Below are 56,203 nucleotides of genomic sequence, written 5' to 3'. Positions count from 1 at the left end.
GCACCAGAGGACATGTCCTCGATGCTCTCGTCATGGCAACGGAGCAGACCGTTGAGCAGCTCAATCAATGGCACCAACGCATGCACCTCTCCTCTCTGGTGCTTGGCAACGGAACATTCAGCAGCGGCTTGGATCAACAGCTGCAGCATCTGGCCCCCATCGTGCGGGTGAATGAGGCCGGTACAACCCTCAGAGCAAGGGATCGGTACTGGCAGATCTGGCCAGCTCGAGGATGGAGGCGATTGCTGCCGCATGGCCTGCGTCTTCCACCATGCGAACTGGATGCCATTGCAGCCCTTGTTCTCCTGGAGGATCACCTTGGCCAGCAGCTCGAGTGGCCAAGGCCACCATCAAGAGGGCCTGGCTTCAGAAACGTGACCGAACGGTGAAGGTGTAATCACCTCCTGCTTCAAGGTGGTAGTCAGCCTTCACCAAAAAGCGCAGCAACGCGTCCTGAATCAAGGCCCTTCCAAGCGAGGGTTCAACCGTCAGTTCTCCACGATCGAAAGACCAGCAGAACTGCCAGGAGAATCCTCCGGCACTCACCTCTCCCTCCAGGCACTTCTCCTGAAAGCTCTGACGCAGAACTCTCAGATGAGCATTCGTCACAGGAAGTGGCGTCATCCCTGCTCCTCCGTTGCGAGCTGCAAGCCATTGAGATGATTGCCAGCGCGATCGAGCCCCTGCTTCTGAATCAAGACGAGACCACGCAAGACCTCTTCAAGCACCTCGTCAAGCAGGGTCTGTTCCGCCTGATGAAAGCTGCCAAGAACGTGAGATACGGTGCGGGCCCGCCGCTCCTCCGCCGAGCGACCGGGAGCTCCGATACCGATCCGAAGGCGAGCAAAATCCTGAGTGCCGAGATGCTGAATCGTGCTTTTCAAACCGTTGTGGCCTCCAGCACTGCCCTTGGCACGCAGGCGCAATCGTCCCAGAGGTAGATCCATGTCATCCACGAGGACAAGCACCTGATCGACAGAGAGATCAAACCAATCGAGAGCTGCACGAATCGATCGTCCGCTCTCATTCATGTAGGTCTGAGGCATGAGTAGCCGCAGTCGGTTACTGCCTAACCCCACCTCCGCCAACTCCCCCTGGAGCTTGGTCATGGTGCGGAAGCGTACGTTCTCGCGCTGAGCCCAGGTCTCCAGAGCCATGAAACCAACGTTGTGCCGCGTGCTGGCATAACGCTTCCCCGGATTTCCGAGCCCCACAACTAAGCGGAGATCACCGCTTTGCATCACCCCTCTGACGACGGTGGCAAGGGGGACTGAACCACATCAGCGCCGTCCTCACTGGACTGGGACTGAGACAATCCGGTTTCGCCAGACGACTCTGAAGCATCCGAGGCTGTGACCTCAGGCTCAGCCATGGCTTTGTTGATCTCGCGTTCAAATTCCTTGGACGCTGACTGGAATCCCTTGAGCGTTTTACCAAGGGTGCGACCCAGCTCGGGAAGGCGTTTTGGCCCAAACACAAGCAGGGCCACAGCACCAATCACGGCCATCTCAGGAAGGCCGACCCCGAAAACGTTCATGAATCAGCTTCAGCCGAGGCCGTTCCAGTTGACGTTGATGCCCTCAAGAATCAGGGACTTGTTGTACAGCTGCAAGATCACGAGCAGGAAGACAAGGAAAAGGGACATAAAAATGCCCATCACCGGTGTCGTTCCCCAGCCCGGCACCACCTTGCCGTACTCGGAATTCAGGGGACGGAGGAGATCTCCCAGACGAGTGCGTTGAGCCATGGCAGCGCTTGGGTCTCGGGTGAGGTTAAGTCTCGGTACTGTAAAGGTCATGGCCCTGATTCAGGCCGAACCTGTCGAGAGATGTGATGGAAACCTCTTCACCAGCCCTATCCGTTGCCATTGGCGTACTGGCTGTATTGCTCGGCCTGACCGGGTTCGGGGTTTACACCGCCTTCGGACCACCGTCCAAAAAACTGGACGATCCCTTTGATGATCACGAAGACTGATTCACCGGCTCAACGGTCTCGCCGGCAGGCGAAAGCTCCAGTTCCACCAGTTCGCCTGGCCTGAGAGTGACCGAGGCAGCCGGCTCCTCGTGCCGTCGCATCACAGTCCAGCCTTGCGGGCACCAGGTTTGGCGTCGAGCGCCAGGGTTGTGCACTCTGATCGTCAATCTGGAAGGGTCGCCCTCCGCTCGATCGAGTGGAGTCAAGACGGCCACAGGCACCAGCCCGACGGGGAGCGACGGCAACAAGACAGTCGGATCGGCCAATGATGAGGGCCGACACCAGCCCGGTTCGCGAAAAGCGATCGCCGCCTGAGGGATGCCATCCCTGCACCAGCCTGCAGGCGTTGGCATCAGTGCCACGCGCTGGCGATGCCAGCCACGGTCCGCACCAGGGTCAGGCCAGGTCGAACCTCGAAGCAGTGAGACACCCAAACGCCCCGGCTCGGCATCCACCCCCTGAGGGCCATCGAGGAGCAGCGCCAAGCCACCTCCTGGGGCCCCAGCCTCACTTGCACACCATGAAATCACTGGCACTTCCCATCGCACCCGCTCTCGAGGTGTGCAAGGCCTGGCTGGGCGTTCGATCACTCCGCCACTGGTGTCCGCCGCCCAGCGCACAGCCGACTGCGCCAAGGGGATCTCCAGCCTGAGCAACTCATGGGTCTGCTTCCAGTTCACGCTGCAGGTGAGCTCCAGCCAGGGGCTGTCCGCCCTGAGCTGACAATCAAGCCGAATCCGACTGTGACCGGCACGAGCACGCACGAGCACCCGTGCCACCAGGGGGCCCGCCTCAACCAGCTGAAACGAGGCCGATTCCCACTCCACAGGCAACGGATGATCGCGGTAATCGGCTGCAAGATCCCAGGCATCCCAGAACTCGCCCTGATCTCGAAAACGTCGCAACGCGATTGGCCCCAGCAACTGCGGCACGCCGGCACCATCCCAAAGCTGATGCACTCCTTGCCCACCGAGTTCCGCAGACAAGCGGCCGTTGGTCAGCCGAAAGCCTCCGGTCGAGATGGATTCGACCTGCACAGCTCCCCGCACAACCCCCTGAGGGGCATCGCCTTTGAATCGACATTCCAATGGCAACGCCGCCACTCCCTGGAGCACCGGCAGCTGCACCCATGTACCGCCAGACACCGCAGGCTGAATGGGCAATGGCCGCCCCATGGCAGCCCATCCTGCTTGCGGCAACCGCAGCACCGGAGACCACCGTGCCAAGGGCTGAAGGCCCACCCATGCCCAGCCCTTGCCATCCACGCCACCATCCCCCAGAAGCTGGGCGAGATGTTGATCACGCTGTGCTGAAGCCTGGCGGCGATCCTGGCGCCACAGCGATTCGGCCTGGTCGAACACCTCCGGGATGGAGGTTCCAGGAAGGATGTCATGGAACTGCTGGAACAGCAGCGTGCGCCAATCAGCCGAGGCAGCTGGTCGAGCCGCACTGCGGCGACGAAGCAGCGCCGCCGTCAGATCCACCTCCCGCAGCAGACGCTCCAAGCTTCGGTTGTGGCGTTTCTGATCCGGTCGACTGGTGGAACATCCCCGATGAAGATCGAGATAGAGCTCATCGCGCCAAACCGGCAAAGTCGCCGCCATCGGCTCCAGCTCCGCCAAAAAGGCGCGAACCGTGGAGGCAGACCGATGCGTCACCTGGGGGTGGCCATCCCATAGCTCCATCTGCTCGAGCATTTCCACAGTGGGGCCGCCGCCGTGATCACCCACGCCTGGTGTCCAAAGCGCATGATTCAGCCCTGTGGCAGCGCCAAAGGCTCGATGTTCAGCCTGGATCGCAGCCGGATCGGCGTCAGTGCCGATCGGCGGCAGCATCAAGGCGAGTAGCTCAGCGCCACCGCGGCTACGCCAACGGAACAGACGATGGGGGAAGGGCTCACTGGCATTCCAGGCGAGCTTATGGGTGCAGAACCAGCGCACTCCCTCCGCCACGGCCACCGCCGGCACACCCGCTGCGAAGCCAAAGCTGTCGGGTAACCACGCCAGTTGATGCCGCCATTCAGGGAAGGCCCGACGGCTGTATCCCTGTCCGAGACAGAACTGTTGCCACAGAGATGCCGTGCTGACAAGCACGCAATCAGTCTCCACCCATGGGCCGTTGATGGGTTCCCAACGCCCAGCAATACTGGCCGCACGAATCCGTGCCCACAACGCCGGCCGAAAGCGCTCCATCCATTGATAGAGAGCGGGTGTGGAATGGGCAAAGCGCAATTCCGGGAAGCGCTCCATCAAATCAAGCGCCGAACGGAAGGTCCGTTCCGCCGCTTGCCAGGTATCCGCGACTGGCCAAAGCCAGGCCAGGTCAAGGTGTGCATGGCCAATCCAATGCAGCACTCCAGCAGGGGCAGGAGTCTTGAGAAGCACAGCCGCAACGGCCTCAGACGCCTGGGAGGACAGAGGATCCAACTCCAACAATGCCTCAGGCAAGTCCGCAAGGGACGGGAGCGCCAAATCCAGCGCTTCGGGCAGAAGCAGCTGCGCTGCGTCATGAGCAGGCCGCAGCGGTTCACGCACCACCTGACTGGTGATCAGCGCGCCGTCGTCATGACAGGGACTGCGCAATTCCAGCAGGATCTCAAGCGGCGTCCCCTGACGCCAGGACGAGGGGAGCGGCCAGCGGCAGCGCGTATCAAACAGGTCTCCCTCGTGCACCAGCACCCCATCCACCCAAAGGCGCACCTGATCAGCCCACCAACTGAGCACCAAACGTTCGCGGCACTGCTCACCAGTGCGCCAGGCCTGCGGACAGATCAATTGAAGCGTGAGCCGACGCCAGAGGCCTCCCCTAGGCCAGATCAACAAACCACGTTTAACCCAGTCAGGGCGGTGCATTTGACCCCACGGGTCATCAAGGGCAGGCCCCCGGCCTGGATCCTCCATTCGACGCCACTGCGGCAGCAGATCCAGACGCGAGCGACTGCGAAACGTTTCAATCCACTCCGATCGCCGGGCCTGGAGACGGTTCTGCATCGTGTCTAGCAAACATTGCCCCATAAGATGATGACGCTGTCCCAGACGCCGGTCGGTCTCCATGCTTGCCCTCAAGATTTCCGTGTACTCGGTCGTCTTCTTCTTCCTTGGGATCTTCGTGTTCGGCTTCTTGGCTAGCGATCCCAGCCGCACACCTAGCCGCAAGGATCTCGAAGACTGACTCTGGCTGATCTGATCCAGGCTGTCGGTCACGCGCAGCACTGGTCAGCACCAGAGCATTCCAGCGATCTCACCATGGCAAGATCAGCGGCCTCAGGAGAGATCGCTTGCCAGGTCGATTCGCCCAGCCCCAACGCCATCAACTGATTGCGATCGGGTCACTTGGGCTGTCTGCGGCTCTGGCACTCACGAGCGGCGAGAAGGCTCTGGCCCAAAGCGAAGACATTCGTAGGCCATCAACCACTGGCCAGGTCAGTCAGTCAGCAGCGTCGCAGACGCCGCCCCTTGAGATTCAGCTCAGAGCAGATCAGCAGCGGTTCGACGGCGAACGTGACCTGTTTGTGGCCGAGGGCAACGTCACTGCCCAAATCAATGGTGGACTGCTTCAGGCTGACAGAATTGAATTCGATTCAAATTTCAGTACCTTCGCGGCACAAGGCCGTGTGCGCTACCGCAGGGGTGCTCAATATTTCCAGGCCAGCACGCTTCGCTTCAGCCTGATTCAGAACGAAGGCATCCTTAAGGACGTCTATGGCGTTCTCGATCTCGACAGCGCCGCAATCGACCTCAATCCCACGAGCCCATCGGCACAAGGTGCTGCCGTTCGTTCCATCCGACCACTGCCAGTGTTGGAGAGCTCGGGGCTGGGATTTCCAACAGCGTTGCAGATCGAGCTGTCCGGCAGGACCGCTGAACGGATCAGCCCGCAAGGGGATACTGGTGAGTTCTGGACGCAGGAGCTTCCTGGCTCTGGGGACTGGGTCGTTCCAGGGCCGGTGCATGCCGAATCTGCCACCCATCTGGGCATGGCCTGTCCACCTGTTCTCCCCCCGATTCCTCAATGGCATCCCCATCCCTGGGCTGCCACCGCCTGGGGTGGCCAAAGCATCGACTCCAACTTTGGCGACACCTTTCTGTTCAATGGACGCATGCGTCCGGAATATCTGCTCGGTGTAACCCTGCAGAAACGAATCTGGAAAGCGGGCCCCCTAGCGATCGAACTCGAGGGCAATCTCTTCGGCCATCAGGCCTATCAACAGCCAGGCGGTGAATTTAATCAAGCTGTTCCCTATGCGGACACACCAGGGCAACAGTTCGGTGAAGGCATTCTCGGCATTGGGGCCAGACTTTGGCTCCAGCCTTGGCTGAGCTTCGGAGTGGTGGAAGGCGTCAGTTACTTCACAGCAGCCAGTAACTATGAACGCACCTACCGCGAAAACTACGCGCAGCTGCTCAACTATCTCGGCTTTGAGCTCGAGGCCGCAGTCTCGAAACAGCTCTCACTGGTAGGACGCATTCACCACAGATCAGGCGCCTTCGGCACCTACAGCGGTGTGCGAGAAGGCAGCAATGCCTACCTCATCGGTGCGCGTTACCGCTGGGGGCGAGATCGCGCTGCTGCAGCACAAAGCGAGGTGCCACCACCACTGGGTTGTCCAGACCCAGACCGCGCAAACCGCAGGCCCTCTCAAACCCTCAACCAGGAGCTCGAGGCCATCACACTGGATGGTGCGGGTACGCGGGTCACTGCAGGACACTCCTCTACCCAGCCGGAGCCCATCGCACAGACCCGATACTCCAGCCTCTCGCCATCGGAGCAAGAAGCGCTTCGTGCCAGCGCCATTGCCGCAATTGACCAACGGATCAGCAGCATCCAGATCCAACAATCCCTCACGATTGAACGGCGTCTCGGTGTCCCCGGCGGAGGCCAGAGGAAGCAGGAGACCCGCGAGCAAACCATCGAGGAAGAAAACGATTACGGCGGCATGAAACCCACCCAACTGAAACAGCTCGGACGCACGCAGCTGGTGACAGGTGAAATCAGTCGCTGGCGGATCCAGGCCAGCAAGATCCGCCTCACACCAGAAGGCTGGACCGCTGACCGCATGGGCTTCACCAACGATCCCTTCACCCCTGCTCAGACCCGCATTGACGCCGAAGATGTGGTCGCCAGACAGGAGCCCAACGGCGACATCCTGATCAAGGCGCGCCGGAACAGGCTGATCGTGGAAGAGCGGCTACCCATCAGCGTCAGCCGCACCCAACGCATCCAGAAGCAAGAAGAAGTGGATAACCGCTGGGTGGTCGGGATTGACAACGATGACCGCGATGGCTTCTTCATCGGCCGCAACCTCAAGCCGATCAAACTCAGCAATGACTACCAATTGGATCTGCAACCGCAGCTTCTGGTGCAGCGGGCAATCGATGGTCAGACCGACAGTTACGTGGCTCCTGGCAGTGCAGTCGACAGCGGCAAAGTGGAGCAAGCGATCACGGCAGGCGATGCCTTTGGCCTTGAAGCCGAGCTCTCGGGTCAGCTGTGGGGATGGCAAACATCCTTGAACGCCGACATCAGCAGCTTGAATCCCTCCAACTTCGCGAATGCAAGCCGCTACTGGGGAGAACTGAAAAACCGCTTCAACCTGCCTGTCGTTGGCAACTTCAAGACACGCATGTTTGGCGCTTACCGCTACCGCACATGGAATGGATCCCTTGGCCAAACCGACGTGTATTCAGCCTTTGGCGGATTCGCTGAACAGAAAGGGGACTGGAACTGGGGCCAACTCACCAACACGTTCCTCTGGCGCATGGGCGTCGGCAACTATCAGGCGGAAACGTTTGAGAGCGAAAACCTTGCGGATCTGTGGCGCGCCAATATCTATGCCTCCCTCAACAGCAGCTATCCACTCTGGCGAGGTCAACCTGCAGCGCTCACACCTGAAGCGGCCTATCGCTATTCGCCAGTCGCCATCGTCCCTGGCCTCACGCTCAACAGCAATGTCAACACCCTGCTAGCGGCGTACGGCAACGGCACGCAACAGAACACCCTCTCGCTGAGTGGTGGCCCCACCCTGACCCTGGGGACCTTCAGCAAACCATTCCTGGATTACACCCAGGTGTCGGTGATCGGTGGCGGCACCCTCAAAGAGGGATCCAGTCCGTTTGATTTCGATCAGGCGGTCGACCTCGGCACGATTGGCATGGGTGTCACCCAGCAACTGGCCGGTCCCTTGATCATCAACGCCGGCCTGGCCCTAAACGTCAACCCGAATTCGGCGTACTACGGCAACGTGATCAACTCCAACCTTGAGCTGCGATGGCAGCGGCGTTCCTACGACTTCGGTTTCTACTACAACCCTTATGAAGGGATCGGCGGCTTCCGATTCCGCCTCCATGACTTCAACTTCACCGGAACCGGGGTGCCCTTTGTTCCCTACACACCGACGAACCTGAACAACCCCGACAAGGGCCTGTTCTGATCAAGGCTCCATTCTCAGCCGCTCAATCAGGTCCACCGCCATAAATCAAGTGGCTACCGGTGAGGTCCGAGCCGGCGTACTGCATGCCATCGGTTTTCACTCCAGGGGCATAGGCATTGATCACCACCGCCTCCCGCAGATCAGCGCGACGCAGATCCGCTCCAGTGAGTTCAGCATTGCTGAGAACGGCCCTTTGCAGATTGGCACCATCCAAACGAGCCCCACTGAGGTCCGCTCCCTCCAGATTTGCACCTTCAAGGCGGGCACCACGCAGATCAGCATCACGAAGATCCACTCCAATCAAATGGGCACCGCCCAAATCCACCCCTCGCAGATCACACCCACGACAGTCACCTGTGGACTGAAGACGCACCACCGGATCGACCTGGATCGGAATCGGCTCCGCCGCCCGCAACTGGACAATCGTGCCAAGACTCAAAGCGAGCAACCCAGTCAGGGGATAACAGGTGGGGAACAGCGGAAAGCCCATCAGCCGGATGCCTCTTCTTCATTCATAGACACTGAGGCAAGTGTCCGCAGCCCAGGTGACTTAAAAGCCGTTCAGATACGGGAGCGCAGCCATGGTCTGCTTCAGCTCAGCATCGCGGGCCACCAACTGAGAGGTGGCATCCCAGCGACCGCTCAGCAACATCTCGAGCGCTCCAGACTCAAAGCCAACAGCCCACTCTCCAGCCGCTTCACTGCGGCACCGACAGGTCTGCAGATCCAGGCTCCAAGATGCCATGGCATCTGCGGAAACTGCTGCCTGCAGCTGCTTGATCTGATCAGAGCTCGCCGTAGCGCAAGGAATGCCAAGAGCCAAGCAGTTCCCGTGGAAGATCTCGGCAAAGCTCACACCCACGAGCGCACGAATACCCCAGCGCATCAAGGCTTGAGGAGCATGCTCCCGGCTCGAACCACAACCGAAATTTCCATTGACCACAAGGATCGATGCTCCGACATGAGCTGCCTGATCAAAGGGATGGTCCCCAGCAAGCTCCTGACGATCATCAGCGAAGGCCTGGGAGCCAAGGGCATCAAAACTGACGCATTTGAGGAAACGGGCCGGAATGATCCGATCGGTATCGATGTCATCGCCACGCAGGGCAAAGGCCCGTCCATTGACGCTGGTGATCGTTCCCTGGGGGAAAGGGCCGGACTGGGTCATGGCTGACGTGGAAGAACAAAGAAGAAACGAACAACAGAAACGCAGCGCGGATGCATTCAGCCGTCGGCAGGAGCAAGGTTGCGCACATCGGTGACCGCACCATGGATGGCTGCTGCCGCAACCATGGCCGGGCTCATCAGCAGGGTGCGGCCAGTGGCTGATCCTTGTCGGCCTTTGAAGTTGCGGTTACTGGAACTGGCACTGATCTGACGACCTTCCAGCCGATCGGGATTCATGGCCAGGCACATCGAACATCCCGGCTCCCGCCAATCAAATCCGGCGGCGCGAAACACCTGATCAAGCCCCTCAGCTTCCGCCGCACGGGCCACCTGTTCCGAACCCGGCACCACAAAGGCCTTGATGCCATCTGCGACTTGGCGACCACGAGCTACATCGGCAGCTGCCTGGAGATCGCTTAAGCGGCCATTGGTGCAACTGCCAATAAAACAGACATCCACGGGGACTCCAGCGATCGCAGAACCCGGGGCCAGATCCATATAGCGGTAGGCCTCCTCGGCAATCGGCCGATCGGCTGGATCCATTTGCTCGGTGGTGGGCACCGTCTCATCCACACCGATTCCCTGGCCTGGCGTGATACCCCAGGTCACGATCGGAGCGATCGCTGCGGCATCAAACCGCACCTCATCATCAAAGCGGGCATCAGCATCGGAAGCCAAAGAGCGCCACCACTGAACCGCCCGATCCCAAGCTTCACCCTCAGGTGCCTCCGGCCGACCAGCGAGGTAGTCGAAGGTGACTTGATCAGGGTTGACGTACCCGCATCGAGCGCCACCCTCGATGGCCATATTGCAGAGGGTCATGCGCTCTTCCATCGACAGAGCCTCGATCGCAGGCCCGGCGAACTCATACGCATGGCCCACCCCAGCCTTGACGCCGAGAGTGCGAATCACGTGCAAGATCAGATCCTTGGCAAACACCCCAGGGCTGAGCCTGTTGTCGAACCAAAGACGGCGCACCTTCAGCTTGTTCATCGCCAAGCTCTGGCTGGCCAACACATCACGGACCTGACTGGTGCCAATCCCGAAAGCGATGGCACCGAAGGCGCCATGGGTGGATGTATGTGAGTCACCGCAGGCGACCGTCATCCCAGGCTGGGTGAGGCCCAGTTCCGGGGCGATCACATGCACAATCCCTTGGCGGCCGCTACCAAGCCCATACAGGGTGATGCCATGGCGAGCGCAGTTGCGCTCCAGGGTGCTGAGCATCTCTTCCGCCAGGGAATCGGCGAACGGCCTTGCCTGACTCGTCGTGGGCACAATGTGATCCACCGTGGCCACGGTGCGCTCCGGACAACGCACGGGAAGGCCCTTGTCGTCCAGAGCCGCAAACGCCTGGGGGCTGGTGACCTCATGGATTAGGTGCAATCCGATCAGCAGCTGGGTGGGCCCACCGGGGAGATCCGCAACGCTGTGCAGATCCCAGACCTTGTCGTAAAGCGTGCCGCTGCTCATTCCGGCCAAGTGATCAGCCGCTCACCCTAAGCCGCAGCCTCAGCCTGATGGAGAGTGCATGAAGAGACGCAGCCGCAGACGATCAAGCGCTTCGCCAACACTGAGACGACGAACCCAGTCGCGACCTCGCGTCTCTCCAAAACGGCAAGCACTGCTGATACAGCCGTCCGGACCAGCCACTGCAATATGAACCAACCCCACAGGCTTGTCATCGCTGCCCCCACCAGGGCCAGCAATCCCAGTAATTCCTAGGCCCCAATCAGCCCCTGTACAGCGGCGTACTCCTTCAGCCATCGCCGCTGCCACAGGGTCACTGACGGCGCCATGGCAATTCAACAGCTCTGCTGGAACGCGCAACAGCGACTGCTTAACCGCATTGGCATAGGCGATGACCCCCCCAAGCACAACCTCGGAAGAGCCCGGGACTGCTGTCAGTGCAGCCCCCAGACCGCCTCCGCTGCAGGACTCCGCCACCGCAACGGTCTGTCCTCGCTGGCGCAGCAATTGGAGGACCACTGACGCAAGGCTGTCAGCATCAGCCCCAAAACAGTGATCACCGGTGCGCCGACGTAGCTCCACCTCCAACGGCTCTAGAAGCCTGCGTCCTGCTTCAGGGTTGTCTGCGCAGGCAGTGAGTCTCAGCATCACCTCCCCACCACCGGCATAGGGCGCAACGGTGGGATTGGTGCCTGCGAGCAAATCATCGATCTGTTCAGCCAGGCTGGATTCACCAATCCCCCAGAAATGCAGAAGGCGACTGGTGAAGACCCCCTGAGTCAGTCCAGCCTGCTGCAACCAGGGAACTGCGGTGGCAGTCCACATGGCCCGCATTTCACTCGGCACCCCAGGAAACGTGAGCAGGGTGAAATGCTCCTGAGGTGACCAGATCATCCCTGGTGCAGTGCCAGTGGGGTTGGGCAACACCGTGGCACCCCTTGGGAGCAGAGCCTGACGGCGAGTACTGAGGGACGGTTCACGACCACGACTGCGAGCCTTGGCAGTGATGTCAGCCCACACCTCCGGACGCTCCTCGAGCGGCACCTCAAACGCGGAGGCAATCGCCTCGGTGGTGAGATCGTCGGGTGTCGGTCCCAGACCACCGGTGGTAATGAGCACCCTGGAGCGCGTTGCCGCTTCGCGCACGAAGGCAATCACCCTGTCGCGGTTATCCCCCAGCACGGACTGGCGATAGTGCGGAAGACCAAGACCAGCGAGCTGCTCGCCAAGCCAACGGGCATTGCCATTGAGAATGTTCCCCAACAGCAACTCAGTGCCAACGCAGAGCAACTCGACACCTTGACCCGTTGCGGCATCAGCCGCACCCTCAGCCATGCTTGTGATGACAGGCTGCGAGGTTCTTGTCTGCATGGGCTCTTCGGCGTGCAGCCTTCCGAGCCGTTTCTTCCATCTGACGACGACGCATCACCACGACGGTGGCCACCAAAATCGCCGTCGCTAAAGCCAACCAGAGAAAGCGGAGTTCAACGTTGGCCACCACCATTGCAAGAGCAGCCAACCATTGCGTGAAGACGTAGATGAGCAAAACCGTGCGTCGATGACTGAACCCCGCACGTAACAAGCGGTGATGCAGGTGGCGCCGATCGGGATAAAAGGGGGAATGGCCATCACTCAGCCGCCCCATGATCACGGCAGACATATCCGCAAGGGGCAGAGACAGGATCAGCAATGGCAGCAAAAGACTGACGGTAGTGAGGCCTTTGGCTGGGCCAACGATGCTGACGGCAGCCAGCGTGAAGCCAAGGAAATAGGAGCCACCATCGCCCATAAAGATGCGGGCGGGATTGAAGTTGTGGCGCAAGAAACCGAAACAGCATCCCGCCAGGGCCGCCGCCAGCAAGCCAGCTGCCGCCTGGTTAAGCGAGAAACTCACCGAAAGCAGACCAACCGCTGCAATACCGGCCACTCCGGCAGCAAGGCCGTCAAGGCCATCCAGCCAGTTGATTGCATTGGTAATACCCACCAGCCAGATCACTGTTGCAGCGAGGCTGAAGAGTTCGGGCAAAACGATGACCGAGGCAGACCCACTCAGCCAGGGGAGGTCAATCGCACCGATGCGCACCCCCTGGGACCACACCACCATGGCCACGGTGATCTGGCCTGCGAGGCGCGGCCAGGGGGAAAGAGCGAACAAATCATCGGCCAGTCCGATGAAGAAAAAGCAGAGAGATCCAGCCAGCGTCGTCCAGATCAATTGGTCACGATCGGGGGCTAGCAGGCCAAAACCGCCAATCCCCCAGATGACGGCCAACGCAGCGCAGAAGCCCAAGACCATGCCCACACCACCCAGGCGCACCATCGGGGAGGAGTGCTGTTTACGCGGATCGGGTTGATCAATCAGCCCCAGTTGCAGACCAAGTCGTCGCACCAATGGAACGACCAACGTCGTGATCCCTGCCGCGATCATCAGCGTGATCACGGCCATGGCGAGAGGGCTGCTCGCGAGGATCACAGAAGACTCCGGAGGCGGATCACCCAGATCGGATGAGATGGTTCCAATCTAGGCAAGCCAACCACATCGTTCCAGCCACCGCTAGGACAGTCAGGCAAGCGCCGGCACAGGCGAAGGATTGAGATACAGCGGGAAGCGCCGGCACAGGTCGAGGACCCTCACACGGCAACGACTTTGCACAGCATCGTCTTCGGGGTTGAGCAGCCGGTCTGCAATCACATCAGCCACCTCAGCGAAGGCGTCAGCATCAAATCCGCGGGTGGTGAGGGCTGCGGTTCCGAGCCGCAGACCACTGGTGACGAAGGGCGACTCAGGATCAAACGGCACGGTGTTCTTGTTGGCGGTGATATTCACATCACTCACCAGCAGATCGGCCACCTTGCCCGTCATACCGATGCTGCGCAGATCAAGCAGCACAAGATGGTTATCGGTGCCATCGCTGACCACATCGATGCCACGAGCCTGAATGCGCTCAGCGAGAGCCTGGGCATTCGCCACGACCTGAAGGCTGTAGGCCTTGAAGTCAGCCTGTAAGGCCTCGCCAAAGGCCACAGCCTTGGCCGCGATTACGTGCTCAAGCGGACCACCCTGGGTGCCAGGGAAGACGGCCTTGTCGAAACGCTTGGCGAAGTCGGCATCGCGACAGAGGATCAAGCCACCGCGAGGCCCCCGCAAGGTTTTGTGGGTGGTCGTTGTCACCACATCACAGTGAGGCAAAGGACTGGGGTGCACTCCTGCCGCCACGAGCCCCGCGATGTGGGCCATATCAGCCAGCAAGAAGGCACCCACTTCATCGGCGATGGCTCGGAAGGCAGGGAAATCGATCGTGCGTGGGTAAGCGGAATAGCCGCAAACGATCAGCTTCGGTTTGTGCTCAAGCGCAAGTTGCCGAACCCGCTCCATGTCCAGGCGCTGGGTTGCTTGATCAACTCCGTACTGCACCACGTTGAACCACTTACCGCTCACGTTCACGGGCGATCCGTGGGTGAGGTGCCCGCCATGGCTGAGGTCCATACCCATGATCGTGTCGCCAGGCTTCAGAAGCGCCAGAAAGACGGCGAAGTTGGCCTGGGCACCGCTGTGAGGCTGAACGTTGGCCCAGGCGGCACCAAAGAGCTGCTTGGCCCGCTCGATCGCCAGCTCCTCGATGGCATCCACGTGCTCACAGCCGCCGTAGTAACGCTTGTGGGGAAGGCCTTCGGCATATTTGTTGGTGAGAACCGAGCCCTGGGCCTGCATCACGGCACGAGAGGCAAAGTTCTCGGAAGCGATCAGCTCCAGGTGCGTTTCCTGACGGTTCTGCTCCTGATCAATCAGGGCAGCGATCGCGGGATCGGCATCCACCAGAGCGGCATTGATCGGAGCGGAAGCGCTGTCTGACATCGGAGGAGGCCTGCTGTTGATGAATCGTAGGAAATGACTTCCAACGAATTGATTGCAAAAAAAAACTGCCCTTGCGGACAGCTTTCAAGCGCGCCTGGAGAGATTCGAACTCCCGACCCTCTGATCCGTAGTCAGATGCTCTAATCCGCTGAGCTACAAGCGCTTGAGTCCGACTATCTGAGCTCATCGAGGCACCCGACGTCAACCATGCCTGCGGCCCTGTCGCATCAGCGGAGCTCCCAGGCGCTCGAAGCGAGCGCCACAATCAATGCAGTGCACAGGCGCTGCTCCATGCCCATCCGCTGGTACGGCCCGGCCAATCCGGAGGATCCGATCTACCGGCACTTCAGCCGGATTGTGAATCTCACCCTGCACGCAGGTGTGTTTGCCGCCATCAACAGCGGGCTCTGGTTCGTGCAGGGCATGCGTCACCCTTGGGAGCATCTTGCTTGGGTCACAGACATCTGGTTCACGCTGTTAGTGGTGCAATTAATCACCGTGATTGCCCAACGACCCGGCCGCACAGAACCAGTGGCCACCACCCCTACGCATCCCCCACAACGCGATCAGCCATGAGCCTCGATGCTGCTGCCCTACGCGATCTGACCACCGCGCTCAGCGATCGTCTTTACCTGCAAGTCGCCGGATGGCATCTCTATCTCGGCGATGCGGGCCTAGCGGAGGCTCTAGCGATCGAATGCAGCGCCCGACTGGATCAAGGTGCAGGGATTGCTGCCCGCCAAGCGCTCGAAGCCCTACAGGTTCCGATGGGTGGCGGCAGCACCAAACTTCCGCTGGCGCGTCTGATTCCTGCTGTACAGCTTCATGATCTCGAGGAGATCCTGGAGGAGCACTGCCGATAAGGTTGCTGCCAACCCGGACGTTCCCGTGCTGATCATCGAGGTCACTAATGCCCGCGAGGTGATGCGTCAACGCATCGGCAAGCTCGGAGAGCGCCTGATCGGGAAAGTTGTTGATTCCGAAGCTCAGGTTGAGAAAGCATTGATTCAGGAGCTCGAAAACGCTTTCAAGGAATTCGGGATTGAGGCCCGCATCTTGTCCGTGCAGGGGCCTCAAGTCGTGGGTCGCCAGCAACTTGAGCTGCCCATCCAAGTGCGGGAAGACCGCAACGTCATTCTCAGCGACGACTAAATCGGCGCGTGACGGTGCTTGTGATTTGGGCCACTTCCGGCACATCAAAGGCACGACCCAGAGCAAAGAAGACCAGACAACTCGCCGCCGTCGACAAGCCCACCTGGCACAGACGCCCCACCAAATCGTAGGGCCAGGCAATCAGAGCACTCAGTGCCCATGCTGCTGCACCTGAAAGCCCAGCAGACACCAACAGGGACAGCCCATCCATGGCCCAGTCCCGCAGGGGCAAAACCTGAAGTCGCGACTGCAACGCCAACAGCAGTGCGATGCAGGTGATCAGATTGATCGCCACCGTTGCAAGCACCAGACCCGGAGCACCGAGATTGAACGGAAGCTGAGGGCCCCAAGGCGTCGGGCCACCCACGAGAACCCAGTCGAACAGAACATTCATGCCGATCCCCGCCATGGAGAGACGGAAAGGTGTGGTGCCATCGCCCAAGGCGTAAAAAACACGCACGAGCACATCGCGGCCGAGATAGGCCGGCATGCCGACGCCATACGCCATCAGCAGTCCGGTGACCAACTGCACAGCCTGGGCATCGAAAGCACCACGTTCGTAAACCAGCGCCACGATTGGCCCACCGAGAGCCACAAACAGCGCGCCCAGAGGAAGCATGCTGGCCGTCGAAAGCATCAGTCCCTGACGGATGCGTGCCACCAGAGCGGGGCGATCCTCTGCGGCCGTCAACCTGGCAAAGGTGGGTAGGAGCGGCACCAGCAGAGCATTGGAGATCAAACCCAATGGGGTCTGCACCAGCAGATTGGCGTAGCCCAGACCAGCCGCCGCACCGAGAATTCCAGAGGCGAAGAACAGATCAGTGAACACATTGATCTGCAACATGCCCGAGGAGAGGGTGGCAGGGCCCATCACCTGCCAGACCTCACGCACCCCGGGATGGCGCCAGTCCCAGACGAAATGGAGCCGAGCCAACCCATGCTTCATCAACGCCGGGAGCTGGAGTAACCACTGGGAAAAGGCACCAACCAGGGTGGCGAGGGCCAACACCACTCCCCCCCGGATCGCGAACTCGGGCAATGCAATCAAGTCACCGAGCTGCCACCAGAGCAAACCAACGCCGAGAATCAAGGCCAGGCTTGACATCAATGGCGAAATCGCCGGGATCCAGAACTCATCAGCAGCATTGAGGGATCCAAAGCCGAGGCCGATCAAACCGGCCAGCAGAGCCATCGGTGCCATCACTTGCAGCTGAAGGACGGCGTTGTGGTGCAGCTCTGGAGGCAGACCCGGCCCCACCAGGGTGATCAGCGGGTCGGCCGCAAGCACCAGTGCGAGGGTCACCACCAGCAACACAGCACTCACCATCGAGTTGAGCGTGGCGAGAATATGGGCACCCTCCTGCCGAGGGCGACGACTCAGAACGCTCACCATCGCACTGTGAAAGGGCCCATTGATGCCGCCGAGCAGGATGAGCAGAAATCCCGGCAGCACGTAGGCGTAGTTGTAGGCGTCATAGGCAGCCCCAACGCCGAAAGCAGCAGCAATCACCAGTTGTCGGGCGAGGCCACCCACCTTGCTGAGCAAGGTGCCGTAGGTCACCACCAGAGCGATGCGCTTGAGGGATCTCGCCATGGAGGGACCGCAGGCAGTGAAGAGTCGGGCGGCATTCTCGGCCGCCTGGGGCTGAGCGGCACAGGCCAGGGGCCACCATGGCCACCATCCCCGGACTCTTCAGCTCACACCCATGGCGGATTTACCCCTCCTTCAGTTCGAGGCCTTACACGAAGGGGTACTGCTCAAGCGCTACAAACGCTTCCTGGCGGATGTTCGCCTGGATGACGGCACAGAGGTCACAGCCCATTGCGCCAACACCGGACCCATGACTGGCGTGCTCCTGCCAGGCCAAAGGGTGCGACTGCGCCATGCCCCATCCCCAACCCGAAAACTGGCCTGGACCTGGGAGCAAGCAGAAGTGCCTGGAGCGGACGGGAAAGAGTGCTGGGTTGGCATCAATACCGCACTCCCTAATCGACTAATCCGCGCCGCGATCGAAGCCGGCTGCCTCGATGCGCAGCTTGGCGAGATCGGCTCCATCCGCGCGGAAGTGCCCTATGGCAAGAACAAGAAGAGCCGCATCGACCTACTGCTCCAGCCGGCGGAACAGGCCGTTGATCAACGCCCGATTTACTTGGAGGTGAAAAACACCACCTGGTGCGAAGGTTCCCTGGCCCTCTTCCCGGACACCATCACCGAACGGGGGCAGAAGCATCTGCAAGAGCTCATCGACGTACTGCCCAGCGCACGGGCTGTTCTGGTGCCCTGTTTAAGCAGGCCGGATCTGACCTGCTTTGCTCCAGGCGATCGCGCAGATCCACGGTACGGCGAACTCTTTCGTGAGGCCCTTGATGCCGGCGTCGAGGTGCTGCCCTGCTGCTTCCGTTTTGAACGCGATCAGGTGAGCTGGCTGGGCTTAAGACCCGTGAAACGGCAGCAACCCAGCTAGAACAAGGGCTGTAGCGAATGTAACAATATGCACCTTTTGCAAATTCGGTAGCCAAAGACACTTGAAAAAAGTTCGCTAACGAGCATTTTTGATTTAGCGGTGGACCAAAACCACCGGCTTTGCAGCCCTGCTTTTCATTTATGACAACTGCTCTGCAGCCGCCATCGAGGCGGAGCAAGACGCGTCTCCAGGAGGCCAGCCTCCTGGATGGCCCCATGCTCCTCCTCCGCAGCATCCGCGGCTTTAGCTCCGATCGCTCCCGCCTCTGGCTGGCAACCGTTCCCCTAGCCCTACTAGGGCTAGGCATTTTCAATCTTTCCGTCCGAGCCGAAAGCGTCGGCCTCAGTGACCTCACAGGTGCACAAGCAGCGAAGTTCCTCGCTGACAACCTGTGGCTGCTGATCGCAGCAGTGCTTGTGATCTTCATGAATGCCGGCTTCGCCATGGTCGAAGCCGGCATGTGCCGTCAGAAAAACGCCGTCAACATTCTTGCGAAAAATCTGTTTGTTTTCGCACTGGCCGTCACCGCTTATTGGGTTGTCGGTTATTCCCTGATGTATGGAGATTCCATCGTTAGCGGCTGGCTTTCCTTCAAAGGATTCTTCTTCGACTGGAGTGCAGCTGATGCCTTGGCATGTGCCGCAAACCCTGATCCAGCAAAGGATTGTGTGCAGTTGGTGCCATCCATCGACTTCCTCTTCCAGGCTGCTTTTGCTGGTACTGCCGCAACGATTGTTTCCGGACTCGTGGCTGAACGCGTCAAGTTCGGTGAATTCGTGGTCTTCGCAATTGTGCTGACGGGTGTGATCTACCCCATCTCTGGCTCCTGGGAATGGAACAGTGGTTGGCTGAACGAAATTGGGGCCAGGGATGCTGATGGAGCCGTGATTCGACCCTTCATCGATTTTGCAGGCTCTTCAATCGTTCACTCAGTTGGGGCCTGGGCAGGGCTGGTTGGAGCCATGCTCCTCGGCCCTCGCATTGGCAAATTTGTTAGTGGCCGTCCCCAGGCCATCCCAGGCCACAACATGGCCATTGCCACTCTTGGAGCTCTGATCCTTTGGATCGGCTGGTATGGATTCAATCCAGGCTCCCAACTCGGCATGGATGAATGGGTGCCCTATGTGGCAGTCACCACCACCCTCGCGGCGGCAGGCGGTGCCATAGGCGCCACGCTTGTCTCCACACTCACGTCGGGTAAGCCAGACCTGACGATGATCATCAACGGCATCTTGGCTGGTCTCGTCAGCATCACCGCAGGTTGCGCCAACCTCACCTGGGTTGGCTCCTGGCTTGCCGGTTTAATCGGAGGCATCATTGTTGTTTTCGCAGTCGCCGCACTCGATTCCGCCGGAATCGATGACCCGGTCGGAGCCTTCTCCGTACACGGTGTCTGTGGTGTTTGGGGAACTCTCGTCATTGGTCTCTGGGGCTACGACATCCAGGAGAGTGGCGATGCGCTCGGACTGTTCAACGGCGGAGGCATCGACCAGCTTGGAATCCAAGCCCTTGGCGCTGGTGCCTACGCACTTTGGGCCCTAGTGACCTGCTGGATCGCCTGGTCAGTGATCGGTGCCCTATTCGGTGGCATCCGCGTTACTGAAGCCGAAGAAACCGAAGGCCTTGACATCGGTGAGCACGGCATGGAGGCCTATCCAGACTTCGCCACCACCAACAACTAGACAGCCACTCTTGGCTGAATCCAACAAACCAGGTCCGGCCATCAGGTCGGACTTTTTTATTGGGCAGTGATGGCCAAACCATCCGCAACAACGCCCCCTGTCACGTCAGACAGCCGGAGCTGCCCATAGAGTCATGCCACTGCTTTGCCGGATATGGATACCCACGCCTTCAAGCGTTCTCTGCACCATTCCGACCGCTACAACCGCCGAGGCTTCGGACGCGCCGACGAGGTCGCCGGCAGCCTGGAGCAGGCTTATCAGAGCAGCCTGATCGGCTCCATCCGTGATAACGACTATCGCCTCAGCCATGGACGCCTGAAGGTTCGTCTAGCAGAAGCCTTCGGCTTCTGCTGGGGCGTGGAACGGGCCGTGGCGATGGCCTACGAGACCCGCAAGCACTATCCCCATGAGCGGATCTGGATCACGAACGAGATCATTCACAACCCATCTGTGAACGACCACCTCCGTGAGATGAACGTGGAGTTCATCGCAGTCGACCAAGGCGTAAAGGACTTCTCCGGTGTCGACTGCGGCGATGTGGTGATCCTTCCCGCTTTCGGGGCAACGGTGCAGGAGATGCAACTGCTCAACGAGCGAGGGTGCCACATCGTTGACACCACTTGCCCCTGGGTCTCGAAGGTGTGGAACACGGTGGAGAAGCACAAGAAGCACACCTGCACCTCGATCATTCACGGCAAGGTGAAGCATGAGGAAACCCTTGCCACCAGCTCCTTTGCCGGCACCTATCTAGTCGTGCTCGACCTCAAGGAAGCGCAGATGGTGGCCGACTACATCCTTGGCAACGGCGACCGGGAGGCCTTCATGGCCAAATTCGCCAACGCCTGTTCCCAGGGATTCGATCCCGATCGCGACCTTGAACGACTGGGCGTGGCGAACCAGACAACAATGCTCAAAAGTGAAACTGAGGAAATCGGGCGCTTGTTCGAACGCACGATGCTGCGCAAATACGGCCCCGCCGACCTCAACGATCACTTCCTGGCCTTCAACACCATCTGCGATGCCACCCAGGAACGCCAGGACGCCATGTTCTCGCTGGTGGATGAACCCCTCGACCTGATGGTGGTGATTGGTGGTTACAACTCCTCCAACACCACTCACCTCCAGGAGATTGCCATCAGCCGCGGCATCCGCTCCTTCCATATCGACACCCCGGAACGGATCGGAGCCGACAACAGCATCGAGCACAAGCCCCTGGACGAGGAAGAAGAGCTCAGAAGGGAAGACAACTTCCTTCCTTCCGGCCCTGTGACCGTCGGCATTACCTCTGGCGCCTCCACACCTGATCGCGTTGTGGAACACGTGATTCAGCGACTGATCGCGCTGAGCGAAATCTGACCCTGGGCACCTTTACATTGGTTGACATGCGGGGACCCTCCCCGGAAAGGGACCGCGATTCGTGCTGCTCTTGACGAGACATCCAGCTGACAGCCTGCGCCATAGCAAGGACCCACAGGTCCGCTGCTACAGCAGTCATTTCTCCGATCAGATGGAGATGCGCGCCCCTATGGCCCAGGTCAGTTCGTACCTGGATCGTCATGAGGGCTGGTTCAGGCGTTGTGCCAAGCCGATGGAGGTCGAGGTGCTTGATCCACAGGCCTACGCCCTACGGCTCGGCCGCTTCGGCAATTTTGGCTTCGAAGTGGAGCCGACCATCGGCCTTCGACTTCTTCCCCAGCAACAGGGAACCTATGCCATCGCCACGGTGCCTGTTCCCGGCAGCGGCGATGGCCTCAATGCCCTCTACGACGTTGACTTTCAGGCCTCATTGCGACTTGAAGACACCGCCATCAGCAAGGCGGAACAGCCTGCGGCAGCTTCAGAGGTCTCGACGAATGTGAGCTGGGATCTTGATCTTTCTGTCTGGATCAAGCTCCCCAAAGTGATCACATTGCTTCCAGACGGTCTGGTGCAATCGAGCGGTGATCATCTTCTACGCCAGATCGTGCGCCAGATCTCCCGACGGCTGACTTGGAAAGTGCAGGAGGACTTCCACGCCACCCATCATCTGGTCTGTCCACCACGAAAAAGGGCGGCGTTTTAAACGCCGCCCAAAGTTGCCAAGGCCCTCTGCCAAGGTCAGCTGTTCGTCCAGATCTTGTTCACGATTTGCAGCCCACTCACGACCTGCCAGAGGAAGAGCGTGAGCATGCCCATATTGAGACCAACATGAACCTTGCGGGCAATCACATTGCCACGTTGCATCAGGGGTGACAGTGAGGCAGCTCCAGCAATCATTCCCGTCATCGCCAGGCCCACCAAGAGATGAGGGCCAACAAACAGTTTGCCGTTATTGAGGTAGGTGACGGCCATGCCTCCAAGGCTGCCAAACACCATCAACGCCAGCAGCATGCTGCCCCAGAAATAGTGACGCTGGGCAAACTTGCCGGGCAGCAGAGCCTTTCGCTGCTCAGCAGTACCAGTGCGTACCTTCTTAGTCTTGATGCCAAGAAACATGGCATAGCCACCCATGGCAAGAAGCAGCCCCATCAGAAGTGGATGGACGAAGTTGAGGCTGAAAGGAAGAGTGGCCAGCATCGAGAGAAGCAGTTGCGTGGAAGGAATTTAGAACTGCACCCAACCCGTCGCTGACCAACACGGTCCAGCTGAAACCTGATTCAGTGAAGAAAATGCCGCCGACCGGTGAGCATCATCGCCAGCCCCAGTTCATCGCAAGCCTTAATCGAGTCGGCATCGCGCATGCTGCCGCCGGGATGAATCACCGCGGAGATGCCATGGCTGGCAGCGAGACGCACGGTGTCATCAAACGGGAAGAACCCGTCGCTGGCGAGCACCGCATTGTTGGCTTGCTCCCCTGCAGCCTCAAGTGCCAACCGGGCTGAACCAACCCGATTCATCTGGCCGGCACCGACACCAAGGCTTTGACCCCCACGCGCCACCACAATTGCGTTTGAACGCACATGACGGACCAGCTGCCAGGCGAATTGAAGGTCTGCTTTTTCCTGCTCTGTGGGCTGGCGCTGAGTCGGCACCGTCCAAGTGGCGGGATCAATCGGCTGATCGTCGAGATCCTGGACAAGCACGCCACCCAGGATGCTGCGCAGGTGATCATGACCAGCCGCATCAATCGCGGCGGACGACAGCTCCAGCAGGCGCAAATTGGCCTTGGCGGACAGCACCTCGCGAGCCTCCGCAGTGAAGCCTGGGGCCACGACACACTCCAAGAAGAGACTGGTGAGCTCACGAGCCGCCTCCGCATCCACCTCCCCATTGATGGCAACAATGCCACCGAAAGCACTGACCCTGTCTGCATCGAGGGCGCGTTTGAGGGCATGAGCGACCCCATCGCCCACGGCAACACCGCAGGGATTGGTGTGCTTCACCACAACCGCTGCTGGCTGCTGGGCAGGATGACGACCATCGACACCAAAGCCGAATTCGCGCACTGTCGCCAGTGATGCCTCAAGGTCGAGCAGGTTATTCGTGCTCAGCTCCTTGCCCTGCAATTGGAGCGCACCACCCCAACCCTGGTTGGGCTGGCTGTACCAACGAGCCTTCTGATGGGGATTTTCGCCATAACGCAACGTCTGGCGCAGAGGCACGGCATCAAGCCAGGGAGCTGACTCAACATCCATCTGTCCAGCCATCCAGACACTGATCGCCGTGTCGTAAGCAGCAGTGTGCTGGAAAGCTTCGAGCGCCAACTGTCGGCGCATTGGAGCGGGCACACCTCCTCCTGAGTTCTGAAGAGCGTCCAGCACACGCTCGTACTGATCAGGGCTGGTCAGCACTGCCACATCGGCATGGTTCTTGGCCGCAGCCCGCACCATGGTCGGTCCGCCGATGTCGATGTTCTCGATCGCCTGATCCCAGGTCACATCCGGGCGGGCAACCGTCTCCCTGAAGGGATAGAGGTTGACCACCACCAAATCGATCAGAGGGATCTGTTGCTGCTCAAGATCCTGACGATGGGCGGCATCATCGCGCTTGGCAAGGATGCCGCCATGCACACGCGGATGCAGGGTTTTGACTCGTCCGCCAAGGATTTCAGGCGCACTGGTGTAGTCCGCCACCTTGGTCACAGGCAACCCCGCGTCCTGAAGCACCTTTGCAGTGCCACCGCTGGAGAGCAGCTGAAAGCCATGCTGATGGTGCAACGCCTCAGCCAAAGGAACCAGGCCGGTTTTGTCAGAGACGCTCAGCAGGGCGAACGGAGCCATGGAATCGGGGCAAAATCAGGCCTGAGCCAACCTACGCAGCAACGCTCCAGCTCCCCTCATGCCCTTGGCCACCACCACCGCGCTCCGGCAGCAGCCGAGAGCTGACGCACAAGCCCGACTGGTGCTGCTCCACGGCTGGGGCGCAGATGCCGATGACCTACTGATCCTTGGGGAAGCCCTGGTGCGGCAGACGAGAACAGCTCTTGATGTGGTGGCCCTGCCCGCACCTGAGCTCCATCCCCAGGGCATGGGTCGTCAGTGGTATGGCCTTTTCCCTGCAGAATGGGAGGCTGTGCCCGCAGCACAGGAGCACCTCAAGGCCAGACTGCTCGAGCTGGCCAACGATGGCCTACCCCTTCAAGCAACAGTGGTGCTTGGGTTTTCCCAGGGAGCCGCCATGGCCCTAGCCACCGGCACCACTCTCCCCTTAGCCGGATTAATTGCTTGCAGCGGCTATCCCCATCCCAACTGGAACCCGCCAATCCAGCGTCCACCTGTGCTGCTCATTCACGGCCTTCAAGACGAGGTGGTACCTGCCTCAGCGGTTGATGAGCTCTCAAGACGCCTGGCCAAGAGCCAAGCTGAGCTGAACCTCGAGACCTTCCACGGGGGGCATACCATCCCCGAAAGCGTCTTTCCAACCATCTGCAAAACAATCGACACCTGGCTAGAAACTCCAGGTGTCGACGCTTGATGACCGCTGAAGGCGTCAGCGACCGGACTTAAACGAAGGCGTACTCGTACTCTTCCATTTCTTCCCAGTCATCGGAGGCCAGTTCAAGACCTTCGAACATCACCTCTTCGCCAACCTTGTCGACGATGGAGCGCAATGAGGGGAAGAGGAAGTGGTTCTCTTCGGCGTACTGGGCGCTGAACAAGCCCTTCTCACCCCAGAAGAAATGATCCGTGGTGTGCTCGTTACGGCGCACACGCAGGAGTGCAGGCGCGCTGATGCAGCTTTCAGCGATATAGCGTCGGGCTGCCGTCACCGGCTTGTGCTCGCCCGTCTCAAGATGAAAGGTGGCCACATGGGCCAGAACCCGCTGACCTGCCAGGCGGCGGCGACTAATGCGCTTGCGCTTCTTGGACATAAGACGATGACCCCCGGAGCGAGGGCAAGAGAAAGAGCAGGGAGGGACAGAACTGTCCAAACGTCAGCAGCAGAAGCGGCTAGAGGGAACTGAGTGAACTCAGCGCCGCACCAGAGCACGCATCACGATTCAGTCAACCGGAGTTGACGCAGACAGAGATGGTTAGTGGTCAAACTCTGCTGTAGCCTTGGTTGCAAGAAATGTGCAACCAAAAACTGGGCCCGATGACGTTTCGCACACGCCTTAGGGCGTTGCGATGTCTGTCGATCATCAGATCTTAAGACTTTTTCCCAATTTTTCAAGTCCCTGGGCAAAGCAGACCTTCAGGTCGTCTGTATTAAGGGGCACGATCGATGCCATGCCACTGTCGGAACGCTTCCTGCAACTGGCGCAGCAACAGCTCGAGAGCTTCGCTGCTGTGAATGCGCTGTCCCGTTTGGTTCTGTATGCAGCCCAAGGGCAGGAGGGCGAGAGCGCCAGCTTGGAGATGGTGCAGCAATGGCCCACAAGCGCAACATCCTTACCACCAGCCGAAGCCGATCCCAGCCTTCGCATACCGAGCCCTGAACGGCGCTGGTATCCCCTGCGCAACGGCAATCTTCTGCTCGGGGCCCTTCGAGCCGAAGCCATTCACGACCAGGCCTGGACAACCGATCTGGATCAACGCCTCCAGGCCAGTGCCAGCGCCATGGCCCAGTGCCTGAGCCTGGACGTCGAGCGAAGCCGTCTGATGGAGCAGCTCGAGCAACAGCGACAGCAACTGAATCTGATGGTGCATCAGCTTCGCAATCCGCTTGCCGCTCTCCGCACCTACGCCCAACTGCTGCTGCGCCGGCTTGATCCCGACAGTCACCACAGGGCGCTGGTCGAAAATCTGCTGCAGGAACAAGGGCAATTGGATCGCTACATCTCCGCCCTCGACCGGATTGGCAACCCCGATGTACGCCTCGCCAGCAGCGGCAGCACTCCACTGCTGCTGCCTCCAGTGCTCCCCGACCACCCCGCAATCAGCCTTCAGACGCTGGTGGCGCCCCTGGCGGAACGCGCCGCCGCCACGGCCGCATTGCAGGGGCGTGACTGGCATGGACCGATGCAGTGGCCGGCATGGATGCAAGAACCCAGACCGGCTGCCGATGCAGTCGTGGCCGAGATCCTGGCCAACCTGATGGAAAATGCATTCCGTTACAGCCCATCCGGAGCGGCACTCGGGCTCAAAATTCTTGAGAAGGGTCTCTGCCTTTGGGACGAGGGAGACCCGATCCCTGAGCATGAACGGCAAGCGATTTTTAGCCGGGGCGTCCGAGGCAGCCGCAGTAAGGACCGCAGCGGCAGTGGACTCGGTCTGGCCCTCGCACGCCAACTCGCGGAAGAACGGGGCGGGAACCTTGTGCTGGCCGACAGCCCAGCCGCAGTCGATCCCCAATTACCAGCGAAAGGCAATGCCTTTGTGCTCAACCTGCCGCGCCATCCAGCAGAGGGAGAAGTACAGCGAGAGCCACCAAGGTGAAGCTCTCGGTCCACACAACCGATGCTCCGTAGCTGTCTCCGGTATGGCCACCAAGCCTGCGGCCGAAACATTCAGCCACCACCCCACTGATCACCACACCGACCGCCATCGTCAAAGCGATCAGAAGCCCCAACGGCTGAGCCAAAGCAAAGGTGAGCGCAAGGGTGATGGACACCACGATCAGGGCAGGCACCCACTCCCTCAGGCCACGTGCCCTGGCCCGATGAAAGCCCGCCGTTCCATCCGGCCGCAGGTAGCGAAACCGATGCAGGGCCCATAGCGGTGAGCATCTCCCCCAGAAACCAGCACTAAGCAACACCACAGGGATCCACGCCGGCAGGCGGTCCGCAAGAGACCACAACGCAGCAACCTGCAGGATCAAGACCAAGGCAAACGCCTGGACGCCGCTGGCACCGACCCGACTGTCTTCCATCGCCTCCAAACATCGTGACGGACCGGCAGCCAAACCATCGGCACTATCCATCACCCCATCGACGTGCAACCCGCCGGTGATCCAAACCCCAACGCTGATCACGAGCAACACGGAAGCCGCCACAGGCCAGCCCAGAGCCTGCAGGAGAAGCCATACAGCAACCTGCAGCGCTGCAATCACGAGGCCAATCCAAGGGGCAAAGCGGGCGATGCGTTCAAATCCAGGAGCCACACCAGGCCAACCGGGCAACACGGAATAGAAGACCCAGGCACCGGAAAGATCGCGCAACCAGCCAGGAGCGCTCGGCATCGACATGAGCGGCCCACGCCGCAGCAGGAGATCCCGCTCACCGTAGGGTCAGGCATGGCCCCGGATTGGCCCGTGTTCCGCTTTCAGATCGACGCACACTGCAGCAACACCAAAGCGCGCTGCGGTTGTTTTCAAACGCCCCATGGCCCCGTCTCCACCCCTCGGTTCATGCCGGTCGGCACTTTGGGAACCGTCAAAGGAGTGACCAGCGCGCAACTGGCTGAGACAGGAGCGCAGATGGTGCTTTCCAACACCTATCACCTGCATCTACAGCCTGGTGAGCAGGTGGTGGCTGAAGCCGGCGGCCTCCACCGCTTTATGGGCTGGGATGGCCCGATGCTCACTGATTCAGGAGGGTTCCAAGTCTTCAGCCTGGCGGACCTCAACCGCATCGACGATCACGGCGTGGATTTCCGCAATCCCAGGGATGGAAGCCGCATCCTGCTCACACCGGAGCGCTCGATGGAGATCCAGATGGCCCTGGGGGCCGATGTGGCCATGGCATTCGACCAGTGCCCCCCTTATCCAGCGACCGAGAACGACGTGGAGGAGGCCTGCCGCCGAACCCATGCCTGGCTTGAGCGTTGTGCCACCGCTCACACCAAAACCGATCAAGCCCTGTTCGGGATTGTGCAAGGAGGCTGCTACCCCCATCTGCGCGAACAAAGTGCCCGTTCCATTGCCAGCTTCGACCTACCCGGCATCGCTATTGGCGGGGTGAGTGTGGGGGAGCCGGTTGAAGACATGCATCGAATCGTCCGCCAAGTGACCCCCCTGCTGCCCAGCGACCGTCCCCGCTATCTGATGGGGATTGGCACACTCCCGGAGATGGCGATCGCTGTTGCGAACGGCATTGATCTGTTCGACTGCGTTCTACCGACACGCCTCGGTCGCCATGGCACCGCCCTGGTGAATGGCGAGCGCTGGAATCTGCGTAATGCCCGCTTCCGCCATGACCACACGCCCCTGGATCCAAGTTGCAGCTGCCCAGCCTGTCAAGGCCATACCCGGGCCTACCTGCACCATCTGATCCGCAGTGAAGAGCTGCTGGGACTGACGCTGCTGAGCTTGCACAACCTCACCCACTTGATCCGCTTCACGACCGCCATGGGCCAAGCGATCCGCGAAGGCTGTTTTTCAGAGGATTTCGCTCCCTGGGATCCGAACTCTCCCGCCCATCACACGTGGTAGCGTCCGCTGAACGACGTTTTACATCGCCGGGATGGCCGCCACCACACTCGATCTGCTGGCCCAACTGCCCGAGGCTTATCAGGCCTTCGGTCCGCTGGTCGACATCCTGCCGATCATTCCTCTGTTGTTCCTGCTTCTCGCCTTCGTTTGGCAGGCCTCCGTGGGCTTCCGCTGATCAAGGCCCAAACAGAACGAAGATTTGAGATCCTCTCCGAGGCCCCACAAGCCTTGTAGAGCAGAGGTTTGATTTGGAGTGCAGCGATCGGCAGTGATTGGCCAACCCATTCAACGACGACGCAACACTGCAAATGCAAAGGCAGGCAGGGACAACATCCGTCTCCAGCGACTCGGTTCCTGCACCAAGCGATAAAGCCATTCCACTTGGAAGCGGCTCAACCATTGTGGTGCCCTCTGCTTGACTCCGGCCCACACATCGAAACTGCCTCCTACGCCCATCCACAATCCAGGCTGCCCTTGTCGCACACGCTGTGCCCAGGTTTCTTGGCGCGGTACGCCGAGGGCAAGCAGCACGAGGTCCGGAGCCTGAGCCCTGAGATTGGCTTCCAGTTTTGGCCAATCCTCAGCTGATTGGTAACCATGCTCTGCGATCACAACATGCAGCTCCGGCAGTTCCCGGGCCAAACAATCGCGGAGACGGCCCATCACCTCCGGAGTGGCACCGATCAGCGCCACTCTCCAGCCATGACTCTGGGCATCGCTGAGCAGGGCACGAGCCAGCTCAATACCGGGACTGCGGCGCACCTTGACACCCTGGCGAGCCAGAGCCCAAACCACTCCCGCACCATCTGGAATCACCAGCTCAGCATCAGCAATCGCAGCGCCCAGAGAGGGGTTGGACCTGGCCAACATCGTCATCTCAGCATTCAGGGTCACGATCTGACCACCTCCTCGAGCGTGCAGGCCAATGGCAGCGCTACGCACGTCTGCACAGACATCCACCCCAATCCCCAGCACATGGCAACGGCGTTGATCAGAAGGATCGAGATTGACAGTGCCCATCCAGGTCGAGCCAAGAGAGGAGAATTTAGGTCCGGTCGGCCAGGAGGTCATGGTTCGGACGCAAGCCACCCCCTTCGATCTCAATCAAGAACAGCAGCGAAGGCAGCTGCTCCACAGCCTGGATCAATCAATTGAGCGGGTGGTCCTGAGCCGCCAGCATCCGGTCACCGGTCTGCTTCCCGCCAGCACCGCTCACACCGTCCATGGCAACTATGGCGATGCTTGGGTCCGCGACTGCGTGTATTCCATCCAGTGCGTCTGGGGCCTGGCCCTTGCCCACCGGCGCCTCGAGGGGGTTGCCACGGCACGCTCCTGGGAGCTGGAGCAACGGGTTCTGGCACTGATGCGGGGCCTGCTCAACGCCATGATGCGCCAGGCCCACAAAGTTGAGCGTTTCAAAAAAAGCCTCCATCCGCTTGACGCCCTTCACGCCAAGTACGACACAGCCACCGGTGACACGGTGGTACCTGATAACGGCTGGGGGCACCTGCAACTGGATGCCACATCGCTGTTTCTGCTCCAACTGGCGCAACTCACCCGGAGCGGGCTGACGGTGGTGCGTAGCCGCCATGAAGCGGACTTCATCCAAAACCTGGTGTATTACGTCGCCAGGGCTTACCGCATTCCCGACTACGGCATTTGGGAGCGCGGCGACAAAGGCAATCACGGCTTACCCGAACGCAACGCCAGCTCGATCGGGATGGCCAAAGCGGCGCTGGAGGCCCTGGAGGCCCTCGATCTGTTCGGCACCAACGGTGACGGCAGCATGGTTGTGCAGATCCCCCAGGGTTCATTGGTGCGTCTGCGCCGCGCACTGCAAGGGCTGCTCCCTCGTGAGTCGGCAAGCAAAGAATCTGATAGTGCTTGCCTCTCTGTGGTGGGCTACCCCGCCTGGGCGATCGAAGACCGGCAGCTGGTGGCCCGCACCTGCGACCGAATCCGCCGTGATCTCGGCGGACCCTATGGCTACAAACGCTTCCGCCGTGATGGTCACCAGACCGTGGTGGAAGACATCAGCCGTCTCCATTACGAGCGGGAGGAACTAGCCACCTTTGAGGGGATCGAATCGGAATGGCCCCTGTTCCTGGCCTACGAACTCATCACCGCCTGCTGTGAAGAACGCTGGGATGAGGCCAAGCAATGGCAGCAGCGGCTCCAACCGCTGGCTGTCGAGCACAACGGCGAGCGGCTTTATCCAGAGCTCTATGTGGTGCCAAAGGACGCTCTCAGCGCTGAACGTCGGCAAGCTGGAAGTCAACAGCGACACGCCAACGCCAACGTGCCGCTGTTGTGGACCCAAAGCCTCGCCTGGCTAGGGGAGATGTTGCTGGCAGGCCTGCTGCTGCCCGAAGACCTAGACCCCTGCGGGCGGAGGCTGCCGGCTGCGCTTGGCGCAGATCGGGTGTTGGTGACACTGGTGGCCAGCAACTCTAACCAGGCCAACATCCTCAGAGGTCGAGGCTTTCCAGTGTCTGACACAGGCTCAGGAGAGGTAACGGTGCAGCCATCGGCAGCCCTCAAACAACGGCTGCGCCCAATCGGTGCCAATCCAAACCTCGGTCTCACTGGCCATCCACCGGTACGGACGGAATCGGCGGTCACCGCCCGTTTCTATCGGCAAGGGCAAAACCAGATGGTCTTCCCCCCCTCCGTACTGGAGGAGGACACGTTCTATCTCACGGATGACCCGAATCATCTGGTGGAAACCGTGTTGAACGAGCTCCACCTCCTGCAGCGTCACTGGCGTGGTACAGGTGCTCCTCTGCTGGTGATCCCAATCTCGGAAACGGTGTTCTCAAGAGCACCGGAGACTGTGCTGGCCCTCGCAGAACGGCTGTGCACTGGAGAAATCGATGGCATCGCCGTGCACTATGCACACCTAGACGACCTGGCCAGGCAGGGCCAATGGGTCGATTTATCGGATCAGCGGCGCGGTACCTGGGCTGACCATGCAGACCATGACCAGAGCACTGACCCGACACGCTTGTTGCAGGACTCAACGGATCTGGGCGATCTCACTGCCGCGCAGGAGCAAGAACTCGATGACATCTCTCCAGCCGAACTCTGCGAACGCCTCTGGAGCAGTGCCTCCCTGCGCGAGCAAGCCGAAGTGCTCGAACAGCTGAACATTCGTCTCGGCGATGGGGCCCAACTACAGGGACCACAGGGCAGCAGCGTCACACTGCTTGCCCTGGTTGAGGAGATCTATCGCCGAGGGCTGCAACAACAAGACTGGAATGTGGTCAGACGCTGCGCGGGCGTGCTCGGTCTGGTGCACCCCCAGCTAGAGGACGCACTGATCGACCTGCTTGCCCGCCAGAAAACTGTTGTGGTGGGGCGCAACTACACCGCCGACTCGAGTCTCAGTCGCCCAGTGGGCAGTGGAACAATTGCGGGGCTCATTCGCCGTACCTGTGGCAGTGATGCCCGCGAAAGCAGCCTTCAACAGGAACTTTTACTGGCACTGGATGGCCTGGCCAGACGCCAACCCCAGCTGCTGAGCGGCACTCTCACCCTGCAACTGGGACAACTGCTGTTACTGCTGACCTCCGAACTGGCCGCTGAACGACACTGCAGCCAAGACGAAGGCTTCGAGGCTCTCTGCAGCGAGCCTCCCCACGCCATCGGGCTACGCCTTCGGGCCGTGCTCAGCGACCTTGAGCACGCCCGAGCATCGTTGAAACGCAACGAACAGCTTCATCTCAGCGGCACGGTGCAATGGGCCGTACCAGCCCCTATGGAAGAGCAACCCAGTGGTGGAGACTGGCTCCAGCATCGAATCCGACTCGGATCACTGCAGCGCGTACCCAAAGACTTCCATGCAGGAATCTGGTCACTGCTGGAACATTGCCGCGGCCTGGTCATCGGCGACAAGCTTGAACGGCGCAATCGACTGACCAGTGCACTGCTACTGGAGAAAACACCTGGCGAGCGAAATTTTGCCGTTCAAATCGAGCATCTACTCGGCAGAATCAGCGCACCGGAATACCGACAACTCTGCAGCGAATGCCTGTTGTCACTGATGGCCTTCACCGCCACCAATCCAAACGTGCGCTTCGACGATGACATTGCTCTCGATGTCGTGATCGGACATGCGGTGCGTGTCGGCTGGGGACTCACCCACCCCGAGCAAGACGTTGCCAGTTACTCCGAGCACAAGGCGGCTGCATGGGCTCAGTTCTATCGCGCCTCACCAGCGCAGTGTCGCCACTGGCAGATTGCTGCTCTTCGGGACTTGGCGGAACTGGAAGGCCTGGTCTGAACAGAGCGGAAGAGGTCAGATCGGATCGTTCAGAGGCACACCGATGCCTGGATGCTCAACGGCATGCTCGATCAAATCCGCCAGCTTCAAGGCTCTAGATGCCTGTTGACCATCAACAGCAGGCGTTTCCCTGCCTCGCACGCACTGAAGGAAGTGCTCAAGCTCGGCATACAGGGGCTCGATGGAGGTGGTACTCACCTCCTCGATGAAACCATCATTCCGATACAACAGCTCGCCATGGTCAGCCGAGTACCACTCGTGGGCACGGCGATGAATGTGGAGGTTGTGATTGAGGAAGTCAGTCTCCACAAGGCTTGCGCGGCAATGGGCACTCAAGCTGCGGATTTTGCGATGACTCATTTTGCTAGCCGTGAGGCTCGCCACCACACCGTTCGCAAAACCGAGTGTGGCGTTCACATAATCAATCGGGCCCTCAGCACTGCGGCCACCCGCGGCAGCGAGGCTGACCACAGGGGCCTGAGCAAGCTCTAAGACCAGGTCGAGATCATGGATCATCAGATCGAGAACCACCGACACATCGTTGGCCCGGTCGGCATGGGGACTATGCCGACGCGCCTCCAAAACAACCACCTCCTCATTGGCAACCACCTTGATCAGTTCGCGGAAGGCAGGGTTGAAACGCTCGATATGCCCCACCTGCAGCAAACGCCCGTTCCTGCTGGCAGCAGCGATCAAGGCCGATGCCTCCTCTTGGCTCGCCGCAATCGGCTTCTCGATCAGCACATGCAGGCCGGCATCGAGACAGGCGAGGCCAACGGCATGGTGCAGCAGCGTTGGTACCGCGATGCAAACCGCCTCAACCTCAGAGAGCATCTCGCGGTAATCGGCAAACCAACCGCAGCCGAACTGCTCTTTTGCCAGCTGGCCGCGGTCGGGGTCAGGGTCGGCGACCCCAACGAGCTCAGCATCTTTGAGCAGGCTCAGCACGCGAGCGTGATGCCAGCCCATGTTGCCAATTCCGATCACACCAACCTTCACCGGCACCATTGGTTCGGTCATGGGCAGGCGAAAGGGATCCGGCCAATTATCCCTGATTGCTCTTGATCAGACGAACTGAACACAGCTGTTAGGCATCGGAGATCTCAGGATTGTGGTCATCAGAAGCGGTGGGAGAGCCTTCTGGGCAGATCAACAACACACGGCCAATGCGGGGTCCGTCCATCGCCACGATCTCAAATTGCAGCCCGTGATGTCGCAGTGCTTCTCCTTCTGCAGGGATGTGTTGTAGCCGCTCCAGCAAAAAACCGGCAAGGGTGTGGTGCTCCGTGGCCTCGGGCAATTCAAGTCCCAGCTGACGATTGAGCTCAAAGATCTCCAAGTCCCCAGCCACCAGCCAGCTACCAGGGCTGTTCATCAAGGGCTGGAGATCCGGAATCTCCGAATCCGGCTCCGGCTCCTCCCCAACGATCTCACCGGTGAGGTCCGCTGCCGTCACCAGCCCCTCAGTACCACCGTGTTCATCCACCACCAGAAGCAAGGGGTGGCCATTACGGATCAGGGCCAGCAGCTCCGCCAGGGTGCTGGTTTCGAGGACACGTTCGGCAGGAAGTAGGTAAGGCTCGAGTGGCGAAGCCTCATCCAGCAGCCCGCCAGCAATCGGTTCGGCAAGCAAGCGCAGATCAAGGACTCCCCGCACGTCATCAAGCGATTGGCCAATCACCGGGAAGCGGGCATGACGGGTGCGGTGCACCGCCTCCATCAGCTCAGCAAAACGCACATCCACAGGAAGCGTGACCATGCCCGAACGAGGCACCATCACCTCCCGCACCTGGGTATCGCGCAACGCGAAAACCCCTTCAAGAATGTTGCGTTCGTCCGGCCGCAGGCCGGTGACATCGCCACTTTCGATCAGGGTTTCCAATTCACCCGCAGTCAGCGGTGAACCGAGGGAATCCCAGCGCGCTGGCAGGCCCATCAGTCTCAGCACTAAGGAGGCCAACGCCTCCAAAAGCGAGAGAATCGGCCTCAGCACCCGCATCACTGCCTCCAGAACCGGTGCCAAGATCAGCGCCGCCCGTTCCGGACGGCTAAGCACCCAGGCACGGGGCAACAAGCCCGCCACCAACGTGGCCAAGAGGGTGAGGAACAGGAACCAGACCAAAGTCCACCACCGGCTTGGCAGCGTCTGCTGAGGCCACCAATGCCACGCAAATCCGCTGCCGGCCCAGCCGAGAGCGACCAGGGAGAGCGTGGCTCCGAGCTGACACATCAGCAGGGCCCGCCGCATGCGGCGCTGCAGGCGATGCACCGCATGAGCACCTGCCACGCCCTGCTCATCCAGCACCCGAACCCGACTGGTGCGCAAGCGCAGAAGAGATACCTCGACCGCTGCAAAGAACGCAGGCATCACCAACAAAACCAGCAGAAGCAGGATGCGCATCAGTTGGGGTGAATGGGGGTCGCGAGGATCGAACTCGCCTTAGGCGAATTATGAGTTCGCTGCATTCACCAGATTGCTAGACCCCCTTGGCATGAGGATTTACCACAGGCCGCGCACCGGGGTGCCAATGGTTTCACTGGGGGGGAGGTCCAGGTCCACCATCACCGCCTCAGTGGTGACTTCATCCTCACTAGCCAGGCTGCGATCAAAACCACTTGAGATATCGACAGTGCGCCAAGGAATCGGCTTGCTCTGCTCCTCCAACAAGGACTCTGTGGTGTTTTGCAGAGCAGAGCCATCCCAGATGATCGTTTGATCCGGGAATCCGAAACCCATCAGGCGAGTGCCCTCCGGACCGGCCATTGCGATGCCGAGCAGGTCTGTGACCTGATGGATCACATCCACGCCGCGGGCAAAGGGAGAAGTCCAGGTATAAAAACGGCGATCCATCATCGTGTCCGTACGCTCCACCGGCGCGCAGCGAGTGATTTCTACCGGCAGAGCAGGCCCGGAGGCTTGTATGGCAGTAGGCGCTTCAAGGCTGGTGGTACAGACCACAGGACGGGCGACCACCTGTCGCGCAGGATTCGTCACAGCCAACACCAACAACACAAGCGAAGAGTGAAGAAGGCGCGACACAGCCCAGGACCCAGCTGAGCGCAAACTAGGCAGAAGATCCGTCCCGGACCAGTCCCCCTATGAGCCGCGACAACCTGTTGAACCGACTAGCAGCTGAGTGCTACCGCCATGGCGCCTTCACGCTCGCCTCCGGCCGCAACAGTGACCATTACGTGAACTGCAAACCTGTCGCCCTGAGTGGAACTGGCCTAGCCCTACTCAGCCCTGCCATGCTCGCTTGCGTGGAGCCTGACGCGGTCGCCGTCGGAGGACTCACCTTGGGGGCAGATCCATTGGTGAGCGGAGTGGCGATGGCTGCAGCTCAAGCTGGCCGCAGCTTGGATGCCTTGATTGTGCGCAAGCAGGCCAAAGGCCATGGCACCGGCGCATGGCTGGAAGGTCCTTTACCCCCCGCAGGAGCCCGGGTCACCGTGCTGGAAGACGTGGTGACCACCGGAGGATCGTCGATTCAAGCGGTGAATCAACTCAAACAAGCCGGCTATGTCGTGGCACGGGTGGTCACGATCGTTGACAGAGAAGAAGGCGGCCAAGAAGCCATGGACGCCGCTGGGCTGGAATTGGTCAGCTTGTTCAAACTGAGCGAAATCGCAGCCCGTGCCAAGGAGCTGAAGCCATGAACGATGGCGCACAAGCACTGCTCTGGGATGCCAGCTTCCCCTCTCTGCGCCTGAAAGGAGGCGGCAGTCGTCAGTTCTTGCATGGACAAACCAGTGCTGCGATTCAGCAGGCCCCCGACCATCAGCTCATCCGCAGCTGCTGGCTCACGGCTACAGGCAGGGTGCAAGCTCTCCTGGAGGTGCGCCTCGATCCAGAGGGCGCCGATGTGTTGGTTCTCTGCGGCGATGCAGAAGCCGTGCTCACTGGCTTCGATCGAGTGATCTTTCCCGCCGATCGCGTCAAGATCACCCAGTCAGGTCAACGGCGGCGGCTGCAACGACTCTGCCCTGCGCACCAACCCCCGCAGTGGGATCAGGAAGTCCTCTGGCTTGAGGGCACATCCCTACCCTCAGATTGGGAGAGCCTGAATTTGGCCAACCCAGACCAACTCGAGCACTGGCGTCTCAACCTTGGGCTGCCCTTCAGCAAGCAGGAGTTAAACGGCGACACCAATCCTCTGGAGCTTGGCCTCGGCGACTGGGTGAGCCTGGATAAAGGCTGCTATCTCGGCCAAGAGACCATCGCCAAGCTGGCATCCCGCGATGGCGTGAAACAAAAGCTGCGTTGCTGGACCGTTCAACCCTCCGAGGCCCTAGCCACCTCCCCAGCAATCGGAGACACCCTTCTGCACAACGGCGATCGAGCAGGAACCATCACCTCTGCCGTTCAAGAGGGCAGCAGCTGGCGAGGACTGGCTTTAATTCGACGTGGCGCCTTACAACAGCCATCGCTTGAGCTATCGACCGGAAGCCAAGCCTTGAGCTTGCACGAACCGCCAGCCTTCCAAGAGTGCGGGACTGCACAAACCAGCTAATTTTTTTGTCTCGAAATAGACAAAATTCCTGACTAGCGCCATAGTTCCGGCGAGTAATCCAACGACATCCATGGGACCGATTGAGGCGTTCACCACTGCATGGCGGAAATCCTTCACCTACGGCGGCAAAGCAACGCGATCTGAGTATTGGTGGTTCGCCCTGCTTGACGCGATTGTTTATTTCATCCTCCTGATCATCGGCACCACCGTTTTCGCCAACACGGAAAATGGCATCCTCCTAGGCGTGGCCGTGATCTATGCCATTGCCCAAATCTTTCCGTCCCTCTCAATCACCGTTCGCCGTCTTCGCGACAGCGGCAAGGAGTGGGTCTGGATTTTCATCAACTTGGTGCCCTTTATTGGCGGCTTCTGGTTTCTTTATCTTCTGGTGCAGCCCAGCGTGGTCGGCTGACTCCAACCCAGGTTGACCACAGAGATTGACCACTGAATATGCGAAGGGGCTCCACAGCCCCTTTTTTCATCTCTCCGACGCACCGGTGACGTCCGATCTCTCCTCATTGTTGTCTTGCTCCAACAACCATGAGGCCACCGCCCATGTCGCCAGGCAGTCATCTTCGTTGTAAGTAAAAATCCAGCGCAAGGTTTGGTGATGTCCGCGATCGAGAGGGCCGGATCCCCGCCACTGCCGCCACCACAGCAGCGCCCTGGCTCCGTCCACACTGCGTTGACGCCACTGAAAACCGCGCCATGCGGCGACGGACTTAAGGCCATAACTGTTGAGCGGTAATCGCCAGTGATGCCGCACCCGGGCATGCACATCCACCAACCGATGTTTATAGCTCTCTAACTGGCGATCACTAGCCCCCTGACGCTGCGCCATGCGTTTCAAAGCCAGCGATTCGGTCTCGCCGTAATGAAGAATCGGCCAGTCGGCGTAAGCAGCCAGCAAACGGCGCAACCTCAGCCAAGAACGCTTCTCACCATGTTCCTGGAGCACCAGAAGTGGGTGATAGCGGCCTCGACCGAGGTCCCAGCGGCCTGACTGGTCACGCGGCAGACAAACAAAACCATGCAGGAAGTCATCGCGAGCATCGGGATCCGACTCGATGTCGTAAAGCAGCACCCCTGGCGCCATCGCCAGCTCGGGAAGACTCGGAGCCTGATCAAGTCGCTCCACCAGACCATCACGTTGGGCCCGGGCTTGGACGACCAACGGAAGTGCCACCGCACCGTGCTGTTCGCCGTAGCGCTCGAGCTGAGTGGCCAACACCGCAGGCTCGGCCGCCGCCAAGTCCTTGAGGCCATGGATTCCTAACTCCTGGAGCATCTCGCGGCGTTTCGCCCCGATTCCACTCACTTCGCTGAGATGACCTTCGGACGCTGCCTCGGCATTGCAGAGGCCTCTCCAGCTACAGAGTGTGCATTTGCGTCGATCGGCCGCTAGCGGAGGCGGATCCAAACGCTGTAAATCAGCCGCCAACTTGACCAATGCTTCATCCAACTGGCGCTGAAGGGCTGCATTCAGGGGCAGCCGTTCCTTCTCCAACCGTCGCCCAGCTCCTGCAACCGCGAGAGCCTCTCCCACCGGCGACTGCTGGAAATCCGCGAGCAATTGTCCAGCCAGGGCAAGGGGGAGACGATGTTCACGGGTGAGCCTCCGTCCCTGACGAGCAAGCACTGGGCGATAGGCGAAGTCTCCCCAGCGGCTGCTGCCGGCCACCCGTTCCAGCAACGGCGGATGCGCCTCCAGAGGAAGGCCATCGGGCCCCTCTCCTGTCAAACGAACACCCACCACACCAGGAGCCCCCTCGGCCAAGCCGGAAAGCCCCGCTGCGGGCTTCCTCGGCAGCAAAGCCACAAAACTGCGTTGTTGATCGTCGAGCTGGAGGGTGCGATGGGCGGTGTAGATCCTGGCGTGGGGATCACCATGCCGATCCAGCCAAGCCCGACGCCGGCAACGCACCCAGCTGCGCAACAGGCGATCAGTGAGTGGCTTGTCAGCAAAAGGGGTGTCACCCATCGCCCGACGTTACGGCGGCCCGCTGCTAGATCCTGAATCGAACGCCTGCTTCCCTCCAGCCGTCCATGGCTTCAGCTCCCCTACCTCTCGCTGCCTCGCCAATCCAGTTCGGCACCGACGGATGGCGGGGGATCCTCGGGGTCGACATCACCGTGGAACGCCTGCTGATGGTTGCTGCCGCATCAGCTCAGGAACTGGCGCATCGCGCTCCGCCTAGTAACGCGAGTGAAACGGTGGTGATCGGATACGACCGCCGCTTCCTTGCACCAGAACTGGCCGAGGCCATTGCCTCAGCAGTACGCGGCTGCGGCCTCAAACCGCTACTCAGCACCACCGCCGTGCCCACCCCGGCCTGCAGCTCAGCAGTCGTGGAACGCCAAGCCCTCGGGGCACTGGTGATTACTGCCAGCCACAACCCACCGGAATGGTTGGGACTGAAGATCAAAGGCCCGTTTGGAGGGTCTGTGGAGGGTGACTTCACCACAGCAGTCGAGAAGCGCCTGGCGGCGGGAGGCATCACCGCAGCCAGCCAAGGTGATACGGAGCGATTTGACGCCAGAGCGGAGCATCTCGCATCGCTACGAACCAAAGTCGACCTTGATGGCCTCCGCCGCGGCCTTGATGCCATGAACCTGAAGGTCATTGTTGATCCCATGCATGGCTCTGCCGCCGGCTGTATGGCCGAGCTGCTCGGTGGCCCGGATGGACCAGTCCGTGAAATCCGCAGCAGCCGCGACCCCCTGTTCGGCGGCAACCCACCTGAGCCTCTCGCCTCTTATTTGCAGGAATTGATCGCAACGGTGAAGGAGACAAGCGCGAGCGGTTCTCCAGCTGTGGGTCTGGTATTTGACGGCGACGGCGACCGCATTGCTGCCGTTAATGAGCAGGGGAACTTCTGCAGTACGCAACAACTGATGCCTCTCTTGATCGACCATCTGGCGCGTGCACGGCAACTTCCCGGCTCAGTCGTGAAAACAGTGAGCGGTTCAGATCTGATGCGTTTAGTCGCTGAAGACCTTGAGCGTGAGGTGCTGGAACTGCCTGTGGGCTTCAAATACATCGCCTCCGAGATGCTGAACGGAAAGGTGCTGATCGGCGGCGAAGAATCCGGTGGTGTGGGCTTCGGCATGCATCTACCTGAACGGGATGCCCTGTTTGCCGCCCTACTGGTGCTCGAAGCGCTTGTCGAAGGGGGCAAACCGCTGGGCGCCAGAGTGACGTCGCTCCAGGATCGCTGCGGTGGCGCCAGCCATTATGACCGGGTGGACCTGCGCCTGGCCGACATGGCCTCCCGCCACCGCCTCGAGACACTGCTGTCGCAGAACCCACCCACGGAGGTTGCCGGCATCCCGGTGCAAGAGGTGATGAGCATCGACGGCGTGAAGCTGCGGCTCGGCCCTAGCCACTGGCTCATGCTCCGATTCTCCGGCACCGAACCACTGCTGCGTCTGTACTGCGAAGCGCCCAGCTCCGAACAAGTCGAGAAGGTGCTCGCCTGGGCCAAGAGTTTCGCCACCGCGATCTGAACCCGTCTCCGCAACTCTCCCTTTCGCCACGATGAGACCTCGCACCCTGGTCATCGCCAGCGGCAATGCCGGCAAGATCCGTGAATTCGCCCGCCTGCTGGCCCATCTACCTCTGAGCCTGAAGCCCCAGCCCAGGGACATGGATGTGGAGGAAACCGGCACCAGCTTCAGCGAAAATGCCAGGATCAAAGCCATTGCCGTGGCCGCTGCAACCGACCATTGGGCTCTGGCCGATGATTCGGGATTAAGCGTGGAAGCCCTCGGAGGCGCTCCTGGCGTTTACTCCGCGCGCTATGCCGACACAGATGAAGCACGGATCACCCGCCTGCTCTTGGAGTTGGGCGCGAGCAAAAACCGTGAGGCGCACTTCAGTGCTGCCCTCTGCATCGCCGCCCCCGATGGCTGCGTGCTAGCCGAAGTCGAGGGCCGTTGCCTAGGACGCATCACCCAGGAACCACGGGGGGTAGACGGCTTTGGATACGACCCAATCTTCGAAGCAACCGGTACCGATCTGACCTTTGCCGAGATGCCGTCAGACACCAAAGAGCGCCTCAGCCATCGCGGCCTTGCCTTCATGCAGCTGGAGCCAAAGCTGCGCGAGCTTCTTAAGGTTGTGTAGCGAGTCAGACCTGGGCAGCGCTGTACCGTGCAATCTGACGCTGACGAGGTCGATGGCCATCGCCATGACCACGGGTTACAGCGCACAGACCGAAGGAGCTCTGCTCTGCATCGAAGCTGCTTCGGACTGGGCCTTGACTTGTGTGGATTCCCTGGCTGCCCAAAACAGCCACGTGCTAATCGACTACGGAGCTGCCGATGGTGGCACCGCTGTTGGTCTCTGGAACCAGATTCTGGATCGCCTGCATGCCAACCAGCCGGCGGCACATCTGACGCTAATCGGCAATGACCTGCCAAGCAACGACAACGTGGCCTTGGCGGAAAACTTGGCCCTCCAGATTCCCCGGTCCCCGAAACCGACCGTCTTAGTGAGTGCTCGCAGTTTCTATGAGCCCTCCGTCGCTCCAGACACGGTGAGTTTCGGCTTCTCCGCCACAGCGATGCACTGGCTGAGCGCCTCTCCAGGTCCGCTCAATACCCATACCCATGTGCTTGCCTCCGGCGATAGCGAAGCCTTGGAACGCTTCACGGCCCAAGCGCTGAAGGACTGGAACTACGTCCTTGAACTACGCAGCCGCGAGCTCAAGGTGGGAGGGCGACTGTTAACCGTGAATCTTTCACGCGATGAACAGGGTCGCTATCTGGGGCACAACGGAGGGGAAACCCGCAATGTGCACGACCAGCTCCATCAGATCTGGCGCGGCATGGCGGACGAAGGACTGATTAGCGAGGAGCAATACCGCAATGGCACCGTCAACAACTTCTACAAGTCACCGACGGAGTTCATGGCTCCGCTCAAAGATGAGTCTTCACCGGCATACCGCAACGGTCTTCGCCTAGTGGATGAGCGGACGGCCTATGTGAAGTGCCCCTATCGCCGCCGCTGGAACGAGGACGGTGACACCGCCACGTTCGCGGCAGGACTGATGGCCACGATCCGCAGTTGGAGCCGTCACAGCTTTGCTTCCGCCGCAGGCGATCAAGCTGCAGACACGGTCTATCAACGCCTGCAGGAGCGAATTGCTGCTGCGCCGAGCGAGTGGAGTCTCGATTACGTCGAGCACCACCAAATGATGGAACGGGTGGGCTGATGGGCAGCACCACAGATCACACGCCGCCGGTGACGGTTCTGGCGGAACACGTCTCCGACCATCTCTCTGTCTTTGTGGTGGGCGAAGCCACGGATGCCAAGAGGCCGGCGAATGGTGGGCTTCGGCTGCTCAATTACCCGAGCGATGAAGCCTGCATCGCTGACGGACAGCGCCTGGCTGGTCTGATGACCCACAAACACGATCTCTACGGCACCGGTTTCGCAGGCGGGAAGATCGTTGCTCGCGCCTCCGACCCAGAAGCTGTGAAGGAGGAATTGATCAGCGTCACCGCAGGGCTTCTCGAATCTCTGGATGGGGCAATGATCACAGGCTGTGATCTCAACACCAGCCTCGAGGACATGGAGCGTCTGACCGCTTTGACACCCCATGTCCTGGCAGCGGTGGGCAGTCCGGTGGATGCCAGCGCTGCCACTGCCCACGGCACCCTTGGTGCTGTGGAAGCCGTGCTGGGCAACAAACTGGAAGATGCTGAACCAGGGCGCGCCCTGGTTCACGGCTGCGGCGCGGTGGGCGGCACGGTCGCCCGCACTTTGGTGGACCACGGCTGGACAGTGTTCACCGTTGATCTGAGCCGTGAGCGAGCAGGCTTCAAAGGCGCAACACCTCTTCCCAACGATTGTCCTTGGTGGGAACTGGAGCTGGATCTGTTGCTGCCCTGCTCGATCTCAGGCCTGATAGATGCCTCGATCACCGCGGCGCTGCGGACCAAGGCGGTGGTCCCTGCCGCCAATGCACCCTTCCAGGATCCCCAGCTGGCCGAAAGTCTGAGGGAACGTGACATTCCGGTTTTGCCCGACCCTCTGGTTAATGCGGGGGCCGTGATTGCCGACTCCATTGAACGCTTCTCGCCTGAAGCCTGGAAAGGCGCCGGTGCTGAGGACGTTTACACATTCGTTAGGGATGAAGTGCGCCAACGCGCCAGCAAGTATCTGAACCAACGCGATCAAGGCCTGTCTGTGGGAGCTGCCCTGAATGAAGTGGCTGCAGCCCCCCGCACGGAGCCCATCGGTCTCAGCTTCGGAGAAACGGAATGACCAGTCCTGCCTCCATTCCAGCTCAGACGTCTGTCGTCATCGTTGGCGGTGGCATGGCAGGCCTGAGCTGCGCGGCTTCCCTTGCGCGCAGTGGCATCACCGATGTGGTGTTGGTTGAGGCCCAGACCCTGGCCCATGCCAAAGCCAGCAGCTTCGGCGAAACCCGGATGTTCCGCGAGATGTACTCCGACCCGGTGCTCTGCCGTCTCGCCCAGGAAGCGAACAGGCTCTGGCGAGAGGAAGAAACCCACGCCGGCGAAACACTGCGCCAAACCCACGGGTTGCTCTTCTACGGCGAAAGCTGGGATGAGGAAACGATCGAGGGATCGATCCCTGGGGCGCGCAGGGTGATGGATGACCAGGGCATTCCTTACGAAGCACTCAATGCGGCAGAAATTGCAGCCCGCTTCCCGCTGAAACCCAAAGCGGAGTTCACCGGCCTGTTTGAGCCCACCGCGGGTGCAGTGCGCAGCGACAAAGTGATCGCCCACTGGATTCGCACCGCCCGCAACGCGGGCCATCAGCTGATCGAACACAGCCCAGTCAGCAGCATTGATGCTGATGGCGGCGGCGTCCGCCTGGAGAATGGCCATCACATCGCAGCCGGCCAGGTCGTGGTGGCTTGCGGAATCTGGAGCCAGTTGCTGCTCGCTCCCCTCGGTCTTGCTCCCAAGCTCGAGATCTGGCCGATGCTCTGGGCCCACTACACGGTGGATCCAAACCTCGCCGACCGTTACCCGCAATGGTTCTGCTTCCAGCAGGAGCGTGGCGATGACGGCGGGCTGTATTACGGCTTTCCCGTCTTGAGCCGAACAGAGGATGGCAGGCCAAGGATCAAAAGCGGGATCGATTGGGCACCGAAAGAGCTGCGCGTGGTTGAACCCAACGCCATGAGCAGCGAACCACCGCCACGACTGGTCGAGCTGCTGGACCATTTCCTGTTTAACAACCTCGAAGGCGTGCAGGAACGCGTTGAAACGGTGATCAGCCCGTACTCCATGACCAGCGATGTGAACTTCGTGCTGGATCGTCTCACCCCGAAACTGAGCCTGTTCGCAGGGGGGTCGGGCCAATCCTTCAAATTCGCACCACTCATCGGTGACTCACTCGCCCGACTAGCCCGTGGCGAACAACCAGCTGTGGATCTGAGCTGCTGGAGCCACCAACGTCAGGCAGTGCGCCCCTAAATCCACGTCCGCGCCACGCTCCCTCCCCAGAAATCCATGTCGCAATCCCCCCCTTCCCCTCGCCCCTGGTGGCGCCAACCACCGCTGTGGGTGGGAGCTGGCCCTTTGCTGGTGTTCCTGGTCGTGTCAGCCATCGACCTGGCCCTGGCCAAAAAGTTCACCCATCAGGGGCAAGCACTGATCAGCACACTGCTCGGTGGGCTCTGGCAGTGGATGGTGCTGCTGCTGTTCCTGATCGCGCTGGCCATCGCAGTGAGCCCTGTGGGGAAGCTCAGACTGGGGGGTGAGAACGCGAAACCAAGTTTCAAGTTCTTTGACTGGTGTGCAGTCTTGATCTGCACCCTGCTCGCCGGCGGTGGCGTGTTCTGGTCAGCAGCCGAACCGCTGTTTCACTACCTCACCCCTTCCCCTCTGTTCCAAGCAGCAGGGGTTGAGGGGAAAACGGCTGCGGCCGTGGATCCAGCCCTGGCCGTGAGTTTTCTGCACTGGGGATTCCTCGCCTGGGCCCTGGTCGCCACCACTACCACCATCACCTTCTCGATTCTGGAGCGGCGTGGTGAACCCCTTCGCCCCCGCACCCTTTTGGTCACTGTGCTGCCAAGGGGGTGGGTGGACGGACCCATCGGCGATCTCGCCGATGGCCTTTCAGTGGTCGCAGCCATCGCCGGCACCGTTGGGCCGCTTGGGTTTCTCTCCCTTCAGCTCAGCGATGCTGCCGGCAAACTGCCATGGCTCACCAACAGTGCTGGCCTGCAATCGCTCGTTGTGGTCCTACTCACTGCCGTGTTCGCCACGTCAACCGTCAGCGGCATTCAGAAAGGCATCAAATGGCTGTCGGAGCTCAATGTATGGCTCACCATCGCCCTGGCGGCTGGGCTGCTGCTTCTGGGTCCTGGATTTTGGCTGATCCAACACTTCTTCAGCGCACTGCTGAGCAATGTGGTTCATCTCCCCCAGATGGCCCTCTTACCTAGAAGCTTCTTTGCAGGCAGATCTTGGGGTCCAATGTATGCAAATACAGGCGAATGGCTCAACTGGTGGACGATCTTCTACTGGGGCTGGTTCCTCGGCTACGCACCCCTGATGGGCCTGTTCACCGCCGGGGTGAGCCGTGGACGCAGCATCCGGGAATTGGTGCTTGCGGTCGCCATTCTCTGCCCACTGGTCACCAATCTCTGGTTCACGCTTGTGGGTGGAACAGGCATGTATCTAGACCTGAACGGTGCTGACATCACCAGTGCACTTGAGAGCGACGGCATCAATGCCGCTGCATCCACATTGCTGACGATCCTCAGCCAGCTTCCGCTGTCGGGACTCCTGATTCCAATTGGTCTGTTGCTGGTGGTGCTGTTCATGTGCACCAGCGCCGACTCGATGAGCTATGCCGCAGCCATGGTGGTGAGCGGCCGGGATGAACCCCCAGCACCACTCCGCCTTTTCTGGGCTCTGATGATCGGCAGCCTCACGCTGGTGCTGCTCCGGGTCGGGTCCAGCCTGACCGATCCCACCTCCATCAACGCTCTTCAGGCCTTCATTGTGATTGCTGCGGTTCCTGTCACACCGCTTGTGCTCGCGACGCTATGGACGGCCCCACGGTTGGCTTGGAAAGAAGCGCAGCGCAGCGGTCAAGACAGATCTTGAACAACCGATGGCCTGAACACCAGCCCCAAAGCGATTGCAACGCCAAACAAGGCCAGCAGGCCATAGACCATCAGCACAGGCATCACATCGCCTGGGGCTGATGCCTGCAGGATCAACCCAGAGACAATCGCCATCACCCCACCCATTACCGTGCCTGTCGTGTTCACGATCGCCACTGTGAACGCAGTGTGACCCTGCGGAGCCCCTTCTTCTGCCAATGGGAAGGCGAGCACTGCAGCACCTAGCCCCAAACCCAGACAGAGAGCGGACGCCCCCAGCGGCGCAGTCGCATGGTTGGGCAGCTGCAATAGAGCCAGAAGAGCCAAACCATTCAAAACGGTGCCTGTCAGCAGCACCCGCCCCCGACGCAGCGCACAGCTGCCGAGATATCCCGACAGCACCATGCCTAAGGCGATCCCCAGGGACATCGTCAGTGACATCCATTGCATGCGCTCACCGCTCCAACCACGCAGACCAGAAATCAATCCGTATTGGGCAAGACCGAAGACAAACCCACCGCCCCACGCATAAATGAGACAAGCGCGGATGACTTGGCCAACAGCTGTGGGGGTCCACGGAACAGCACTCTGCGAGCGGTGTCGATCAGGAGCACACACCAGAACCGTCCTGCCTTGCGTCAAGACAATCACAGGCACAACCACCAACACCGCCAACAACAGCGCCTGAACGATCACAAGATGCCTCCAGGCAGCCGACGGCAAGACCAACGGCACAAAGGCGGCGAAAGCAGCCCCCCACCCCAGCAGGCTGTCCGTGAGCCCCATCGCCAACGGGAAACGCTTCGCTGGCAGCGTCTTACGGGCGATCAGCGCTGAGGCAGGGAAAGCCACTGCACAGGCCATCCCCATCCCCATTCGGCTGAGCATCAGACCGGGCAAATCGTGACTGAAGGCAAAGGCCACACTGAATCCAGAGGCCAGCAAGGCAGCCATCCACAACCAACGGTCCAGGCGTCCCTGATCGAGAAAGCGACCCACAGGAATCTGAAGCAATCCATAGGGCACGAGAAAGCTGCCAGCAATCAACGAAACCCGACTCACCGATAAGCCCAGATCCCGCCCGAGTGACTGCTCATAAAACTGAAAACTGGTCTCTGACCAGACCAACCAAGCGACAAACAACAAGCTTGTGAGCCAAAGCAAGCGATCGCGCATCCAACACACCTAGGGGTAGCCCCATTGTGTGAATCAGGTTCAGCTCAGGCAGTACGAGAGATCAAGGCTGAGAGTCTGGCTTGGCTTGGGCGCCTCATCAGGGTTGTAACCCTCACTGGCCTGGCGCGAGGCCATGGCCATCGGCTGGGCACCAAACCCTCGCTGATCAATTCGCAGCAAATCAACCCGCCGCAGGCCAAGGGCGTTGGCCGTGAGCTCGGCCCGTCCACGCCCGTTCTGCAAAGCCCGCTCCAACAACTGACCAGCCAGTGACTTGTTGCCACTGCTCGATGCGAGGGAGAGCATCCCCTGCAAACGCACCCCTTCAAGCCGAGCAGCGGTCTGAATCAGGGCGTCGTAACGATGGCGGCTCACGTCACCGCTGATGCTGGTGCTAGCCCGTTCGACACGGCGCCCAGCGGCACCACCACCAATGCGGTCATGACGGGGAGCGGGAATCGTGAGCCGGCCCATCGCCAACGGCTTGATCTCCCGACGAGCCTGATCAACCCGCTGATTGAGCAAGTTCATCGCTGCACTCTTGGTGCTGGCCTCCGCCTCCAGACGCAGCGAAAAGCGAAACCGATCACTCACAGCATTGCCGCGTTCAAGCACCTTGATCTGGAGAAGGGTGCCGTTGCAAACGCGCTCCGCAGCCATCATCGGCGCCACAGGCAACATCTGCAGCCCAAGCCCAAGCGGAGCCAATAAAGCCCATCCAGCACAAGCACCCAGCGTGCGTCGAGACACGGCAGAGAGTGGACAGAAGCTCAGCATCGTCATCGAGAACGATCAGACCACATCCCCATGCTGGAGAACCCAGGCCAAACAATCCTGCTCAACCATGACCGGGCTGCGTCAAACCATGACTAGGCACCCAGCTGCCATGCAAACCATGAGGGATCGCCAGGGGAAGCTCCAGCACGGCCTGCTCTTGGAGGTCGTCAGCCCTGAGAATTACTAGATCAGTGGCTTGGCGGGCACCGTTCCAAACAGGAACCAGCACCCAACCGTCGTCTTCCTTTGCACTGCCTGGGCGGGGCACCATGATCGGCTCACTCACAAACCCGCGCGGCGCGGCACTCCATCGCTGCGTTTCTCCGGTGTGAACATCCCGCTTTTGAATGGCCTGCAGGGGATCATTGCCCTGCTCCCGCTCCGCCACCGCCATCCAGGCGAAGCGTGCAGGCAGGCCTTGATGGTCGGGATGCACCATTGCGAACTCACAGCAACGGTCTCCAAGCAGCTCAGTGCTGCACTGACCACTCGGGAGATCGATGCGACACCGCTTCAACAGACCGGCAGGAATGCTGTCGAAATCCACCTCACGGAAATCCACCTCCGGCCCAATCGAGGGGAAATCGCTGTAGTGGATGCTGTCGATCAGCAGAGCATCGTTCTCCTCCCAGGCGTTGACGTGGTGAAAGACAAACCCTTCGGGCGCAGGCACCAGACGGGGAGGCTCTCCGGCATAAGCCCCTGACTCCCGCGGCACCAACCAGAACATCGCTTGGCCGCCGGTCTTGGAGGCTAAGCACTGCGCTGCACCCTTCTGGCCCATAACGAAAGGCAGAGGATTGAACGCCACGGCGTTCTGCAAAAACACTGCCCAGTTCGGCGTGATGGCGAAATCGTGGAGGAAGGCAAAACCGTTGAAGCTGTCGCGGCGATCACAGAGCAGATCTCCGGCCCGGATGGCCGCCGAGGGATCGTCTTGAGTGGCGAACTCCATCAAACGGATGGTGCTTCGAGGCCCGGTGCTCACCCCAAACGTGACCATGCGCGGACTGCCGTGATGGCCGGGATCAAAGCGGGGGTGGGCACTGAAGGCCTCGCCCTGACTCAGCACCCCATCGAGCAGCGACAGCCCGCGTGTCTCAAGGCTTTCAGGGTCTAGCGCGTGGGGTTCGGCCGCCTCCCAGAGGGCGAGGAGCTGATCGCCCAATCGCACCACATGGGTATTGGCAATGTTCTTGAGGCGCAGATCGAATGCATTGGCCAGTGCACCACCTGGCTTCTGAGTGCCGAAAACACCCCGATAGAGAAAGCGACCGGCCTGCTCTTCCTCCTGCCAGCCTTTGGTGCGTACGAAGCGGTTGCTGCAGTGGGCTTCGCCGGCACCAAACTGGATCGCGGTGATCATGCCGTCGCCATCAAAGGGGTGATGCACGGAATGACCATCCCGTTCAAGCCGACCCGGCCCGTTGCGGTAAAGACAGCCATCGAGTTCAACCGGGACACTCCCGCTGGCCACCTGCACCCTCTCCCGCGTGAGCTCCTGCTCAACGTTGCGGAAGGCGCTGGCCCAGTCAGCCCTATTGAAACGGGCGGTGGCAGGAGCAACAGTCACAACGGCACGAGCATCAAGGCATTCATCCTCTCGTAACGGACTATGAAGCGTGGGCGTTAGCTCCCCGCCTGCTCCAGCACCCCCTTGCTGCTTGGCACTGCCCCTGCCCGCCGAGGATCGATCTCGGTGGCGAGGCGCAGGGCTCGGGCAAAGGCCTTGAAACAAGCCTCCACGATGTGATGCGAATTCACTCCATCCAGCTGACGTATGTGCAAGGTGAGACCTGAATTGTTCACCACAGCCACAAAGAACTCCTTCACCAGCTCGGTGTCGTATGAGCCAATCTTCTGGGTCGGGATGTCCAGTCCGAAGCTGAGGTGGGGCCTGCCTGAACAATCCAGTGCCACTTGCACCAAGGCCTCGTCCAACGGGGCGACGAAATGTCCGAATCGATGGATGCCGCGGCGATCACCAAGGGCTTGGGACAGAGCCTGGCCCACAGCGATGCCCACATCCTCATTGGTGTGATGGTCATCAATATGCGTGTCTCCGGTAGCAGCAATCTCCAGGTCAATCAGCCCATGGCTACTGATCTGGTGGAGCATGTGATCCAGGAAAGGCACACCAGTCGAGGCCGTGCAGCGTCCATTGCCGTCGAGGCCAAGCCTGACGCGCACATCAGTTTCACCGGTGACGCGATGGACTTCACCTGTGCGCATGGCCCTCTGCGCCCGAAGCGCATGATTAGTCAGTACTGACTGATCATGCCGAACAGAGCAAAAGGCACCAGCCTCCTTCAGCCGATGCCTGCTCGCTGGCAACGCATCACATGCCGTTAATGCAGTAGCCGGAGTCGACGTAGATGGTCTGGCCAGAGATCCCGCTAGCAAGATCGCTGAGCAGGAAGGCAGCGGTGCCACCCACCTCCATCTGAGTGACGGTGCGACGCAGAGGAGCTTTCTCCTCCACGTTGTGAATCATGTCGAGGATGCCGCCGATGGCAGAACTTGCGAGGGTGCGGATCGGGCCAGCACTGATGGCATTAACTCGAACTTGCTTCTCGGGACCCAGCTCCGCCGCCAGATAACGCACGGAGGCTTCCAAAGCCGCCTTAGCCACACCCATGACGTTGTAGTTCGGGATGGCCCGCTCAGAGCCCAAGTAGGAGAGCGTGATCACACCAGCTTTCTCACTGAACAGCGGCTTGGCATAGGCACAAAGAGGAGCCAGGGAGTAAGCGCTGATCTCCAAAGCACGGGCAAAGCCTGCAGCCGTGGTGGCGCTGTAATCACCGATCAACTCCTCCTTCCCCGCAAAGGCAAGGCAATGCACCAGCCCGTCCAGCTGGCCCCACTTCTCCTTGATCTCAGCGAACACCGTTTCCATTTGGTCAGCGTCCTGCACATTCAGTGGCAGAAAGAGGCTGGGCTCAAGCGGAGCGGTGAGCTCACGCACCTTCGCCTCGAAACGACCCTTGTCATCCGGCAGATAGGTGATGCCCAACTCGGCACCAGCGGCCTTGAGCTGCTGGGCGATCCCCCAGGCAATCGAACGGTTGTTGGCAATACCTGTGACGAGGATCTTCTTGCCGGTGAGATCGAGAAGCATCGAGCCGTGCCCGCGGGATAACAATTCGGGTGATTCTCCCCCACACTGCGACCATTCGCGCTTTCAACTGCAGAACGACAGAGTGAAAGCCAGTGTCAGGTGGATGACCCGGTGACCCAGCTGCCCGCTCCACCACCCCTGAACTGGGCAGTTGCAGAGGACGACCTGCCCCGGAAGTTCCCTAACCGAGACGTGTTCGCACAACATCTGGAGCAGCTGTTTCCGCAGATCGAAGGAGGCCTCAGCCCACTCCGCGGCGGACGTGATGCAGCCGAACAGCAGCTGGAACGGATGAATGCCAAGCGTTACGGGCGCAGCCGAAACCATCTCGATGGCGCCGTTACCCAGCTGTCGCCATACATCCGTCACGGCGTTCTCAGCCTTGCGGAAGTGCGTGAGGCGGTTTTTGACCAACTGCGCCAGCGCCGCCAGCAGCGCGAAGACGGAGCGACGCTGATCAAGGAGCTGGGCTGGCGGGATTTTTGGCAGCGGATGTGGACTGGCCTAGGTGATCAGATCAACGACAACCAAGAGGAACTCAACACCGGCCACGATCCGAACTCTTATGGCCGAAACGTGCCGGACGACATCCGCACAGGGCGGACCGGACTGGCCTGTATGGATCGGTTCCAAGCAGACTTGGTCGAAACAGGCTGGCTGCACAACCACGCCCGCCTATGGCTTGCGGCCTACGTGGTGCACTGGCGACGGGTGCACTGGAAAGCAGGGGCCGACTGGTTCCTTAGGCATCTGTTGGATGGCGATCCAGCCAGCAACCACCTGAGTTGGCAATGGGTGGCCAGCAGCTTCAGCCATAAGCCCTATTTCTTTAACCGCGACAACTTGGAGCGATACAGCCAGGGCCGGTTCTGCACGGATTGCCCCAGCGCGGGCTGTTGTCCGTTTGAAGGCAGCTACGCACAACTCGAGAACCAGCTCTTTGCCACCCCAGCCGCCAGCCACGACACCGGCGGAACGCATGGGAGGGGGCGAGGCGCCACCTTTGCCCGGCCCTCAGCCGCCACCGCCCGCCCAAAACGCTGACGCCACCATGCCCTTTCAACGTCCCGTCCTCTGGGTTCATGACGAGGCCCTTGGCCCCCGCAACCCAGCCCTGCTCGCCTGGCCCCAAGCCCCGGCCCTGTTCGTGTTCGACAGTGGCTGGATCCGGGAAGCCAGCATCAGCCGCAAACGCGTCGGCTTCCTCTATGAGAGCGCCCTGGCCCTGCCGCTGAGCCTTCGCAAAGGCGATGTCGCAGCCGAAGTGATGGCCTTCGCCAAGCGCCACAAGGCTGATGGCGTGGTGAGCAGCACCCCTGTCGATCCCCGTCTGGAGCGGATCGCCGATGCGATTGACGAGCAGCTCCCCCTCGAACTGCTCGATCCCGAACCCTTTGTGGCACTCCGGCGCCCACCCCGCCTCGGGCGATTCAGCCGTTACTGGCGTGAAGCTGAATCCGTGGTCTGGGAGGGATTTGTCAGCAGCGCCTCCTGACGCGCATTCTCCTCCCCGGGATCGGTAAGCAGGTGGTGCTCCTCCAGCGCCGGCAAGTGCAGAGGCTTCACGTCTGAAGCCTGACGCGGAGGTTCGATCCAAAGCCAACGAGCCTGGGGCTCGCGGGCCATGCACAACGCCTTGAGCTGTTCCTCTAGGGCACTGCGCACATCCTTGCGACCCACAGCTGCAAAGAACTCCTGTCTTGTTGCCACACCGGACGAGAACGGATGGCTGCCATTGCCGTTAAACAGCCGCGCTGGATCGACCAACCAGCGCGGCTTGCAGACAGCCCTGTCGGTTGTATCCGTCTCGAGATAGAGATGGATGCCGTAGCCATCAGGCTGGTTGACCACCGCCAGACCGTCGTGAGCTTGATGGCGTTGCAGCGGGAACACCTTCCAGGCAGGACGGGGCTCAGAGCTGTTGCAGGCAGTGAGCGCCAGCATCACCCCAGCCCCGAACAGCAAGGACGCCATGCGCATAGGGAAGGCCACACCGGGTTGGGTTGGCGGGGTGATGCGCTGCACAGCCACGACACGACTCCAGCAGATTCCGGACCATCCTGAGGGCAAAGCGCCGCCGTTTCATGGTTCTGACACCCTCCACCATGCTTCCACTCGCCAGTGCAATGCCGGCGTTTGCCCTGCCGGTGGCCGCAGGCACGGGGAGCGATGGGCTGATCAAAAGCAGCCAACTTCCACCGCGTCCCGTGCTGCTGATGCTGCTGTGCAGTCACTGCCCGTTCGTGAAGCACATCGAAGCAGAACTGACCCGAATCGAACAGGACTACGGCCAGCAAGTGAGCCTGCTTGGGGTGGCCAGCAACAGCTGGATCACCCATCCCCAGGACGGAGCTGATGCGCTGGCAGACCAAGCCCGAAGGAACCACTGGCACTTTCCCTATCTGCTCGACCAAAAGCAGACTCTGGCGAAAGCCCTCCAAGCCGCCTGCACGCCCGAGTTCTATCTGTTCGCTCCAGATCACAAGGGAATCGAGACCCTGCGCTACCGAGGCCAATTGGATGCAAGCCGACCGGGCAATGACCGGGCTCTGGATGGCCACGACCTACGCGCCGCCCTGGATGCCGTGCTGAAAGGGAACGCTCCCAATCCGGAACAACACCCTTCGCTCGGCTGCAACATCAAGTGGCACCCTGGCGAGGAGCCCCAATGGTTTAGGTAGACGGCTTAAGGTTTCCCGCATGCAGGTGCCTCCCTTCAGTCTCAGTCAGCAGCTCGCCGATCTGGGGCCTGAGCTGGATGACGCCATTCTGCGCGTGTTGCACAGCGGCCAATACATCGGCGGCGGTGAGATCCAGAAGTTTGAAACCGACTTCTCAACCTGCGTGAGCACAGCTCATAGCGTGGGTTGCAACAGCGGCACCGACGCCCTGATCCTTGCCCTGCGTGGCCTCGGCATCGGAGCAGGCGATCAAGTGATCACAGCCTCCTTCAGCTTTTTTGCCACCGCTGAGGCAATCAGTGCGGTTGGTGCCACCCCGGTGTTCGTGGATGTGGATCCCGTCACCTATCTGATTGATCTCACCAAGATCGAAGCCGCCATTACGCCGAACACCAAAGCGCTAATGCCCGTGCACCTCTTCGGCCGGCCGGTCGATATGGAGGCGCTGATGGCGATCGCTCAACGCCACAGCCTCCAGGTGGTTGAGGATTGTGCCCAAGCGACAGGTGCCTGCTGGAACGGCAAACCGGTGGGCAGCTGGGGCGATGCGGGCTGCTTCAGCTTCTTCCCCACCAAGAACCTGGGCGGAGCAGGCGATGGCGGCGCCGTCACTTGCGATGACGATGGTCTTGCTCAGCGCATTCGCGAACTGGCTGTGCATGGCATGCCTCGCCGCTACCTCCACACTGAACTTGGCTACAACAGCAGGCTTGATGCCCTGCAGGCAGCGGTGCTCAACGTCAAGCTGCCCCATCTGCGCACTTGGGTGGATAAGCGGGCTGCGATTGCCTCGCGCTACATCAAGGCGCTAGCAGCAGACCTACCAGGCTTGGAATTACCCGATCCTGCCGCCGATCCTGCCGTGGGCCATGGCTGGAATCAATTTGTGGTGCGCGTCAATCTCAGCCCAGAGGCGCAGCAAACGGAGGCCGCTCTTGGCAGTAATGCAGCCAACAACTTTGGACTGCCCAGTAGCCATCGGCGGGATTGGCTCAAGCAAAGCCTGCAAGAGCAAGGTGTGAACACGATCATCTACTACCCGATTCCAATCCACCGTCAGCCCGCCTATGTCGACCTCGGGCTTGCACCTGGCAGCCTGCCCATCACCGAACAGCTCTGTAGTGAAGTGCTGAGCTTGCCGATCTTCCCAGAACTGAGCGTGGAACAGCAGGATCGTGTCATCAGGGTGGTGAAGCGTCTTCTCAGCAGCAGCACACAAGAGCGCATGGTGGCCTGAGCTGCATCACCATCTCAGAAAAATCCCCAACCATCCAACGTCAAGCGCAACCAATCATCTGTGGGCAGGAGCCCAATCAACGCAACGGCCATCGACTGAAAACAAAGGATGCGGCTCGTTGACTGAATCTTCAGAAGGTTGTGTGGTGCTCCACCACCCCGATGTATGAGGCACGAAAACAGGCTGTGAGCAAGATCACAGCCCGCCTCAATCTCGATCATCAAGCCCAATCAACAAATCGGAAAAGCTGAGTTCATCCAGAGGCCACACCCCACTCCGGTCTCCAACGTTCTCACCTCCTCCCATGCTTGAGTTCAACCTCGACGGCGACCTCTTCAACGGTTTTGACGCCAGCAATGCTTATCAGCGCGTCGCTGGCGGAGACCCCTCCGCC

The 56,203-nt window shown here is 60.4% G+C and carries 56 protein-coding genes and 2 tRNA genes (1 of these 58 cut by a window edge); 29 read left to right on the top strand and 29 right to left on the bottom strand.

The features are described 5' to 3' along the window. Positions 1–389, top strand: the 3' portion of a protein-coding gene (locus tag DXY16_RS04730; RefSeq protein ID WP_115119978.1) for a resolvase. The gene continues 82 nt to the left of window position 1, outside the view; the window shows 389 of its 471 coding nt (coding positions 83–471); its start codon lies off the left edge, out of view; its stop codon occupies positions 387–389. Here the strand turns inward: DXY16_RS04730 and DXY16_RS04725 are convergent. From DXY16_RS04725 to psbH, 4 genes are read right to left on the bottom strand one after another with little or no spacing between them, the layout of a single operon-like run. Then, positions 367–624 carry a DUF3146 family protein gene (locus DXY16_RS04725; protein WP_115015815.1) on the bottom strand — a complete coding sequence of 86 codons (258 nt, stop codon included), beginning with the start codon at positions 622–624 and terminating at the stop codon, positions 367–369. The genes DXY16_RS04730 and DXY16_RS04725 overlap by 23 nt on opposite strands. Continuing rightward, positions 621–1,241, bottom strand: a complete 621-nt coding sequence (gene pth / locus DXY16_RS04720; protein ID WP_115119976.1) for an aminoacyl-tRNA hydrolase — start codon at positions 1,239–1,241, stop codon at positions 621–623. Before pth ends, DXY16_RS04725 begins: the two co-directional genes overlap by 4 nt. Next, complete coding sequence (locus DXY16_RS04715; protein WP_115119974.1) at positions 1,241–1,537, bottom strand: TatA/E family twin arginine-targeting protein translocase; 297 nt, start codon at positions 1,535–1,537, stop codon at positions 1,241–1,243. Before DXY16_RS04715 ends, pth begins: the two co-directional genes overlap by 1 nt. A 9-nt stretch (positions 1,538–1,546) precedes the next feature. Next, a complete protein-coding gene (gene psbH, locus DXY16_RS04710; RefSeq protein WP_115015809.1) occupies positions 1,547–1,747 on the bottom strand; it encodes a photosystem II reaction center phosphoprotein PsbH in 201 nt (66 codons plus the stop codon). Positions 1,748–1,833: 86 nt separating this feature from the next. On the opposite strand from psbH, the gene psbN reads away from it, so the two are divergent. Next, a complete protein-coding gene (gene psbN, locus DXY16_RS04705; protein WP_115015806.1) occupies positions 1,834–1,974 on the top strand; it encodes a photosystem II reaction center protein PsbN in 141 nt (46 codons plus the stop codon). Here the strand turns inward: psbN and DXY16_RS04700 are convergent. Next, positions 1,962–4,964, bottom strand: a complete 3,003-nt coding sequence (locus DXY16_RS04700) for a glycoside hydrolase family 38 C-terminal domain-containing protein (RefSeq protein WP_115119971.1) — start codon at positions 4,962–4,964, stop codon at positions 1,962–1,964. The two genes, psbN and DXY16_RS04700, sit on opposite strands and share 13 nt — an antisense overlap. A 61-nt stretch (positions 4,965–5,025) precedes the next feature. Between DXY16_RS04700 and DXY16_RS04695 the strand changes: the two genes are divergently transcribed. Together DXY16_RS04695 and DXY16_RS04690 are read left to right on the top strand one after the other, a co-directional pair. Next, a complete protein-coding gene (locus DXY16_RS04695) occupies positions 5,026–5,145 on the top strand; it encodes a photosystem II reaction center protein I (RefSeq protein ID WP_006042333.1) in 120 nt (39 codons plus the stop codon). Positions 5,146–5,350: 205 nt separating this feature from the next. Further along, positions 5,351–8,404, top strand: a complete 3,054-nt coding sequence (locus DXY16_RS04690; RefSeq protein ID WP_371410869.1) for a DUF3769 domain-containing protein — start codon at positions 5,351–5,353, stop codon at positions 8,402–8,404. Between the two features lie 22 nt (positions 8,405–8,426). Here DXY16_RS04690 and DXY16_RS04685 read toward each other — a convergent pair whose 3' ends face one another. From DXY16_RS04685 to DXY16_RS04655, 7 genes are all read right to left on the bottom strand, one after another. After that, entirely contained in the window at positions 8,427–8,894 is a 468-nt protein-coding gene (locus DXY16_RS04685; protein ID WP_115119969.1) for a pentapeptide repeat-containing protein, read from the bottom strand. A 60-nt stretch (positions 8,895–8,954) separates the two neighbouring features. Then, positions 8,955–9,572, bottom strand: coding sequence for a 3-isopropylmalate dehydratase small subunit 2 (locus DXY16_RS04680; protein WP_115119966.1), 618 nt, complete (start codon positions 9,570–9,572; stop codon positions 8,955–8,957). Positions 9,573–9,628: 56 nt separating this feature from the next. Next, positions 9,629–11,044, bottom strand: a complete 1,416-nt coding sequence (gene leuC, locus DXY16_RS04675; RefSeq protein WP_115119964.1) for a 3-isopropylmalate dehydratase large subunit — start codon at positions 11,042–11,044, stop codon at positions 9,629–9,631. Between the two features lie 39 nt (positions 11,045–11,083). Then, the gene (locus DXY16_RS04670) at positions 11,084–12,376 is read right to left on the bottom strand and encodes a competence/damage-inducible protein A (protein ID WP_115119962.1); all 1,293 of its coding nucleotides are present in this window, start codon (positions 12,374–12,376) and stop codon (positions 11,084–11,086) included. Beyond that, positions 12,369–13,514, bottom strand: coding sequence for an MraY family glycosyltransferase (locus tag DXY16_RS04665; protein WP_115119959.1), 1,146 nt, complete (start codon positions 13,512–13,514; stop codon positions 12,369–12,371). Before DXY16_RS04665 ends, DXY16_RS04670 begins: the two co-directional genes overlap by 8 nt. A gap of 90 nt (positions 13,515–13,604) precedes the next feature. Beyond that, complete coding sequence (glyA, locus tag DXY16_RS04660) at positions 13,605–14,897, bottom strand: serine hydroxymethyltransferase (protein ID WP_115119957.1); 1,293 nt, start codon at positions 14,895–14,897, stop codon at positions 13,605–13,607. Positions 14,898–14,986: 89 nt separating this feature from the next. Next, positions 14,987–15,060: transfer RNA gene (locus DXY16_RS04655), tRNA-Arg, on the bottom strand. Between the two features lie 128 nt (positions 15,061–15,188). Here DXY16_RS04655 and DXY16_RS04650 point away from each other — a divergent pair. The 3 genes from DXY16_RS04650 to DXY16_RS04640 are packed head-to-tail and all read left to right on the top strand — an operon-like array spanning position 15,189 to position 16,049. Next, positions 15,189–15,473: a hypothetical protein gene (locus DXY16_RS04650; protein WP_115120095.1), complete on the top strand. Its 285-nt coding sequence runs from the start codon at positions 15,189–15,191 to the stop codon at positions 15,471–15,473. Further along, a complete protein-coding gene (locus tag DXY16_RS04645) occupies positions 15,470–15,760 on the top strand; it encodes a DUF3181 family protein (protein WP_115119955.1) in 291 nt (96 codons plus the stop codon). Before DXY16_RS04650 ends, DXY16_RS04645 begins: the two co-directional genes overlap by 4 nt. A 25-nt stretch (positions 15,761–15,785) precedes the next feature. After that, the gene (locus tag DXY16_RS04640) at positions 15,786–16,049 is read left to right on the top strand and encodes a cytochrome-c oxidase (protein WP_115015781.1); all 264 of its coding nucleotides are present in this window, start codon (positions 15,786–15,788) and stop codon (positions 16,047–16,049) included. Here the strand turns inward: DXY16_RS04640 and murJ are convergent. After that, positions 16,036–17,643 (bottom strand): murein biosynthesis integral membrane protein MurJ, encoded by a 1,608-nt coding sequence (murJ, locus tag DXY16_RS04635; RefSeq protein ID WP_115119953.1) that lies wholly within the window; start codon positions 17,641–17,643, stop codon positions 16,036–16,038. The genes DXY16_RS04640 and murJ overlap by 14 nt on opposite strands. Positions 17,644–17,755: 112 nt before the next feature. On the opposite strand from murJ, the gene sfsA reads away from it, so the two are divergent. From sfsA to DXY16_RS04615, 4 genes are all read left to right on the top strand, one after another. Then, positions 17,756–18,514: a DNA/RNA nuclease SfsA gene (gene sfsA / locus DXY16_RS04630; RefSeq protein WP_115119951.1), complete on the top strand. Its 759-nt coding sequence runs from the start codon at positions 17,756–17,758 to the stop codon at positions 18,512–18,514. A 140-nt stretch (positions 18,515–18,654) separates the two neighbouring features. Then, positions 18,655–20,196 carry an ammonium transporter gene (locus DXY16_RS04625; protein WP_115119949.1) on the top strand — a complete coding sequence of 514 codons (1,542 nt, stop codon included), beginning with the start codon at positions 18,655–18,657 and terminating at the stop codon, positions 20,194–20,196. Between the two features lie 153 nt (positions 20,197–20,349). Then, positions 20,350–21,552, top strand: a complete 1,203-nt coding sequence (locus DXY16_RS04620; RefSeq protein ID WP_115119947.1) for a 4-hydroxy-3-methylbut-2-enyl diphosphate reductase — start codon at positions 20,350–20,352, stop codon at positions 21,550–21,552. Between the two features lie 61 nt (positions 21,553–21,613). Then, entirely contained in the window at positions 21,614–22,258 is a 645-nt protein-coding gene (locus DXY16_RS04615; protein WP_115119944.1) for a DUF1997 domain-containing protein, read from the top strand. A 35-nt stretch (positions 22,259–22,293) separates the two neighbouring features. Here DXY16_RS04615 and DXY16_RS04610 read toward each other — a convergent pair whose 3' ends face one another. Next, positions 22,294–22,752, bottom strand: coding sequence for a DUF4079 domain-containing protein (locus tag DXY16_RS04610; protein WP_115015766.1), 459 nt, complete (start codon positions 22,750–22,752; stop codon positions 22,294–22,296). Between the two features lie 80 nt (positions 22,753–22,832). Then, positions 22,833–24,395 carry a bifunctional phosphoribosylaminoimidazolecarboxamide formyltransferase/IMP cyclohydrolase gene (gene purH, locus DXY16_RS04605; protein WP_115119942.1) on the bottom strand — a complete coding sequence of 521 codons (1,563 nt, stop codon included), beginning with the start codon at positions 24,393–24,395 and terminating at the stop codon, positions 22,833–22,835. A 58-nt stretch (positions 24,396–24,453) separates the two neighbouring features. On the opposite strand from purH, the gene DXY16_RS04600 reads away from it, so the two are divergent. Then, the gene (locus DXY16_RS04600) at positions 24,454–25,089 is read left to right on the top strand and encodes a dienelactone hydrolase family protein (protein ID WP_115119941.1); all 636 of its coding nucleotides are present in this window, start codon (positions 24,454–24,456) and stop codon (positions 25,087–25,089) included. A gap of 28 nt (positions 25,090–25,117) precedes the next feature. Here the strand turns inward: DXY16_RS04600 and DXY16_RS04595 are convergent, their stop codons facing one another. After that, the gene (locus DXY16_RS04595) at positions 25,118–25,486 is read right to left on the bottom strand and encodes a DUF3155 domain-containing protein (protein ID WP_115015760.1); all 369 of its coding nucleotides are present in this window, start codon (positions 25,484–25,486) and stop codon (positions 25,118–25,120) included. Between the two features lie 358 nt (positions 25,487–25,844). On the opposite strand from DXY16_RS04595, the gene DXY16_RS04590 reads away from it, so the two are divergent. After that, entirely contained in the window at positions 25,845–26,993 is a 1,149-nt protein-coding gene (locus tag DXY16_RS04590; RefSeq protein ID WP_115119939.1) for a sensor histidine kinase KdpD, read from the top strand. On the opposite strand, the gene cobS is transcribed toward DXY16_RS04590, so the two are convergent. Continuing rightward, the gene (gene cobS, locus DXY16_RS04585) at positions 26,938–27,735 is read right to left on the bottom strand and encodes an adenosylcobinamide-GDP ribazoletransferase (protein WP_115120093.1); all 798 of its coding nucleotides are present in this window, start codon (positions 27,733–27,735) and stop codon (positions 26,938–26,940) included. The two genes, DXY16_RS04590 and cobS, sit on opposite strands and share 56 nt — an antisense overlap. A 72-nt stretch (positions 27,736–27,807) precedes the next feature. Here cobS and tgt point away from each other — a divergent pair, with 72 nt between their 5' ends. Next, a complete protein-coding gene (tgt, locus tag DXY16_RS04580; RefSeq protein ID WP_115120091.1) occupies positions 27,808–28,926 on the top strand; it encodes a tRNA guanosine(34) transglycosylase Tgt in 1,119 nt (372 codons plus the stop codon). Positions 28,927–28,957: 31 nt separating this feature from the next. After that, positions 28,958–29,101, top strand: coding sequence for a photosystem II reaction center protein K (locus tag DXY16_RS04575; RefSeq protein WP_115015753.1), 144 nt, complete (start codon positions 28,958–28,960; stop codon positions 29,099–29,101). Between the two features lie 110 nt (positions 29,102–29,211). On the opposite strand, the gene DXY16_RS04570 is transcribed toward DXY16_RS04575, so the two are convergent. Continuing rightward, positions 29,212–29,946: a WecB/TagA/CpsF family glycosyltransferase gene (locus DXY16_RS04570; RefSeq protein WP_115120089.1), complete on the bottom strand. Its 735-nt coding sequence runs from the start codon at positions 29,944–29,946 to the stop codon at positions 29,212–29,214. Positions 29,947–29,995: 49 nt separating this feature from the next. On the opposite strand from DXY16_RS04570, the gene DXY16_RS04565 reads away from it, so the two are divergent. After that, the gene (locus DXY16_RS04565) at positions 29,996–33,208 is read left to right on the top strand and encodes a glycoside hydrolase family 15 protein (RefSeq protein WP_115119936.1); all 3,213 of its coding nucleotides are present in this window, start codon (positions 29,996–29,998) and stop codon (positions 33,206–33,208) included. A 15-nt stretch (positions 33,209–33,223) separates the two neighbouring features. Here the strand turns inward: DXY16_RS04565 and DXY16_RS04560 are convergent, their stop codons facing one another. From DXY16_RS04560 to DXY16_RS04550, 4 genes are all read right to left on the bottom strand, one after another. Further along, positions 33,224–34,228, bottom strand: coding sequence for a Gfo/Idh/MocA family protein (locus DXY16_RS04560; RefSeq protein WP_115015748.1), 1,005 nt, complete (start codon positions 34,226–34,228; stop codon positions 33,224–33,226). Between the two features lie 67 nt (positions 34,229–34,295). Continuing rightward, positions 34,296–35,609, bottom strand: a complete 1,314-nt coding sequence (locus DXY16_RS04555; protein ID WP_115119934.1) for a hemolysin family protein — start codon at positions 35,607–35,609, stop codon at positions 34,296–34,298. A 13-nt stretch (positions 35,610–35,622) separates the two neighbouring features. Then, positions 35,623–35,695 (bottom strand) — tRNA-Ile (locus tag DXY16_RS14635). Positions 35,696–35,708: 13 nt separating this feature from the next. Next, positions 35,709–36,248 (bottom strand): occludin/ELL family protein, encoded by a 540-nt coding sequence (locus tag DXY16_RS04550; RefSeq protein WP_244281547.1) that lies wholly within the window; start codon positions 36,246–36,248, stop codon positions 35,709–35,711. Between the two features lie 59 nt (positions 36,249–36,307). Between DXY16_RS04550 and pyrE the strand changes: the two genes are divergently transcribed. The 3 genes from pyrE (at position 36,308) to DXY16_RS04535 (ending at position 38,131) form a co-directional block, all read left to right on the top strand. Further along, positions 36,308–36,865 carry an orotate phosphoribosyltransferase gene (gene pyrE / locus DXY16_RS04545; protein ID WP_115119930.1) on the top strand — a complete coding sequence of 186 codons (558 nt, stop codon included), beginning with the start codon at positions 36,308–36,310 and terminating at the stop codon, positions 36,863–36,865. Then, on the top strand, positions 36,862–37,719 hold the full coding sequence (locus DXY16_RS04540; RefSeq protein ID WP_115119928.1) for a folate-binding protein YgfZ: 858 nt from the start codon (positions 36,862–36,864) through the stop codon (positions 37,717–37,719). The genes pyrE and DXY16_RS04540 overlap by 4 nt, the downstream gene beginning before the upstream one ends. A gap of 70 nt (positions 37,720–37,789) precedes the next feature. Then, positions 37,790–38,131 carry a DUF805 domain-containing protein gene (locus DXY16_RS04535; protein ID WP_115119926.1) on the top strand — a complete coding sequence of 114 codons (342 nt, stop codon included), beginning with the start codon at positions 37,790–37,792 and terminating at the stop codon, positions 38,129–38,131. 66 nt (positions 38,132–38,197) lie between these two features. Here DXY16_RS04535 and DXY16_RS04530 read toward each other — a convergent pair whose 3' ends face one another. Beyond that, positions 38,198–39,700, bottom strand: a complete 1,503-nt coding sequence (locus tag DXY16_RS04530) for a TM0106 family RecB-like putative nuclease (RefSeq protein ID WP_115119925.1) — start codon at positions 39,698–39,700, stop codon at positions 38,198–38,200. A gap of 65 nt (positions 39,701–39,765) precedes the next feature. Between DXY16_RS04530 and DXY16_RS04525 the strand changes: the two genes are divergently transcribed. From DXY16_RS04525 to DXY16_RS04500, 6 genes are read left to right on the top strand one after another with little or no spacing between them, the layout of a single operon-like run. After that, a complete protein-coding gene (locus DXY16_RS04525) occupies positions 39,766–41,226 on the top strand; it encodes a phosphoglucomutase/phosphomannomutase family protein (RefSeq protein ID WP_115119923.1) in 1,461 nt (486 codons plus the stop codon). A 31-nt stretch (positions 41,227–41,257) separates the two neighbouring features. After that, complete coding sequence (rdgB, locus tag DXY16_RS04520; protein WP_115119921.1) at positions 41,258–41,845, top strand: RdgB/HAM1 family non-canonical purine NTP pyrophosphatase; 588 nt, start codon at positions 41,258–41,260, stop codon at positions 41,843–41,845. Positions 41,846–41,897: 52 nt separating this feature from the next. Next, the gene (locus DXY16_RS04515; RefSeq protein ID WP_115119918.1) at positions 41,898–42,935 is read left to right on the top strand and encodes an SAM-dependent methyltransferase; all 1,038 of its coding nucleotides are present in this window, start codon (positions 41,898–41,900) and stop codon (positions 42,933–42,935) included. Then, complete coding sequence (locus DXY16_RS04510) at positions 42,935–43,990, top strand: Glu/Leu/Phe/Val dehydrogenase dimerization domain-containing protein (RefSeq protein ID WP_115119916.1); 1,056 nt, start codon at positions 42,935–42,937, stop codon at positions 43,988–43,990. The genes DXY16_RS04515 and DXY16_RS04510 overlap by 1 nt, the downstream gene beginning before the upstream one ends. After that, positions 43,987–45,177, top strand: a complete 1,191-nt coding sequence (locus DXY16_RS04505) for an FAD-dependent oxidoreductase (protein WP_115119914.1) — start codon at positions 43,987–43,989, stop codon at positions 45,175–45,177. Before DXY16_RS04510 ends, DXY16_RS04505 begins: the two co-directional genes overlap by 4 nt. 36 nt (positions 45,178–45,213) lie before the next feature. Further along, entirely contained in the window at positions 45,214–46,818 is a 1,605-nt protein-coding gene (locus DXY16_RS04500) for a BCCT family transporter (RefSeq protein ID WP_115119912.1), read from the top strand. On the opposite strand, the gene DXY16_RS04495 is transcribed toward DXY16_RS04500, so the two are convergent. The 5 genes from DXY16_RS04495 to fabI all read right to left on the bottom strand — a co-directional run bounded on the left by DXY16_RS04495 (position 46,803) and on the right by fabI (position 51,891). Beyond that, positions 46,803–47,993: an MFS transporter gene (locus DXY16_RS04495; protein ID WP_115119910.1), complete on the bottom strand. Its 1,191-nt coding sequence runs from the start codon at positions 47,991–47,993 to the stop codon at positions 46,803–46,805. The genes DXY16_RS04500 and DXY16_RS04495 overlap by 16 nt on opposite strands. 39 nt (positions 47,994–48,032) lie before the next feature. Further along, positions 48,033–48,776, bottom strand: a complete 744-nt coding sequence (locus DXY16_RS04490) for an SIMPL domain-containing protein (protein WP_244281546.1) — start codon at positions 48,774–48,776, stop codon at positions 48,033–48,035. A 55-nt stretch (positions 48,777–48,831) separates the two neighbouring features. Further along, positions 48,832–50,343 carry a carotenoid oxygenase family protein gene (locus DXY16_RS04485; protein ID WP_115119908.1) on the bottom strand — a complete coding sequence of 504 codons (1,512 nt, stop codon included), beginning with the start codon at positions 50,341–50,343 and terminating at the stop codon, positions 48,832–48,834. 56 nt (positions 50,344–50,399) lie between these two features. Next, a complete protein-coding gene (gene hisB, locus DXY16_RS04480; protein ID WP_115015717.1) occupies positions 50,400–51,002 on the bottom strand; it encodes an imidazoleglycerol-phosphate dehydratase HisB in 603 nt (200 codons plus the stop codon). A gap of 106 nt (positions 51,003–51,108) precedes the next feature. Continuing rightward, positions 51,109–51,891: an enoyl-ACP reductase FabI gene (fabI, locus tag DXY16_RS04475; RefSeq protein ID WP_115015715.1), complete on the bottom strand. Its 783-nt coding sequence runs from the start codon at positions 51,889–51,891 to the stop codon at positions 51,109–51,111. Positions 51,892–52,002: 111 nt separating this feature from the next. On the opposite strand from fabI, the gene DXY16_RS04470 reads away from it, so the two are divergent. Both DXY16_RS04470 and DXY16_RS04465 read left to right on the top strand, forming a co-directional pair. After that, positions 52,003–52,935 (top strand): FAD-binding domain-containing protein, encoded by a 933-nt coding sequence (locus DXY16_RS04470; RefSeq protein ID WP_170953846.1) that lies wholly within the window; start codon positions 52,003–52,005, stop codon positions 52,933–52,935. Between the two features lie 7 nt (positions 52,936–52,942). Next, positions 52,943–53,386, top strand: a complete 444-nt coding sequence (locus DXY16_RS04465) for a hypothetical protein (RefSeq protein WP_115119906.1) — start codon at positions 52,943–52,945, stop codon at positions 53,384–53,386. On the opposite strand, the gene DXY16_RS04460 is transcribed toward DXY16_RS04465, so the two are convergent. Then, positions 53,329–53,835 (bottom strand): hypothetical protein, encoded by a 507-nt coding sequence (locus tag DXY16_RS04460; RefSeq protein WP_244281554.1) that lies wholly within the window; start codon positions 53,833–53,835, stop codon positions 53,329–53,331. The two genes, DXY16_RS04465 and DXY16_RS04460, sit on opposite strands and share 58 nt — an antisense overlap. Positions 53,836–53,975: 140 nt before the next feature. Between DXY16_RS04460 and DXY16_RS04455 the strand changes: the two genes are divergently transcribed. Then, positions 53,976–54,572: a thioredoxin family protein gene (locus DXY16_RS04455; protein WP_115119904.1), complete on the top strand. Its 597-nt coding sequence runs from the start codon at positions 53,976–53,978 to the stop codon at positions 54,570–54,572. A 19-nt stretch (positions 54,573–54,591) separates the two neighbouring features. Next, entirely contained in the window at positions 54,592–55,809 is a 1,218-nt protein-coding gene (locus DXY16_RS04450; protein WP_115119902.1) for a DegT/DnrJ/EryC1/StrS aminotransferase family protein, read from the top strand. The last annotated feature ends 394 nt before the right edge of the window (positions 55,810–56,203 follow it).

Source organism: Synechococcus sp. UW105, assembly GCF_900473935.1.
Classification (GTDB): domain Bacteria; phylum Cyanobacteriota; class Cyanobacteriia; order PCC-6307; family Cyanobiaceae; genus Synechococcus_C.
The sequence above is the reverse complement of the archived record's forward strand: the minus strand, read 5'-3'. Positions and strand labels throughout refer to the sequence as shown.

Bases quoted from the DNA above. Each gene is read 5' to 3' on its own strand.
- DXY16_RS04700 (WP_115119971.1), bottom strand. From the start codon at position 4,964: ATGCAGAACCGTCTCCAGGCCCGGCGATCGGAGTGGATTGAAACGTTT.
- DXY16_RS04560 (WP_115015748.1), bottom strand. From the start codon at position 34,228: ATGACCGAACCAATGGTGCCGGTGAAGGTTGGTGTGATCGGAATTGGC.
- DXY16_RS04505 (WP_115119914.1), top strand. From the start codon at position 43,987: ATGACCAGTCCTGCCTCCATTCCAGCTCAGACGTCTGTCGTCATCGTT.
- DXY16_RS04575 (WP_115015753.1), top strand. From the start codon at position 28,958: ATGGCCGCCACCACACTCGATCTGCTGGCCCAACTGCCCGAGGCTTAT.
- DXY16_RS04525 (WP_115119923.1), top strand. From the start codon at position 39,766: ATGGCTTCAGCTCCCCTACCTCTCGCTGCCTCGCCAATCCAGTTCGGC.
- DXY16_RS04610 (WP_115015766.1), bottom strand. From the start codon at position 22,752: ATGCTGGCCACTCTTCCTTTCAGCCTCAACTTCGTCCATCCACTTCTG.
- DXY16_RS04500 (WP_115119912.1), top strand. From the start codon at position 45,214: ATGTCGCAATCCCCCCCTTCCCCTCGCCCCTGGTGGCGCCAACCACCG.
- DXY16_RS04530 (WP_115119925.1), bottom strand. From the start codon at position 39,700: ATGGGTGACACCCCTTTTGCTGACAAGCCACTCACTGATCGCCTGTTG.
- DXY16_RS04695 (WP_006042333.1), top strand. From the start codon at position 5,026: ATGCTTGCCCTCAAGATTTCCGTGTACTCGGTCGTCTTCTTCTTCCTT.
- DXY16_RS04685 (WP_115119969.1), bottom strand. From the start codon at position 8,894: ATGGGCTTTCCGCTGTTCCCCACCTGTTATCCCCTGACTGGGTTGCTC.
- DXY16_RS04540 (WP_115119928.1), top strand. From the start codon at position 36,862: ATGAACGATGGCGCACAAGCACTGCTCTGGGATGCCAGCTTCCCCTCT.
- DXY16_RS04450 (WP_115119902.1), top strand. From the start codon at position 54,592: ATGCAGGTGCCTCCCTTCAGTCTCAGTCAGCAGCTCGCCGATCTGGGG.
- DXY16_RS04600 (WP_115119941.1), top strand. From the start codon at position 24,454: ATGCCCTTGGCCACCACCACCGCGCTCCGGCAGCAGCCGAGAGCTGAC.
- DXY16_RS04590 (WP_115119939.1), top strand. From the start codon at position 25,845: ATGCCACTGTCGGAACGCTTCCTGCAACTGGCGCAGCAACAGCTCGAG.
- glyA (WP_115119957.1), bottom strand. From the start codon at position 14,897: ATGTCAGACAGCGCTTCCGCTCCGATCAATGCCGCTCTGGTGGATGCC.
- hisB (WP_115015717.1), bottom strand. From the start codon at position 51,002: ATGCGCACAGGTGAAGTCCATCGCGTCACCGGTGAAACTGATGTGCGC.
- psbN (WP_115015806.1), top strand. From the start codon at position 1,834: ATGGAAACCTCTTCACCAGCCCTATCCGTTGCCATTGGCGTACTGGCT.
- leuC (WP_115119964.1), bottom strand. From the start codon at position 11,044: ATGAGCAGCGGCACGCTTTACGACAAGGTCTGGGATCTGCACAGCGTT.
- pyrE (WP_115119930.1), top strand. From the start codon at position 36,308: ATGAGCCGCGACAACCTGTTGAACCGACTAGCAGCTGAGTGCTACCGC.
- murJ (WP_115119953.1), bottom strand. From the start codon at position 17,643: ATGGCGAGATCCCTCAAGCGCATCGCTCTGGTGGTGACCTACGGCACC.
- DXY16_RS04555 (WP_115119934.1), bottom strand. From the start codon at position 35,609: ATGCGCATCCTGCTTCTGCTGGTTTTGTTGGTGATGCCTGCGTTCTTT.
- DXY16_RS04465 (WP_115119906.1), top strand. From the start codon at position 52,943: ATGCCCTTTCAACGTCCCGTCCTCTGGGTTCATGACGAGGCCCTTGGC.
- DXY16_RS04715 (WP_115119974.1), bottom strand. From the start codon at position 1,537: ATGAACGTTTTCGGGGTCGGCCTTCCTGAGATGGCCGTGATTGGTGCT.
- DXY16_RS04570 (WP_115120089.1), bottom strand. From the start codon at position 29,946: ATGGGCACTGTCAATCTCGATCCTTCTGATCAACGCCGTTGCCATGTG.
- DXY16_RS04650 (WP_115120095.1), top strand. From the start codon at position 15,189: ATGCCCATCCGCTGGTACGGCCCGGCCAATCCGGAGGATCCGATCTAC.
- DXY16_RS04565 (WP_115119936.1), top strand. From the start codon at position 29,996: ATGGTTCGGACGCAAGCCACCCCCTTCGATCTCAATCAAGAACAGCAG.
- DXY16_RS04535 (WP_115119926.1), top strand. From the start codon at position 37,790: ATGGGACCGATTGAGGCGTTCACCACTGCATGGCGGAAATCCTTCACC.
- DXY16_RS04510 (WP_115119916.1), top strand. From the start codon at position 42,935: ATGGGCAGCACCACAGATCACACGCCGCCGGTGACGGTTCTGGCGGAA.
- DXY16_RS04725 (WP_115015815.1), bottom strand. From the start codon at position 624: ATGACGCCACTTCCTGTGACGAATGCTCATCTGAGAGTTCTGCGTCAG.
- DXY16_RS04495 (WP_115119910.1), bottom strand. From the start codon at position 47,993: ATGCGCGATCGCTTGCTTTGGCTCACAAGCTTGTTGTTTGTCGCTTGG.
- fabI (WP_115015715.1), bottom strand. From the start codon at position 51,891: ATGCTTCTCGATCTCACCGGCAAGAAGATCCTCGTCACAGGTATTGCC.
- DXY16_RS04455 (WP_115119904.1), top strand. From the start codon at position 53,976: ATGGTTCTGACACCCTCCACCATGCTTCCACTCGCCAGTGCAATGCCG.
- DXY16_RS04620 (WP_115119947.1), top strand. From the start codon at position 20,350: ATGGATACCCACGCCTTCAAGCGTTCTCTGCACCATTCCGACCGCTAC.
- psbH (WP_115015809.1), bottom strand. From the start codon at position 1,747: ATGGCTCAACGCACTCGTCTGGGAGATCTCCTCCGTCCCCTGAATTCC.
- pth (WP_115119976.1), bottom strand. From the start codon at position 1,241: ATGCAAAGCGGTGATCTCCGCTTAGTTGTGGGGCTCGGAAATCCGGGG.
- DXY16_RS04680 (WP_115119966.1), bottom strand. From the start codon at position 9,572: ATGACCCAGTCCGGCCCTTTCCCCCAGGGAACGATCACCAGCGTCAAT.
- purH (WP_115119942.1), bottom strand. From the start codon at position 24,395: ATGGCTCCGTTCGCCCTGCTGAGCGTCTCTGACAAAACCGGCCTGGTT.
- DXY16_RS04670 (WP_115119962.1), bottom strand. From the start codon at position 12,376: ATGGCTGAGGGTGCGGCTGATGCCGCAACGGGTCAAGGTGTCGAGTTG.
- DXY16_RS04490 (WP_244281546.1), bottom strand. From the start codon at position 48,776: ATGACGATGCTGAGCTTCTGTCCACTCTCTGCCGTGTCTCGACGCACG.
- DXY16_RS04460 (WP_244281554.1), bottom strand. From the start codon at position 53,835: ATGCTGGCGCTCACTGCCTGCAACAGCTCTGAGCCCCGTCCTGCCTGG.
- DXY16_RS04625 (WP_115119949.1), top strand. From the start codon at position 18,655: ATGACAACTGCTCTGCAGCCGCCATCGAGGCGGAGCAAGACGCGTCTC.
- sfsA (WP_115119951.1), top strand. From the start codon at position 17,756: ATGGCGGATTTACCCCTCCTTCAGTTCGAGGCCTTACACGAAGGGGTA.
- rdgB (WP_115119921.1), top strand. From the start codon at position 41,258: ATGAGACCTCGCACCCTGGTCATCGCCAGCGGCAATGCCGGCAAGATC.
- cobS (WP_115120093.1), bottom strand. From the start codon at position 27,735: ATGCCGAGCGCTCCTGGCTGGTTGCGCGATCTTTCCGGTGCCTGGGTC.
- DXY16_RS04515 (WP_115119918.1), top strand. From the start codon at position 41,898: ATGGCCATCGCCATGACCACGGGTTACAGCGCACAGACCGAAGGAGCT.
- DXY16_RS04595 (WP_115015760.1), bottom strand. From the start codon at position 25,486: ATGTCCAAGAAGCGCAAGCGCATTAGTCGCCGCCGCCTGGCAGGTCAG.
- DXY16_RS04645 (WP_115119955.1), top strand. From the start codon at position 15,470: ATGAGCCTCGATGCTGCTGCCCTACGCGATCTGACCACCGCGCTCAGC.